This window comes from Mycobacterium sp. ITM-2016-00317, assembly GCF_002968295.1.
In the GTDB taxonomy this organism is placed as follows: Bacteria; Actinomycetota; Actinomycetes; order Mycobacteriales; family Mycobacteriaceae; genus Mycobacterium.
Genome location: NZ_CP134399.1, coordinates 1,420,661 through 1,478,331 on the forward strand (window position 1 = coordinate 1,420,661; position 57,671 = coordinate 1,478,331).

General features: G+C 66.1%; 51 protein-coding genes and 3 pseudogenes (2 of these 54 running past the window's edge). 27 read left to right on the forward strand and 27 right to left on the reverse strand.

Translation table 11 applies throughout. The features are described 5' to 3' along the window. On the reverse strand, positions 1-525 hold the 5' portion of the coding sequence (gene nei2, locus C6A87_RS06810; RefSeq protein WP_311116551.1) for an endonuclease VIII Nei2. 228 nt of this gene lie to the left of the window's left edge; 525 of the gene's 753 nt are visible here — the first part of the coding sequence; the start codon lies at positions 523-525; its stop codon lies beyond the left edge, outside the window. After that, a complete protein-coding gene (locus C6A87_RS06815) occupies positions 525-5,063 on the reverse strand; it encodes an ATP-dependent helicase (RefSeq protein WP_311116552.1) in 4,539 nt (1,512 codons plus the stop codon). Before C6A87_RS06815 ends, nei2 begins: the two co-directional genes overlap by 1 nt. 96 nt (positions 5,064-5,159) lie before the next feature. Here C6A87_RS06815 and C6A87_RS06820 point away from each other — a divergent pair, with 96 nt between their 5' ends. After that, positions 5,160-7,358: an AAA family ATPase gene (locus C6A87_RS06820; RefSeq protein ID WP_311116553.1), complete on the forward strand. Its 2,199-nt coding sequence runs from the start codon at positions 5,160-5,162 to the stop codon at positions 7,356-7,358. Between the two features lie 2 nt (positions 7,359-7,360). Here the strand turns inward: C6A87_RS06820 and C6A87_RS06825 are convergent, their stop codons facing one another. From C6A87_RS06825 to C6A87_RS06835, 3 genes are read right to left on the reverse strand one after another with little or no spacing between them, the layout of a single operon-like run. After that, entirely contained in the window at positions 7,361-8,377 is a 1,017-nt protein-coding gene (locus tag C6A87_RS06825; protein ID WP_311116554.1) for a hypothetical protein, read from the reverse strand. Then, positions 8,377-9,708: a peroxidase gene (locus C6A87_RS06830; RefSeq protein WP_311116555.1), complete on the reverse strand. Its 1,332-nt coding sequence runs from the start codon at positions 9,706-9,708 to the stop codon at positions 8,377-8,379. The genes C6A87_RS06825 and C6A87_RS06830 overlap by 1 nt, the downstream gene beginning before the upstream one ends. Before the next feature lie 12 nt (positions 9,709-9,720). Beyond that, entirely contained in the window at positions 9,721-10,242 is a 522-nt protein-coding gene (locus C6A87_RS06835; RefSeq protein ID WP_311117836.1) for a hypothetical protein, read from the reverse strand. A gap of 255 nt (positions 10,243-10,497) precedes the next feature. On the opposite strand from C6A87_RS06835, the gene C6A87_RS06840 reads away from it, so the two are divergent. The 3 genes from C6A87_RS06840 to C6A87_RS06850 are packed head-to-tail and all read left to right on the forward strand — an operon-like array spanning position 10,498 to position 11,600. Beyond that, positions 10,498-10,845 (forward strand): hypothetical protein, encoded by a 348-nt coding sequence (locus C6A87_RS06840; protein ID WP_311116556.1) that lies wholly within the window; start codon positions 10,498-10,500, stop codon positions 10,843-10,845. A 17-nt stretch (positions 10,846-10,862) separates the two neighbouring features. After that, positions 10,863-11,249 (forward strand): heme-binding protein, encoded by a 387-nt coding sequence (locus C6A87_RS06845; RefSeq protein WP_311116557.1) that lies wholly within the window; start codon positions 10,863-10,865, stop codon positions 11,247-11,249. An 18-nt stretch (positions 11,250-11,267) separates the two neighbouring features. Next, positions 11,268-11,600 (forward strand): heme-binding protein, encoded by a 333-nt coding sequence (locus C6A87_RS06850; protein ID WP_311116558.1) that lies wholly within the window; start codon positions 11,268-11,270, stop codon positions 11,598-11,600. 2 nt (positions 11,601-11,602) lie between these two features. On the opposite strand, the gene C6A87_RS06855 is transcribed toward C6A87_RS06850, so the two are convergent. After that, positions 11,603-12,250, reverse strand: a complete 648-nt coding sequence (locus C6A87_RS06855) for a helix-turn-helix domain-containing protein (RefSeq protein WP_311116559.1) — start codon at positions 12,248-12,250, stop codon at positions 11,603-11,605. 49 nt (positions 12,251-12,299) lie between these two features. Between C6A87_RS06855 and C6A87_RS06860 the strand changes: the two are divergent. Further along, positions 12,300-13,672 (forward strand): annotated as a pseudogene (locus tag C6A87_RS06860) (cytochrome P450). Between the two features lie 7 nt (positions 13,673-13,679). On the opposite strand, the gene C6A87_RS06865 reads toward C6A87_RS06860, so the two are convergent. Continuing rightward, positions 13,680-14,489 carry an SDR family oxidoreductase gene (locus C6A87_RS06865; RefSeq protein ID WP_311116560.1) on the reverse strand — a complete coding sequence of 270 codons (810 nt, stop codon included), beginning with the start codon at positions 14,487-14,489 and terminating at the stop codon, positions 13,680-13,682. Between the two features lie 91 nt (positions 14,490-14,580). After that, positions 14,581-16,125 carry an aldehyde dehydrogenase family protein gene (locus C6A87_RS06870; protein WP_311116561.1) on the reverse strand — a complete coding sequence of 515 codons (1,545 nt, stop codon included), beginning with the start codon at positions 16,123-16,125 and terminating at the stop codon, positions 14,581-14,583. A gap of 87 nt (positions 16,126-16,212) precedes the next feature. Here C6A87_RS06870 and C6A87_RS06875 point away from each other — a divergent pair, with 87 nt between their 5' ends. Both C6A87_RS06875 and lat read left to right on the forward strand, forming a co-directional pair. Continuing rightward, the gene (locus C6A87_RS06875) at positions 16,213-16,680 is read left to right on the forward strand and encodes an Lrp/AsnC family transcriptional regulator (RefSeq protein ID WP_311116562.1); all 468 of its coding nucleotides are present in this window, start codon (positions 16,213-16,215) and stop codon (positions 16,678-16,680) included. Between the two features lie 53 nt (positions 16,681-16,733). Next, complete coding sequence (gene lat, locus C6A87_RS06880) at positions 16,734-18,092, forward strand: L-lysine 6-transaminase (protein WP_311116563.1); 1,359 nt, start codon at positions 16,734-16,736, stop codon at positions 18,090-18,092. Here lat and C6A87_RS06885 read toward each other — a convergent pair. After that, on the reverse strand, positions 18,079-18,633 hold the full coding sequence (locus C6A87_RS06885; protein WP_311116564.1) for a restriction endonuclease: 555 nt from the start codon (positions 18,631-18,633) through the stop codon (positions 18,079-18,081). The two genes, lat and C6A87_RS06885, sit on opposite strands and share 14 nt — an antisense overlap. 112 nt (positions 18,634-18,745) lie before the next feature. On the opposite strand from C6A87_RS06885, the gene C6A87_RS06890 reads away from it, so the two are divergent. The 3 genes from C6A87_RS06890 (at position 18,746) to C6A87_RS06900 (ending at position 20,466) form a co-directional block, all read left to right on the forward strand. After that, complete coding sequence (locus C6A87_RS06890; RefSeq protein WP_311116565.1) at positions 18,746-19,120, forward strand: hypothetical protein; 375 nt, start codon at positions 18,746-18,748, stop codon at positions 19,118-19,120. A 32-nt stretch (positions 19,121-19,152) separates the two neighbouring features. Next, on the forward strand, positions 19,153-19,461 hold the full coding sequence (gene usfY / locus C6A87_RS06895; protein ID WP_311116566.1) for a protein UsfY: 309 nt from the start codon (positions 19,153-19,155) through the stop codon (positions 19,459-19,461). Between the two features lie 120 nt (positions 19,462-19,581). Next, complete coding sequence (locus C6A87_RS06900; protein ID WP_311116567.1) at positions 19,582-20,466, forward strand: hypothetical protein; 885 nt, start codon at positions 19,582-19,584, stop codon at positions 20,464-20,466. Between the two features lie 90 nt (positions 20,467-20,556). Here the strand turns inward: C6A87_RS06900 and C6A87_RS06905 are convergent, their stop codons facing one another. Next, entirely contained in the window at positions 20,557-20,793 is a 237-nt protein-coding gene (locus C6A87_RS06905) for a CsbD family protein (RefSeq protein ID WP_311116568.1), read from the reverse strand. Positions 20,794-21,052: 259 nt separating this feature from the next. Continuing rightward, positions 21,053-21,181 (reverse strand): hypothetical protein, encoded by a 129-nt coding sequence (locus C6A87_RS06910; protein WP_311116569.1) that lies wholly within the window; start codon positions 21,179-21,181, stop codon positions 21,053-21,055. Positions 21,182-21,290: 109 nt separating this feature from the next. On the opposite strand from C6A87_RS06910, the gene C6A87_RS06915 reads away from it, so the two are divergent. Further along, entirely contained in the window at positions 21,291-21,725 is a 435-nt protein-coding gene (locus C6A87_RS06915; RefSeq protein ID WP_311116570.1) for an ATP-binding protein, read from the forward strand. 62 nt (positions 21,726-21,787) lie between these two features. Then, the gene (locus C6A87_RS06920) at positions 21,788-22,510 is read left to right on the forward strand and encodes an RNA polymerase sigma factor SigF (protein ID WP_396837011.1); all 723 of its coding nucleotides are present in this window, start codon (positions 21,788-21,790) and stop codon (positions 22,508-22,510) included. Here C6A87_RS06920 and C6A87_RS06925 read toward each other — a convergent pair. Beyond that, the gene (locus C6A87_RS06925) at positions 22,481-22,915 is read right to left on the reverse strand and encodes an STAS domain-containing protein (protein ID WP_311116572.1); all 435 of its coding nucleotides are present in this window, start codon (positions 22,913-22,915) and stop codon (positions 22,481-22,483) included. The two genes, C6A87_RS06920 and C6A87_RS06925, sit on opposite strands and share 30 nt — an antisense overlap. A gap of 244 nt (positions 22,916-23,159) precedes the next feature. Between C6A87_RS06925 and C6A87_RS06930 the strand changes: the two genes are divergently transcribed. Further along, a complete protein-coding gene (locus C6A87_RS06930) occupies positions 23,160-23,708 on the forward strand; it encodes an NTP transferase domain-containing protein (RefSeq protein WP_311116573.1) in 549 nt (182 codons plus the stop codon). A gap of 68 nt (positions 23,709-23,776) precedes the next feature. On the opposite strand, the gene C6A87_RS06935 is transcribed toward C6A87_RS06930, so the two are convergent. The 9 genes from C6A87_RS06935 to C6A87_RS06975 all read right to left on the reverse strand — a co-directional run bounded on the left by C6A87_RS06935 (position 23,777) and on the right by C6A87_RS06975 (position 32,083). Next, positions 23,777-24,094, reverse strand: coding sequence for a hypothetical protein (locus C6A87_RS06935; protein WP_311116574.1), 318 nt, complete (start codon positions 24,092-24,094; stop codon positions 23,777-23,779). A gap of 223 nt (positions 24,095-24,317) precedes the next feature. Then, positions 24,318-26,123, reverse strand: a complete 1,806-nt coding sequence (locus tag C6A87_RS06940) for an acetyl/propionyl/methylcrotonyl-CoA carboxylase subunit alpha (RefSeq protein WP_311116575.1) — start codon at positions 26,121-26,123, stop codon at positions 24,318-24,320. A gap of 123 nt (positions 26,124-26,246) precedes the next feature. Beyond that, positions 26,247-27,368: a GGDEF domain-containing protein gene (locus C6A87_RS06945; protein WP_311116576.1), complete on the reverse strand. Its 1,122-nt coding sequence runs from the start codon at positions 27,366-27,368 to the stop codon at positions 26,247-26,249. A gap of 150 nt (positions 27,369-27,518) precedes the next feature. Next, a complete protein-coding gene (locus C6A87_RS06950) occupies positions 27,519-28,769 on the reverse strand; it encodes an EAL domain-containing protein (protein WP_311116577.1) in 1,251 nt (416 codons plus the stop codon). An 85-nt stretch (positions 28,770-28,854) separates the two neighbouring features. After that, complete coding sequence (locus C6A87_RS06955; protein WP_311116578.1) at positions 28,855-29,274, reverse strand: SufE family protein; 420 nt, start codon at positions 29,272-29,274, stop codon at positions 28,855-28,857. Further along, entirely contained in the window at positions 29,271-30,167 is an 897-nt protein-coding gene (locus tag C6A87_RS06960) for a sulfurtransferase (RefSeq protein WP_311116579.1), read from the reverse strand. Before C6A87_RS06960 ends, C6A87_RS06955 begins: the two co-directional genes overlap by 4 nt. A 66-nt stretch (positions 30,168-30,233) precedes the next feature. Next, complete coding sequence (locus tag C6A87_RS06965) at positions 30,234-30,617, reverse strand: type II toxin-antitoxin system death-on-curing family toxin (RefSeq protein WP_311116580.1); 384 nt, start codon at positions 30,615-30,617, stop codon at positions 30,234-30,236. Beyond that, complete coding sequence (locus C6A87_RS06970; RefSeq protein ID WP_311116581.1) at positions 30,614-30,820, reverse strand: CopG family transcriptional regulator; 207 nt, start codon at positions 30,818-30,820, stop codon at positions 30,614-30,616. Before C6A87_RS06970 ends, C6A87_RS06965 begins: the two co-directional genes overlap by 4 nt. Before the next feature lie 33 nt (positions 30,821-30,853). Then, positions 30,854-32,083: an acyltransferase gene (locus tag C6A87_RS06975; RefSeq protein ID WP_311116582.1), complete on the reverse strand. Its 1,230-nt coding sequence runs from the start codon at positions 32,081-32,083 to the stop codon at positions 30,854-30,856. A 313-nt stretch (positions 32,084-32,396) separates the two neighbouring features. On the opposite strand from C6A87_RS06975, the gene C6A87_RS06980 reads away from it, so the two are divergent. From C6A87_RS06980 to C6A87_RS06995, 4 genes are all read left to right on the forward strand, one after another. Beyond that, positions 32,397-32,768, forward strand: a complete 372-nt coding sequence (locus tag C6A87_RS06980) for a hypothetical protein (RefSeq protein WP_311116583.1) — start codon at positions 32,397-32,399, stop codon at positions 32,766-32,768. Between the two features lie 79 nt (positions 32,769-32,847). After that, positions 32,848-33,201, forward strand: coding sequence for a hypothetical protein (locus C6A87_RS06985; RefSeq protein WP_311116584.1), 354 nt, complete (start codon positions 32,848-32,850; stop codon positions 33,199-33,201). A 112-nt stretch (positions 33,202-33,313) separates the two neighbouring features. Then, positions 33,314-33,667 carry a hypothetical protein gene (locus C6A87_RS06990; protein WP_311116585.1) on the forward strand — a complete coding sequence of 118 codons (354 nt, stop codon included), beginning with the start codon at positions 33,314-33,316 and terminating at the stop codon, positions 33,665-33,667. A gap of 352 nt (positions 33,668-34,019) precedes the next feature. Beyond that, positions 34,020-34,388: a hypothetical protein gene (locus C6A87_RS06995; protein WP_311117837.1), complete on the forward strand. Its 369-nt coding sequence runs from the start codon at positions 34,020-34,022 to the stop codon at positions 34,386-34,388. Between the two features lie 9 nt (positions 34,389-34,397). On the opposite strand, the gene C6A87_RS07000 is transcribed toward C6A87_RS06995, so the two are convergent. The 3 genes from C6A87_RS07000 to C6A87_RS07010 are packed head-to-tail and all read right to left on the reverse strand — an operon-like array spanning position 34,398 to position 36,996. Next, on the reverse strand, positions 34,398-35,027 hold the full coding sequence (locus tag C6A87_RS07000; protein ID WP_311116586.1) for a nucleoside triphosphate pyrophosphatase: 630 nt from the start codon (positions 35,025-35,027) through the stop codon (positions 34,398-34,400). 28 nt (positions 35,028-35,055) lie between these two features. After that, complete coding sequence (locus tag C6A87_RS07005) at positions 35,056-35,337, reverse strand: acyl-CoA carboxylase epsilon subunit (RefSeq protein WP_311116587.1); 282 nt, start codon at positions 35,335-35,337, stop codon at positions 35,056-35,058. 30 nt (positions 35,338-35,367) lie between these two features. Next, entirely contained in the window at positions 35,368-36,996 is a 1,629-nt protein-coding gene (locus C6A87_RS07010) for an acyl-CoA carboxylase subunit beta (protein WP_311116588.1), read from the reverse strand. A 266-nt stretch (positions 36,997-37,262) separates the two neighbouring features. On the opposite strand from C6A87_RS07010, the gene C6A87_RS07015 reads away from it, so the two are divergent. The 9 genes and pseudogenes from C6A87_RS07015 to C6A87_RS29165 all read left to right on the forward strand — a co-directional run bounded on the left by C6A87_RS07015 (position 37,263) and on the right by C6A87_RS29165 (position 50,990). Next, the gene (locus C6A87_RS07015; protein WP_311116589.1) at positions 37,263-38,165 is read left to right on the forward strand and encodes an endonuclease/exonuclease/phosphatase family protein; all 903 of its coding nucleotides are present in this window, start codon (positions 37,263-37,265) and stop codon (positions 38,163-38,165) included. A 250-nt stretch (positions 38,166-38,415) separates the two neighbouring features. Further along, complete coding sequence (locus C6A87_RS07020) at positions 38,416-38,835, forward strand: hypothetical protein (RefSeq protein ID WP_311116590.1); 420 nt, start codon at positions 38,416-38,418, stop codon at positions 38,833-38,835. 104 nt (positions 38,836-38,939) lie between these two features. Beyond that, a complete protein-coding gene (locus C6A87_RS07025; RefSeq protein WP_311116591.1) occupies positions 38,940-40,790 on the forward strand; it encodes a DUF4012 domain-containing protein in 1,851 nt (616 codons plus the stop codon). Positions 40,791-40,893: 103 nt separating this feature from the next. Further along, positions 40,894-42,303 carry a polysaccharide biosynthesis tyrosine autokinase gene (locus tag C6A87_RS07030; protein WP_311116592.1) on the forward strand — a complete coding sequence of 470 codons (1,410 nt, stop codon included), beginning with the start codon at positions 40,894-40,896 and terminating at the stop codon, positions 42,301-42,303. Positions 42,304-42,697: 394 nt separating this feature from the next. After that, the gene (locus C6A87_RS07035; protein WP_311116593.1) at positions 42,698-43,600 is read left to right on the forward strand and encodes a glycosyltransferase; all 903 of its coding nucleotides are present in this window, start codon (positions 42,698-42,700) and stop codon (positions 43,598-43,600) included. Then, positions 43,597-44,886 (forward strand): O-antigen ligase family protein, encoded by a 1,290-nt coding sequence (locus tag C6A87_RS07040; RefSeq protein WP_311116594.1) that lies wholly within the window; start codon positions 43,597-43,599, stop codon positions 44,884-44,886. The genes C6A87_RS07035 and C6A87_RS07040 overlap by 4 nt, the downstream gene beginning before the upstream one ends. 132 nt (positions 44,887-45,018) lie before the next feature. Next, positions 45,019-46,011 (forward strand): glycosyltransferase, encoded by a 993-nt coding sequence (locus C6A87_RS07045; protein ID WP_396837014.1) that lies wholly within the window; start codon positions 45,019-45,021, stop codon positions 46,009-46,011. Positions 46,012-46,662: 651 nt separating this feature from the next. Next, on the forward strand, positions 46,663-48,042 hold the full coding sequence (locus C6A87_RS07055) for a lipopolysaccharide biosynthesis protein (protein ID WP_311116596.1): 1,380 nt from the start codon (positions 46,663-46,665) through the stop codon (positions 48,040-48,042). Between the two features lie 2,075 nt (positions 48,043-50,117). After that, positions 50,118-50,990, forward strand: a pseudogene (locus tag C6A87_RS29165) (ATP-binding protein). 375 nt (positions 50,991-51,365) lie between these two features. Here the strand turns inward: C6A87_RS29165 and C6A87_RS07060 are convergent. Next, the gene (locus C6A87_RS07060; protein ID WP_396837015.1) at positions 51,366-53,435 is read right to left on the reverse strand and encodes an acyltransferase family protein; all 2,070 of its coding nucleotides are present in this window, start codon (positions 53,433-53,435) and stop codon (positions 51,366-51,368) included. Between the two features lie 1,270 nt (positions 53,436-54,705). Between C6A87_RS07060 and C6A87_RS07065 the strand changes: the two are divergent. Beyond that, a pseudogene (locus C6A87_RS07065) lies at positions 54,706-55,895 on the forward strand (IS30 family transposase). A gap of 336 nt (positions 55,896-56,231) precedes the next feature. Here C6A87_RS07065 and C6A87_RS07070 read toward each other — a convergent pair. Together C6A87_RS07070 and C6A87_RS07075 are read right to left on the reverse strand one after the other, a co-directional pair. Next, entirely contained in the window at positions 56,232-57,422 is a 1,191-nt protein-coding gene (locus C6A87_RS07070; RefSeq protein ID WP_311117838.1) for an oligosaccharide flippase family protein, read from the reverse strand. A 218-nt stretch (positions 57,423-57,640) separates the two neighbouring features. Next, a protein-coding gene (locus tag C6A87_RS07075) for a polysaccharide pyruvyl transferase family protein (protein WP_311116598.1) crosses the window boundary here: on the reverse strand, positions 57,641-57,671 show its final stretch. Its footprint extends 1,106 nt past the window's final position; only the last 31 of its 1,137 coding nucleotides appear in the window; its start codon lies off the right edge, out of view; it ends in the stop codon at positions 57,641-57,643.

Here is a 57,671-nt window from a genome sequence, read left to right on the forward strand (position 1 = left end):
GGTGCCGGGCCGCAGCCCGAACACGAAGCACAGCTCGTTGGCGTAGACGTTGCCCACGCCGGCCATCACGCGTTGATCCAGCAGCGCCTCGGCCAGCGGGCGGGATGGGTCGGTCATCAGGTTCTCTGCCGCCACAGACGCCGACCAGTCGGCGCCGAGGAGGTCCGGACCGAGGTGGGCGACGGCGTCCATGTCGGTGGCGCGGTCCAGGATCTCCAGTATCCCGAGGTCGACGCCGAAGGCCCGCGACTGCGCGGTCTCCAGCACGATGCGGATCTTGTACGCGGGCACCCGGACCCGGCCGATCACCCAGGCGCCGTCCATCTTCAGGTGCGAGTGGATGCTGGCCTGCCCGACGCGGATGAACAGATGCTTGCCCCGGCTGAGCACTTCGTCGACGACCTGACCGCTGAGGTCGACCGCTGCGTACCGGGGCACCCGGACGTCGCAGCGGGTCAACTCCCGGCCCTCGAGTGCCTCGCGGAGTTTCAGGGCCGTGCGAAAGACGGTGTCTCCCTCTGGCATCAGCGCAACCGCAGGCCTCGGGGGGTGCGCGAAAAGCCCGCGGTCGCCAGTGCCTCGACCACCACCGACTCTCGGCTCTCCAGCACCGGCACCCCGTCCACGCGTTCCACCAGCAGACCCGGAACCCGTTGCCGCGACACCAGTTCGGCCAGAGTCGCAGCGGCGGCGTTGGCGATCTCGGCATCGGCGGTGAAGCTCAGCAGCGAACGGCCGCCCCGCTCGACGAACCACGCCAGCTCCCCGTCGACGAGCACCACCAGCGCGCCGGCCTTACGCCCGGGACGATGCGCGGTCTCGCCGTCACCGCCGCGAGCCGGCCAGGGCAGCGCGGCGCCGTACGGATTGGCCGGATCGGTCGCGGCCAACGCGATCGCGCGCAGCGTGTGCTGTTTGTCGTCGATGCTGTCGGCATAGCTGCGCAGCCGGTCGACGGTGCTGGCCGTCGCGAACTGTGCGCCGCCCAGCGACTCGACGAAGTAACCACGCTGGCACCGGCCCGCCTCCTCCATCGTGGTCAGCACCTTGTACATCGACGCGAACCCGCCGGGCACGTTCTCGGCCGCCACCGCGCCCCTGGTCAGCACCCCGTGCCGGGTCAGCAGCTGCTCGGCCTGATAGTGCGCCCGCATCGTGGTGTCGACCTCGGCGATCGGCAGCGCTGACCAGCGTCCGGCCACTGTGGGATCGGTGTCGCGGTGCGCGCTCAGGCTCGACGTGCTCAGGCTGTACCGGCTCAGCCGCGGCGCGCGCCGGTGCCGATGCGACGGCGTGGCCGACCGGCGCTGCCCCGACCCACGGGTGCCCGCCAGCAGCGCACGCACCGGCGCGAAAGTGTCACCACCCACGTAACCAGCCCAGATCAACTGCCACAACGCCTCTTTCAGCGACTCCGTGGTCGTCCCGTCGACCGAGAGCTGCCGGAAGAAGTAGGCCCCGCCACCGGACAGCGCGCCCAGGATCGTGTGGTGGACGTCGGTCAGGTCGAGCTCACCCGGCGGCGCCAGCGACAGTGGCGCGGTCTCGGCGAGGTGGAACGCCACCCACCCGTCGGCCGCCGACAGTGACCCGGCGCCCGACCACAGCACCTCCCCGGAGGCCAACAGCTCGTCGAGCATGCCGGGTTGGTAGTCGCGCACCCGCTGCCCGAAGATCAGCGGCTCGACCGCTGAGGCCGGCATCGGCACGCCGGCGAGCTGGTCGATCACCGCGGCCAGCCCGTCGACGCCCGAGACCGTGTCGCTGCCGAGCATCTGCCAGGACGGCAGGAAGCGGCCGAACGCGGCGGTGCTGACCGGCTCGATCTGGGCGCGCAGCGCCGCCAGTGAGCGGCGGCGCAGGATCCGCAGCACTTCCGCATCACACCACTGGTCACCGGAATCGATTGGCACATCGGTGAACTCGCCGCGCACCAGTTTGCCGTCGGCGGCCAGCCGGCCCAGCACGTCGGCGGCCACCCGCAGGCCCAGTCCGAACCGCGTCGCCGCGTCCGCGGTGGTGAACGGTCCGCGGGTGCGGGCATAGCGCGACAGCAGCTCGCCCAGCGGGTCGACGACCGGTTCCAGGAACGCCATCGGGACGCCGACCGGTACCGCCACGCCGACGCCGTCGCGCAGCCGGCCGATGTCCTCCACGGCGGCCCACCACGTCTGCCCGGCGAACGACACCTGCAGCACCCGTTTGGTGCTCAGTAGCCCGTCCAGCCAGCCGCCGATGTCGTCGGTGGTGCACCGGGCGGCGATCTCCTCGGTGGTCAGCGGTCCGAGCAGGCGCAGCAGGTCGGCCACGCCCTCGGCGTCGCGGGCCTGCCGGTCCGGCGCCAGGTGCTGGAGCTGGCGCGCGGTGTTGGTCACGACGTCGGCGTCGAGGAGTTCGCGCAGTTCCACCCGGCCGAGCAGTTCGGCCAGCAGCGTGGGATCCAACGACAGTGCGGCGGCGCGTCGTTCGGCCAGCGGGCTGTCGCCTTCGTACATGAACGCGCCGACGTAGCCGAACAGCAGGGACGCCGCGAACGGCGACGGGGTCGACGTCTCGACCTCCAGCAGGCGCACCCGGCGCTGCGCGATGCGCGACATCAGCTGGGTCAGCATCGGCACGTCGTAGACGTCCTGCAGGCATTCGCGGACGGCTTCGAGCACGATCGGGAAATCTGGGTAGCCGCGGGCCACGTCGAGCAACTGGGCGGCGCGCTGGCGCTGGTGCCACAGCGGGGATCGCTTGCCCGGATGGCGGCGCGGCAGCAGCAGCGCCCGTGCCGCGCACTCCCGGAACCGGGACGCGAACAGCGCCGACGAACTGACCTCCGTGGTCACCAGCGGTTCGATCTCGTCGGCGTCGAACACGAAGATGTCCGCGCCCGGGGCGGTGTCGTCGGTGTCGGGCAGCCGCACGATGATGCCGTCGTCGGAGGCGGTCGGTTTCTCGTCGATGCCGTAGCGCTCGTAGAGCCGCTTGCCCACCGCCAGCGCGAGCGGGCCGTGCACCCGCAGCCCGTAGGGGGAATGCAGGATGACGCGCCAGTCGCCCAGTTCGTCGCGGAACCGTTCCACCACCAGCGTGGTGTCCGACGGCACGGTGGAGGTCGCCTCCCGCTGTTCGGAGATCAGCTGCCACAGGTTGTCGGTTGCGAAGGCGTCGAATCCCACGGTGTGGCAACGCTGCTCGAACTTCTCGCGCTCCAGCCGGGCCAGTTCGCCGGTGAACGCGCCGATCGCCGCGCCGAGCTCGGCGGGCCGCCCGACCCCGTCACCTCGCCAGAACGGCAGCCGGGCCGGCTCACCCGGGGCAGGGACGACGAGCACCCGGTCGTGGGTGATCTCGGTGATCCGCCAGCTCGTCGCGCCCAGTGAGATCACGTCGCCGGGGCGGGACTCGTAGACCATCTCCTCGTCGAGTTCACCGACGCGCGAGGGTTTGTCGGAGTCGGCGTTGGCGGCCAGATACACGGTGAACAGGCCGCGGTCGGGGATCGCCCCGCCCGAGGTGACGGCCAGCCGCTGCGCGCCGGGCCGCGAGGTCAGGGTGCCGGCGTCGCGGTCGTAGACGATGCGTGGCCGCAGCTCGGCGAACTGCGTCGACGGGTATTTGCCCGACAGCAGGTCCAGCGTCGCCTCGAACGCGCTGCGCGGCAGCGTGGCGAACGGCGCGCTGCGCCGCACGGTGTCGAACCAGGCCTCGGCGTTGATCGGCTCCAGCGCGCAGGCCGCCACGGTGTGCTGGGCCAGCACATCCAGTGGGTTGGCGGGCACCCGCATGGTCTCGATCTGGCCGGCCAGCATCCGTTGCACGCTGACCGCGCAGCCGATCAGGTCGGTGCGGTGCTTGGGCAACAGCACGCCCTGGCTGATCTCGCCGACCTGGTGGCCGGCCCGGCCGATGCGCTGCAGCCCGCTGGCCACCGACGGCGGTGTCTCCACCTGGATCACCAGATCCACGGCGCCCATGTCGATGCCGAGTTCCAGGCTGGAGGTCGCGACCACGGCCTTGAGCCGTCCGCTCTTGAGCGCGTCCTCGACGTCGGCGCGGGCCTCCTTGCTGACCGAGCCGTGGTGGGCGCGGGCGAGCACCGGTTCCGCGCCGAAGGTCTGTCCGCTGCCCATCAGGTGTGCCGGTGCACCGCCGGCCACCCCGGGGTTGTGCGCGCCGAGTTCGATCCCGGCGCGTTCGGCGTGGATCTCGTTGATCCGGGCGGTCAGCCGCTCGGCCAACCGCCGCGAGTTGGCGAACACGATCGAGGAGTTGTGCGCCTCGATCAGGTCGACGATGCGCTCCTCCACCGCGGGCCAGATGGACTGGGTGTCGGGGGAGGCCATGTCGGGGACCGGCACCTGCACGGTCAGGTCGAACGTCTTGGCCGCCGGCGGCGCGACGATCGTCGTCAGCGCGGTGCCGGACAGGAACCGCGCCACCTCTTCGGGTGGGCGCACGGTCGCCGAGAGTCCGATCCGCTGGGCGGGCTTCGGCAACATCGCGTCCAGCCGTTCCAGGGACACCGCCAGGTGCGCGCCGCGCTTGGTGGCCGCGACGGCGTGCACCTCGTCGACGATGACCGTCTGTACCTGGCTCAGGGTCTCCCGGGCGGCCGAGGTCAGCATCAGGAACAGGGACTCGGGCGTGGTGATCAGGATGTCGGGCGGGCTGGCGATCAGCTCGCGGCGCTTGCTCGGTGTGGTGTCGCCGGAGCGCACGCCGACGCTGATGGCCGGGGGTGGCTGCCCGGCGCGCTCGGCGATACGCGAGATGCCGGTCAGCGGGGTGCGCAGATTGCGTTCGACGTCGACGGCCAGCGCCTTGAGCGGTGAGACGTACAGCACCCGCGTTGCGCGTTCGGTCTGCGGTTCGCGGACCAACCCGTCGATCGCCCACAGGAATGCGGCCAGCGTCTTGCCGGAGCCGGTGGGCGCGATCACCAGGGTGTTGTCGCCGTCGGCGATCGCCTTCCAGGCTTGGGCCTGCGCGGGAGTCGGCTCGACGAAGGTGCCGGCGAACCACTCGCGCGTCAGCGCGGAGAAGCGCCCCAGCGGATCGGTCGGCACGGACATGGGTCCATGGTGCCTCCAGCCACCGACATTTCCTCGGCCGATCGTCCGAAATGCGAAAACGGGCACGTCACGCGGCTTCGGGATTAGGCTCGAGTGGTGGTTGCGGGGGACTGGCGTCCCAGGGTCCCGGCCGCGACGATCGGTCGGCCGAGGATCGCCGATCGCGTCGTCCAACGTCCGGAGGTGCTCAGCCGGCTGCGAACGTCAGCTGGCGGTGACGTCGTGGTCCTGTCCGCGCCGGCCGGTTACGGCAAGACCACTGCGGCAGCGCTGTGGGACGCGGACGACGACCGGCCGTTCGCCTGGGCGCGCATCGACCACCTGGACGACGACCCCGCGCATCTGCTGCTGCACATCGCGACGGCCGTGGTCCGTCTCACCGAGGACGACAGCGATCTGCTGCGCTACCTGCGCGGTCCGGGCCGGTGTCCGCTGACCCACCTGGTGCCCGCCGTGGTGCAGGCGCTGGAGGCGCACGGGCCGATCGTGATCCTGCTCGACGACGCGCACAAGCTCACGGCTCCCGCGGCCGTCGCGGCGTTGCAGACGCTGCTCGCCGAGGCCCCCGCGACGGTCGTCACCGCGTTGCTGGGCCGTCAGGTGCTGCCGCTGGGGCTGGCGAGGCGCCGGCTCCAGCACACCGTCGTGGCGATCGACCAGGAGGTGCTGCGGTTCTCGGCGACCGAAACCGCCGAGGCGCTCACTGCGATCCGCGGCCCGTGCGACGACGCGACCGTCGCCGCGGTCGCCGACCTCTGTGAAGGCTGGCCCGCCGGGGTGGTGCTGACGGCGATGGCGCTGCGCGACGGCACCGCGCTGGAAGCGCTGGCCGAGCACGGCAATCTGGTGGTCGACTACGTGGTCGAGGAGGTCATCAACCGACTCGACGCCGAGACCGCGACGTTCCAGGTCGAGTCGGCGGTGCTGGGGCGGTTCACCGCCGAGCAGCTCGACACGGTGCTCGGGCGCGACGACGCCGGACACATGCTGGCGGTGCTGGCGGACTCGGGCAATCCGTTCCTGGTCGCCCTCGACCACCCTCGGGTGTGGTACCGCTATCACCATCTGTTCGGCGACGTGCTGCGCGGTCGGCTGCGTGACACCGCTCCGGCCCGCTTCCGTGAATTGGCCACGCGCGCAGCGGATCTGTTGGAGCGTGACGGTGACATCGACGGCGCGCTGATGCAGGCGCTCGACGCCGGGGACCGCGGGCGCGCGGCCGCGCTGGTGGGCCGCGAAGCGGTGCGGCTGGGCTTCGACGGCCGCGCCGGGGTGTTGGCGCGCCGGCTCGCGACGCTGGACGCGCGCACGTTCGCCGAGTACCCCGACGCGGCGGTGGCGCGCGCGTGGCTGGGCGTCACGACCGCCGACGCCGAACTGATCCAGCGGTCGCTGATGCTCGCCGTGGCCGCCGATCGCGGGCAGAGACTGTCGGACGGCACACCGTCGGTGAAAGTCGCGGTAGCACTGATCAGTTCACTGCTCGGCGCAGGCGGGGTCGGCGATGTGGTGGAGCAGGCCGATGTGGTCCGCGCGGCCGGGGACCACCTGGTGAACCCATGGTGGGGGGCGGCCACGGTGATGAAGGGCTCCGCCGAGGCCATGCGCGGGCACCCGACACAGGCCCGCGCGCTGCTCGACGCCGCGCTGCCGGTGATCGACGACCTGCCGGGTTTCCACGCCGCAGCACTCGCGCACCTGGCGCTTCTCGATCTGGCCGGCGGCGACGACGACGCGGCCATGGAACGCAGTGAGGCGGCGCGGACGCTGGTGGACAAGTACGACCTGTGCGACGTCGTGCCGATGATCGTCGTGTATGCGACGAGCGCGGTGATGGCCGCCCGCACGGCGGATCTGACCGGCGTCCGGCAGGCGGTGACGGTGACCGAGACGTTGCTGGCGCAGCTGGGTCATTTGTCCGCGCGCACAGCGCTTCTGGGGCATGGGCTGCTTGCCTGGACCGCCGCGGTGATCCAGGATCCGACGTTGCTGGGCCGGCATCTGGCGGCTGCAGAACGGGCCTGTCACCGCGAGCCCGGCGCGGTCGCGCTGGTGCAACGGGTGGACCGCGTCAAGGCCATGGCGGTCGGTGGCGCCCGGCCGCTGACCGCCGCCGAACTGCGCCTGCTACCGCATCTGGCCAGCCACCTCTCGCTGCAGCGGATCGCCGAGGAGTTGGTGATCGGCCGGGAGACGGCCAAGAGCCAGGCCACCGCGATCTACCGCAAGCTCGGCGTGTCCTCGCGCGGCGAGGCGGTGGCCGAGGCGAAAAGGGTTGGCCTGATACCGGAGTGAGGTCAGCCCAGGGGGCAGGCCGCCAGGTTCCGCCACAGGTTCTGCAGGCTCTGGGTGCCGCCGAACAGTGTGGTGAAGTGCGTCGAGTCGACCAGCACGATGTCGCCGGCGCGGTCTCCGTCGGGCGGCATCCAGACCACCGCGTTGAACGCGGAGCCGCCCGCGTCGGTGAACGGGTGGGGGCGGCCGGGGTCGATCGGCTGACGCGCCAGCACCCGGAGATTCGCGCCCTCCGGCGCGGTCAGCTCGTAGTGGGGCAGATGCTGGTGAAAGCTCAGGGTGGGGACGTCGGCCAGCAGCCCTAGTTCGTCGAACTCCCGGAACGTGTTCAGCGCGACCGGGTCTCGTGTTCCGTCGACGACGGCGGGACGTAGCCCCCAGATGTTGTGCACCGGCACGCCCAGCGCGCGCATCAGCGATCGGGTGTATCTGCTGAACCGCTGCTGTCGCGGCACCAGTCGGTCCCCGTGGTGCAGGTACTCGACCTGCCGCTGAGCGAGGTCGTCGGTGAACCCGACGTCGTGGTGCGGTGCCAGCAGCAGGCAGGTGCCCTCCCGGTGCAGCCACGCGCGCAGCGCGTCGACTTCGTCACGGCCGGCTTCCAGTTCGGAGTTCAGATGGTCCAGGCCGAACACCATGAGCGTGTCGGTGTCGTCCAGGATCCGTTCGTCGATCGGCTGGGGGTAGCCGGCCTGGTCCACCCGCTGGAACACCGCCACCGGATGTCCGGTCACCTCGCCGACGAGGTCCTGGAACGACAGCGTCGACCGGTGGAACAACTCGAGTGTGCCGGCGATGCCCTGCAGGAAGTTCGCCGCGCCGAACCCGGGCGTCTCGTAGGCCGGGTACCCGACGTTGCGGACCTCGGTCAACGTCGAGAACCGGTTGCTCATCGCGGCCGGGTCGCGTTGGGCCTCCCAGGGGTAGCTCCACGTCCAGTAGATGCTCAGCCGCCGCCTGCCGTCACGGGGTCGACGACGGTGGTCCTGGTTGTACGTGCGGGCGGGCCGGGCTGTCATCAGCGCTCCCGGCCGCCGAGCTCGGTGAGGTAGCGCAACGCGCCCAGGCCGGGCAGGAAGAAGTAGCCGCCACCGCGAATCGTGGTGAAGGCGGGAATGCCTTTGTGTACCTTGCGGATAGGTCGCTTCGGCACGGTGAAATCCAGTGTGCCGTCCTGGGCGCCGCCGATCGGGTCGTGCTCGTTGCCCAGCTCGTGGAAGGTCTTGTCGTTGATCCACACGTTCTGGGCGAACTCGAACTGACGGACCAGGCTGGCGCAGATGATGAACGCGGCGATGCCCCGGTCGACACCGTCCTCGGGTGCCCCGTCCGGCAGAGCAGGGCCGTAGGTCGCGCCCCGGCGGATCATCCGGCGCCGGTTCATGTAGTGCGCGGTGTCGCGCGGATTGAGGCGGCGCGCGTGTGAACCCAGCGGACAGGCATACCCGAACGGGTCCATCTCCTTGTAGTTGAAATCGTTGTTGCGCATCGGGTCTGCGCCCAGTTCCGGATCGTCGACGGTGGGGGCGAGTACCAGCGGAGCGCCGCTGCGCCAGCGGCCCATGAACTTCGCCGCCAGCAGCTCCTGCTCCTGGGGCGTCTCGGCGTGGTCGGACAGGTAGGCGCGGAACGTTCCGACATGCTCCTGAAGCCTGCGGTAGGCCAGGTAACTCCCGTTGCGTGACAACGCCGCAGGCTCGGGGAGCCCCACGACGGGGCCGTCCTCGTCGGGATAGCCGAGGATGAACTCGCCCGGCTCCAGTGCCGCACCCGAACCCGGGGTCGGGTCTTCGCCCGAGCCCTTGATCACCGGTTGGGACAGCCGGTCCCGGAACCCGAAGTGGTCGTGTGCGTAGTTGAACGGCGGATGGGCGTTCAGGTCCAGGAACGACAGCGTGCGGACGCCGTCGCAGCGCGCCACAAGCCTGTCGTGTTCGCCGACACAGCGCGCATGTTCGGCGTCGTCGCGGGCGAAGAGGATCGCGATCGCGTGCAGGTCGTCCCCGGCGAGGCCGCCGACCCAGTGCCGCGGTGCGTTGGCGCCGGTGTCGCCGAGGATGTCGGCGCGCGCCGCCATGCCCTCCCGGAACTCGCCGGGAAACGTGGCCAGCGCCGCGTCCGGAACCCCGAGCGCGCGAAGGCCGTTCCAGGTGAACGCCACCGTGACCCAGCGCTTTGTCGCGTCCATGGTGGCGTCGGCCTCGGCCGCCGAGGCGACCACGTCGAGAAGCTCGGCCAGCCAGGCCCGCCCACCCTCGGGGCGCTCGAACGTCAGGAACTCGTACCGTCCCGTCATCGCCGGTGTCCGGGTGAGCAGGATGTGCTGGATGTCGTCGAGTTCGAGGGGCATCGCAAGCGCTCATCACTGCATCTGGTCGAGCATGTCGGAGAACGCCGCCTTCAGGCGCAGCGCCTTCTTGATCTCGTCGGCGGTGACGTACGGATATTCGCCGTACTCCAGGAAGCTCGGATAGTGGTGGTCGCGAACGAATTTGATGAAGGCCTCCGGATTGGTCTGCCAATCCTCGGGGAAGCCTTCGAGATTCGTGAACACCGTGGTGATTCCGGTCGCGCCGAACAAGCGCACCGCGTCCTCGGTGTACTTGTCGAAGTCGGTGTCGAAGATGCCCTGATACTGGAAATGCAGCCCTGAGCCGACGTCGAACAGCACCCAGCGCAGGTAGTGCAACCGCAACGGCGCCAGCACGTCGGGCGTGCCGGCGACCGCTTCCTCGATCTGTTTGGCGTAGGCACGCACGGCGTCTTCGCGGCCCTCCTTGACCTTGGCGATGATCGAGAAGCCGTAGCAGGCCGGGGTGCGGGGGAAGACCGGCCCGTAGCGGCCCCGCTCGAGTTCCAGGTAGCCCTCGGGTGGGATCGCCATCGCCGCCGGACGCGGCCAATCGCTATCGCCTGCAGCCACTGTCAGCCTTCCGGATCGTCGTCGGTCGGAGCGTATGGCGGCCGCCGAGACGTGTCGTCCCCCTTTCTGGGGGAACCGCCGGCAGTGCGCGACACGTCGTTCCGCGGTGCGGTTTCACCCGTTGTGGGGGATGGCGGGACCACAGACCGATGCTTACGCTGACGCGGCCACGAGCCACGAGAGGCTGTGCGCGAACCCGATACCGGAGGGTGCAAGATGCGGTTGGTTTACCTGCTGGTCGCCCCTGCGGTGTGGTCGACCGGGATCGCGGTCGCGCCGCCGGTGGTCGCCGACTGCACCAGCGCCGGCGGCACGACCATCTGTTCGCAGGGCGACGTCCGAGGGGCCAGCGGCGGGGAGGGGCCGAGCGGCGCAGGCCCCTACGTGCCGTATCCGTGCGACGTGAACGACTATGCCTGCAGTCAGTGGTGGAGCAACGATTTCGACGCCGACATCGATATCAACCCCGGTCCGCGTCCGCCTGGCGGGCCCGACATCGGACGGCCGGGCCAGCCTGGCGGTGGCGGCGGCGGCATTGGCGGCGGCGGTCGCGGCGGACGATGAGAACAAAGGAGACACAGATGTCGGCAACCTCCCGCGTGGCCTGGGTGGCTGGGCTCGCCTGCGCCGCGGTGTTCGGCGCGGCCCCGGCCATCGCGCAGCCGCCGGCACCCGCGCAGCCGCCGGCACCCGCGCCGTCGCCGGTCGTGCAACCGCCGGCACCGCCGCCACCGAACTGCACCGCGGCGGACCTGACCGGTGTGCTGACCGGGGTAATGGCGTCCACGACGGCCTACCTGTACACCCATCCGCTGGTCAACGACTTCTTCACTGCGATGGCGGACCTGCCGCCCGAGGAGCGGGCCGTGGCGTTGGCGGCCTTCATGGACGAAAACCCTCAGACGCGCGCGGAGCTGCAGGGAATTCGTCAGCCGATGGTGGATTTCCGCAACCGCTGCGGGGGGTGACGGGCCTACGATCGTTGAATGCGAAACAACTCGGCGTGGCGGGTGGCCGCCGCGGTGCTCGGCGCGACCGGCGTCGTCCTGTCCTCAGCGACCGCGCTTGCCCAGCCGGCGCCGAACTGTACGGCCGCCGACCTGGCCCTCGCGATGACCGGGGTCAGCGCGGGCACGTCGGCCTACCTGTTCACCCATCCGGTCGCGAACGAGTTCTACACGTCGATCAAGGACATGGCGCCCGAGCAGAAGCAGGCGGCCGTGACCGCATTCGCCGACCAGAACCCGCAGATCGCTGCGGAGATGCGCGGGATCCGACAGCCGTTGATGGACTTCCGCAACCGCTGCGGGCACCACTGAGGTCAGCGCTGACCCGGCGCGACGGCCTCGGCCAACTCCGGCGGGATTCCAGGGACTCGTAGCACCGCGTCCAGCAGAGCGTGGGCGCACAGGTCGGCGATGAAGTCGGCGTCCAGCGACGAGTCCAGCAGCCTTTGACGGCACATCTCGAACGTGAACGCCAGCCACCCGTAGACGGTGGCGCGCAGGTCCCGTTCCACCTTGGCCTCGACCGCGCCGACGGCATCGGTGATGCGGTCGATGATCCGGCCGGCCTGGCGGTCGTTGTCGATGTCCTCGATGCCGCGCAGCACCGGATCCGACTTGCCCATCCCGAGGTAGGTCGTCCACGCCCGCTGCGGGTGCAGTTCGTCGTAGCGCAGATACGCCAGCACGCCGCTGCGAACCTGCGCGAACAATGTCTGGCCCGGCAGCGGAGGGGTGTTGGTGGCGTGGAACATTCGCTCGCCCTCGGCGCGCACGACCGCGGCGAAGAACGCCCGCTTGTCGGGGAAGTAGTGGTACATCAGCGCGCGGGAAACCCCGGCGCGTTCGGCGATCTCGTCGATGCGGACCTCGTCGTAGGGCCGCTGTCCGAACACCTCGGCGCCGAGGGCCAGTAGTTCGTTGCGACGTTCCTCAGGTGACAGTCGCCGGCGTCCTCCAGCCATGGGCCGATACTACTTGACACATGTGTAATAGCGGCGGAGGCTGGGGCGCATGGCCATCGTCGGCGACCGACGGTCGTTTCCGAAGCTGCCCCACCCGCCGCGGCGCGTTCCGGTCCTCGGCGACGTGTTCGGCTTCAGTGCAGACATTCTCACCCAACCGCCTGCGACGATGGTAGGCCCGGTCTTCGAGTTCCGTTTTCTGGGAGCACGGTACGTGGTAGCAGCGGGCCCGGAAGCGGTGGTCGAGCTCAGCGACGAGAGCCGGTTCTGCAAGCACATCGGTCCCGACATCGAGGCATTGCGGATCATGGGCGGCGACGGGCTGTTCACCGCCTACAACGACGAACCGAACTGGCAGATCGCGCACGACGTGCTGTTGCCGGCGTTCAGCCGGCAGGCGATGCGCGACTATCACGCGGTCATGTTCGATGTCGCCGACGAGTTGGTGGCGCGCTGGGACGCCCGCGCGGACACCGGCGAGGTCATTGACGTCCCCGCCGACACCACCCGGGCGACGCTGGAGACCATCGGCCGGTGCGCGGCCGGTCACCCGTTCGGGTGCTTCGACTCCGAAGACCCGCACCCGTTCGTCGAGCACATGGTCGCCGGGCTGCAGGGTTCGGATCGGCTCGGGGTGTTGCGGGCGACGTTCCTGCCCGGTGCCGTCGCCCGGCGCGCCGAACGGGCGGTGCGCTACCACGCCAGGCAGCTGCACGCGATCGCCGACGAGATCATCGCCGAGCGCGTGCGGGAAGGGCTGGGGCGCCACGACGATCTGCTCGAGCTGATGCTGATGTCGGACCTGGAGCGGCCAACATCCGCTACCAGTTGATCAACTTCCTGGTGGCCGGGCATGAAACCACCTCCGGCGCGCTGTCTTTCGCACTGTACTTTCTGTCCGTGCATCCGGAGGCCGCTGACCGGGCGCGTGCCGAGATCGCCGAGGTGTGGGGTGACGACGACCGGCCCGACTTCGAGCTGATCGCCAAGTTACGTTATGTCCGAAGGATCTTCGACGAAGCACTGCGGTTGCAGCCGACGGTGCCGGGATATTACCGGGCCGCCCGCGAGGACACCGTGCTGGCCGGGGTGCACCCGATGCGCAAGGGGGACTGGGTCCTTGCGCTGACGATGGGTCTGCACCGCGACCGGCGGTGGGGCGGCGACCCCGACGCCTTCGATCCGGACCGCTTCTCTCCCGAGCGGGTCAAGGCGCGCCCGGCGGGGCTGTACAAACCGTTCGGCACGGGGCCGAGATCGTGCATCGGCAGGCAGTTCGCGCTGCATGAGGCGGTGCTGTTGCTGGCTGTGCTGCTGCGCCGGTACGACCTGATCCCCGACCCCGACTACCGCCTCGAGGTCGCCCAGCGACTGACGCTGATGCCCAAGGACTTCTACCTCACGCTCACCCGCAGAACCTGAAGCGCCGTCAGAGCTCGCGCAGAGTGCGCTGATAGCGGCGCATGCCCTTGATCCAGCGGTCGTAGTCGCCGCCCTTGTGCCGGTACATCTCCAGCAACTCGGCGTGCGGCAACACCAGGAACCGGTCGGCGCGGATCGCCTCGACCGTCACCGCCGCGACGTCGGCCGCGCCGATGACGCCCGCCGACTGCTCGATCGACGCCGCGCCGAGCCGCCCGTCGGGATCGTCGGCGCCCCGGACCGCTTGCAGTAGTGGGGTTTCCACGCCGAGCGGGCACACGCAGCTGACGCCGACGCCGTCGTCGCCGTAGGTGATCGCGAGCCACTCGGCGAACCCGACCGCGGCGTGCTTGGTCACCGCGTAGCCTGCCGCGCCGAGTTGGGTCAGCAGTCCGGCCGCCGAGGCCAGCGACACGAAGTATCCCGACCCGCGCGACTGCCAGTGCGGCACCAGCAGCCGGGCCGCGCGGACGTGGGCGCGCAGGTTCACGTCGAGGATCGTGTCCCAGTCGGATTCTGTTCCGAGCCCGGGCTTTCCGATGATGCCGGCGTTGGCGACATAGATGTCGACCGGGGTGAACTCGCGCGCCGCCAGCGTGATCAGCGCTTCGATGTCGGCGATCTCGGCCGCGTCGGCCCGCAGCGCGATCGCCGCGCCGCCGTCCGCGCCGATCGCTGCCGCCGTGGCGTGCGCGCCGGCCTCGTCGAGGTCACCGAGGACGACGCTGACGCCGTGCGCAGCCAACTCGGTCGCGATCGCCGCCCCGATCCCGGAGGCGGCTCCCGTGACGATCGCGGTCTTGCCGTGGAGTTCCATGCCCTGAGTCTGCCGCGAGCGTGCGGAAAGTAGCCCGAAAAGACGGCGTGTCGGCCGCAGACTCGCACGCTCGCGCGACAGAGGGTGGGGGTCAGCCGAAGTGCACGCCCTGGGCCAGCGGCAGCTCGGTGGAGTAGTTGACGGTGTTGGTCGCGCGGCGCATGTAGGCCTTCCACGCGTCAGAGCCGGACTCGCGGCCGCCGCCGGTCTCTTTCTCGCCGCCGAACGCGCCGCCGATCTCCGCGCCCGAGGTGCCGATGTTGACGTTGGCGATGCCGCAGTCCGACCCGTCGGCGGCCAGGAAGCGCTCTGCCTCCCGCATGTCGAGCGTGAAGATCGACGACGAAAGACCCTGGGGCACCGCATTGTTGAGCGCGATCGCCTCGTCGAGAGTGTCGTAGGTCAGCACGTAGAGGATCGGCGCGAACGTCTCCTGGTGCACCACCGCGCTCTGCGCGGGCATCCGGACCACCGCGGGCGTCACATAGAACGCGCCCTCGTCCCCGACGTCGACCCGCTCGCCGCCGGTCACCGAGCCGCCCTCGGCGACGGCCTGCTGCAGCGCGCCGACCATGTCGCGGTAGGACGCCGTGTGGATCAGCGGCCCCACCAGCGTCCCGTCGGCGAACGGATCACTGACCGGCAGCTGTCGGTAGGCCGCCACGATGCGGTCCACCAGCTCGTCGGCGATCGACGAGTGCACGATCAGCCGCCGCAGCGTGGTGCACCGCTGCCCGGCCGTGCCCGCCGCCGAGAACACGATGCCGCGCACCGCCAGGTCCAGGTCGGCGGCCGGGGTCACGATCGCGGCGTTGTTGCCGCCCAGTTCCAGCAGCGCGCGACCGAAACGGGCGGCCACCCGCGGGCCCACCTCCCGGCCCATCCGCACGGATCCGGTGGCCGACAGCAGCGCCACGCGCGGATCGTCGACCAGCTGCTCACCGACCGCACGCTCACCGAGCAGCAGCCGACCCACCGACGACGGCGCGCCGACGTCCGCGCACGCGCGCTCCAGCAGCGCCTGACAGGCCACCGCGGTCAACGGCGTCAGCTCCGAGGGCTTCCACACCACGGTGTCGCCGCACACCAGCGCGACGGCGGTGTTCCACGCCCACACCGCGACCGGGAAGTTGAACGCGGTGATCACACCGACCACGCCGAGCGGATGCCAGTTCTCCATCAGCCGGTGCCCGGGGCGCTCGGAGGCGATCGTGCGGCCGTACAGCTGCCGCGACAGCCCGACCGCGAACTCGCAGATGTCGATCATCTCCTGCACTTCGCCGAGCGCCTCGGAGGTGATCTTGCCGGCCTCGATGGTCACCAGCGAGGCCAGCGCCTCCTTGTGCTCGACGAGCAGCTGTCCCAGCCGGGCCACCAGCGCCCCGCGCACCGGCGCCGGGGTGGTCCGCCATGTCGAGAACGCCTCGGCTGCTGCGGAAATCGCGGCCTCGGCGTCGGCCGTCGAGGACGCGGGCACGGTGAACAGCACGTCGCCGGTGATCGGGGTGCTCGCAGGCAGGCCTTCGGATCCGGGGTCGCCGAGCGGGACGTCGGCGCCGACGGCGGCCAGCGCGTCCCTGACGCGCGTGCGTAACGCATCGGCGGTCGGCAGCGGGGAAGTCAGGACTGTGGTCATGGGCAGGCGACTTTCTGGTCGGGTTCGTGGTTGTGGTGGGGGTCGTGACTCAGAGGTGACGGGCGGGCGCTCCGATACAGTGCGGCCATGACCGAGCCCGCTGACGCGCAGCCGCTGGACGAGATCGATCGCGTGCTGGCCCGTGAGCTGGTCGCCGACGGCCGGGCCACGCTCGCGCATCTGGCGGCGACGGCGGGGCTGTCGGTGTCGGCGGTGCAGTCCAGGGTGCGGCGGCTGGAGGCGCGCGGGGTGGTCAGCGGGTACGCCGCGCGCATCGACCCGGAGGCCGTCGGCAGCAAGCTGTCGGCGTTCGTGGCCATCACTCCTCTCGATCCCTCTCAACCCGATGATGCCCCCGCGCGGCTGGAACACATCCCCGAGATCGAGGCGTGCTATTCGGTGGCCGGTGAGGACAACTACCTGCTGCTGGTCCACGTCGAGTCGGCGCGGGCCCTGGAGGGGCTGCTGCAGAAGATCCGCACCGCTGCCGACGTGAAGACGCGGAGCACGATCATCTTACAGAAATTTTATAGCGACAGGCGCTACATACCGTAGGAACTACGGTCACAGCACGCACAGCCGTAAAAATTCCGATAGGATCTGCGGTCATGACTGCTGTTCTTCCGGAAAACCGCCGGGGAGTCGACCGGGTTCCGGCCGGTCTTGTCCCGGCCGACGTGCACGAGGTGCTCGCGCGCAGCATCCTCGCCGACGGTCTCGATCTGGTGCTCGACCTCGACCGGTCGCACGGCTCGTACCTGGTCGACGCCCGCACCGGCCGCGGCTACCTGGACATGTTCACGTTCTTCGCGTCCTCGGCGCTGGGGATGAACCATCCCGGCCTCGCGGGGGATCCCGACTTTCGCGCCGAACTGGCGGCCGCGGCGCTCAACAAGCCGAGCAACTCCGATGTCTACAGCGTGCCGATGGCCCGCTTCGTCGACACGTTCGCCCGCGTGCTGGGTGATCCGCAGCTGCCGCACCTGTTCTTCGTCGATGGCGGCGCCCTCGCGGTGGAGAACGCGCTGAAGGTCGCGTTCGACTGGAAGAGCCGCCTCAACCAGGCCCGCGGCCTCAGCCCGGAGCTCGGCACCAAGGTGCTGCATCTCGAGGGCGCGTTCCACGGGCGCAGCGGTTACACGATGTCGCTGACCAACACCGACCCCAACAAGGTGGCGCGTTTCCCGAAGTTCGACTGGCCCCGCATCGACGCGCCAGTGGCCAGCCCCGACTTGGACGATGAAGCCATCGACGCCCTGGAGGCCGAGTCGCTGCGGCAGGCCCGTGCGGCGTTCGAGGCCGACCCGCACGACATCGCTTGCTTCATCGCCGAACCGATCCAGGGGGAGGGCGGCGACCGCCACTTCCGCCCGGAGTTCTTCGCCGCGATGCGCCGGCTGTGCGACGAGTTCGACGCGCTGCTGATCTTCGACGAGGTGCAGACCGGCTGCGGTATCACCGGAACCCCTTGGGCCTACCAGCAATTGGGTGTGACGCCCGACGTCGTCGCGTTCGGCAAGAAGACCCAGGTGTGCGGCGTGATGGCCGGCGGGCACGTCGACGAGGTCGCCGACAACGTGTTCGCGGTCGGGTCGCGGATCAACTCGACGTGGGGCGGCAACCTGGTCGACATGGTTCGCGCGCGCCGGATCCTGGAGGTGATCGAGGTCGACGACCTGTTCACCCGCGCCGCCGAGAGCGGCCGCCATCTGCGTGACCGGCTCGACGAGCTGGCCGACGAGTTCCCCGCCCTGGTGCACGACGTGCGGGGCCGCGGGCTGATGTGCGCGTTCAGCATGCCCGACGCAGCACGCCGCGACGAGTTGATCGCGCGGCTGTGGGACCGCGAGGTGATCATGCTGGGCTGCGGGCCCGACAGTGTCCGGTTCCGGCCGGCGTTGACGGTCGCGACCTCGGAGATCGACGCCGCGGTCGACGCGGTGCGCGCGGTGCTCAGCTCGATGTGAGCCTGCGGATCGTCGACCGCAGCCGGGGCAGATCCGCCCCGCCGACCAGTTCGCAGCCGTGCAGTTCGGCGAGTTTGCGCGCCGCGGGCGTGAACTCGTGGTTGGTGACGACCATCGTCTGGGTGCAGTCCTGCATCGGCGCCCCGGCGACCACCTCCTGCACGGCCCCGGCGCCGACGGGCCGCGACTGCCGCTTGCACTGCACCGCGAGCCGGTTGGGCCGGTTGCCGACGATCAGGTCGACGCCCCAGTCGCCGGTCAGCGGAGTCATGATCACCGGCACGCCGCAGGTTCGGGCGATCCGCGCGATGTAGTCCTCGAACTCGGTGCCCGACATGTCGGTGTGGACGGGTCCCTCGTTGGTGCCCGGGGTGGCTGCACCGACCACCACGGCGCGTACAAAGCGGGGGGCCGCTACCGCGCCGGCCGGAATCAGCAACCCGGCCATCGCAGTCCAGCCGAGGTCGGCGCCGGCCAGGTAGGCCGTCGTACCTGCGGCGATTCCCAGCGCCGCGTACAGCTTCCACCTCAGCCTCGTCACGGCAGCATCGTAGGCAACGCCGCCGACATCACTGACAGGTCGGGTTTATCGCCGCGGGCGTTCGGGAACCCCGCGCACACCAACCGGCCTGCTCGAACTGGAGAACGACACGATGGCGGACCTGTCCCACCAGACCCGGGAGCTGCGGCGCGCCGCCGACTACAGCGCGCCGGGCGTCTGGGATGCGGTGCGTACGGGTTTCGCGTTCGCGGCGGCCGGGGCGGCGTTCCTGTTCGTGGCGCTGGTGTGGATCGGGACGTGCACCGGGTCGCTCGCCGACGCGGCCGGTTGCGGAGTCCCTCAGCGTGCGATGCTCGCGCTCGGCGCGCCGGCGATCCTGCTGGTCGGGGCTCTGTGGTCGCTGGCCCGCAGCTTCCGGGTGCCGCACGGGATCAGCCGCTGGGCCTGGCAGGGCGCCGGCTGGACGCTTCTGGCTCTCACGGTGCTCAGCGCCGTGCTGAGTCTTCCCTCGCTGCCCTGGCGGTAGCAGACTGGAGGGGTAGTTCTAAGGAGTTACCCATGAAGGGTCCCAGAGATCCAGTCGACCATTCCCGTACCACCCGGCCGCACGCCGGCGAGTCGATGACGGACAACAAGATCATGCCGGGGCTCGTGGTGATCGGTCTCGCAATCGTCAGCTTCGTCGCCACGCTGGCGGCGTTCGCCACCTCCCACGAGGGGGTGGGGTTGCTGCTCGCCGCGATCGCCGGGCTCTGCTTTGTGATCGGCGGCTCCTGGCTGCTGATCGAGCATCGCCGCGTCCGGCGTCTCGAAGAGCTTTGGTACGCAGAGCATCCGGGCACAGTCCGGCAGCGGCCCAACAGCTGAACGGTCTGTGTCGATGTCGAGATTGCCCTCAGGGTCGTGGTTGGTCGTTCTTCCGCAGCCCTGGCGGCAATGTCGGCTTGAGTCGCCGGATCTGTCAGCGCCGAGGTTCAGCATCGCTGCATGCAACGGGTGTTCATCGGTAGCGACGCGTTGGCTTCCGGGGCGCTGACGAGATCGGCGCTGCGCTGGAATTACCGCCGGATCCTGCCCGACGTCTATGCGCCCGCGTCCTCGGTGTTGACCCTGCGCGACCGCACGGTCGCGGCGTGGCTGTGGTCTCGCCGCGGCGGGATCATCGCCGGCGCCGCGGCCGCAGCGCTGCACGGCGCCCGGTGGGTCGAGCAGGATGTGCCGGTCGACCTGATCTGGCGGTGTGGCCGTCCGCCACCTGGGATCGTCGTGCGGAACCAACGGATCGACGGGGACGAGGTCACCGAGATCTCAGGCATGCTGGTGACGACGCCGCAGCGCACCGCGCTGGACCTGGCCCGGCATCTGCCCCGGGACCTGGCGGTGGCGCGACTGGATGCGTTGGCCAATGCGACGGAGGTCAAGGCAGTCGACGTGCTGACACTCGCGCAGCGTTATCCCGCGTCGCGCGGATCGCTCCGGGCAGTGCGCGCGCTGAGTCTGATGGACGGGGGAGCCCAGTCGCCGCGTGAGACCTGGTTGCGGCTGGTCCTTGTCGACAACTGGGAAGACCGGGTATGCACCCAGATCCGGGTGGGCGAAGGTCGGGAGGTGGCCTACCTCGACATGGGGTACGACGAGCCGAGGATCGGCCTCGACTACGAGGGAGCCCATCATTACGCGGACCGTGGCACGTACGTCCGCGATATCGGGCGGGCCGAACTGGTCGAGCGTGATGGATGGATCGACATCAAGGTCGTCAAAGAGCATTCGCCGCAGTTTGTCGTCTGGCGTGTCAACGAAGCGTTCACGCGCCGGGGCTACACGCCGAGATTGCGCCTAGGGCCGCGGAACCGCCGACGACCACGACCGTGACCGCAATCTCGGCCGCCAGGGGAGCCGTCGAACACCGAACGGGCCCAACCGGTTGCCCGGTCAGACCCGTCCCTGCGGTCTTACTGCGTCTTACTGGTTGGCTTCCTGGCGCTTCTCGGCGGCCTTGGCGCCGGCGCGGGCCGACTCGGCCTCGGCTTCCTTCTCGGCCACGTCGCGCTGTGCATCGGCCTTGTCCTGCTGGGCCTTGCCCTCGCGGATCATGTCGTCGCGACCGGTGACGGTGCCGACAGTTTCCTTGGCCTTGCCCTTCACGTCCTCGACGACGCCCTTGATGCCTTCTTCGGGACCACTGTTCTTCTCGGTCATGCTTGCCTTCCGCTCGCTGGGTGGATGGGGCCTCAGCGCCCCGTCGTTTGAGCCACACCCTGGCTTCCCGAAGCGCTCGATGGCTAAACAGATGACCGCGGTCACACCCGACATCTCTCAGCGGCAATGGGTTTGCGGGCCGATGCCGGCAAACGCTGCGCGGGAGAACGAGCAGTGAAAGAACACGCGAAGAGGGGTTTGGTCTGCACGGAGCGTGGGGTACTGAGTCCGCACCATGATGACCACCCCACCGTGCGCGTCACTGCATCATCGGCGCCAGTATCAGGAAAGCGCCCGCGTATGTCGCGACGACCGTCAATATCAGGACCGCCAACGTGATACCGGCGACTGCCAGAATCCGGCGCAGCGGGTTGGTGTGCTGAGTCATAAACCCCGGTTACCCGGGGTCGCGATGCCGTTAACCGGCGCTCGGTGCGCCCATGAATAACGGCGATACAGCCTGGGGTAATGTCGCTGGGAAGTTTCCGGGAGGTCAGATGGCCGATGTGGCGAGCCACAGCAATGGACTGCGTCGCGGCGCGCAGTCGGTAGAACTGCGCGTGGCAGCCGCGCTGGAGAACCTGGCCGTGCTGCGCACGCTGGTGGCGGCGATCGGCACGTTCGAGGATCTCGATTTCGACGCGGTGGCAGACCTGCGCCTGGCCGTCGACGAGGCGTGCACGCGACTGATCCGGTCCGCGGTGCCCGACTCGACCCTGCTGGTCGTGGTCGATCCGCAGCCCGATGCGCTGGTTGTGCACGCGTCGACCACCTGCGACAGCACCGACATCCTCGCGCCGGGCAGCTTCAGCTGGCACGTGCTGAGTTCGCTGACCGACGAGGTCACCACGTTCTCCGACGGGCAGTCGGCTGCGGACGGCGAGGTCTTCGGTATCTCCATGACGACGAGGCGAGCGAGTTCGTTGCAGTGACCCGGTCGTCGTCCCAGGGTTCGTCGTCTCGATCGAGCTCTGAATACGCGGACGTCGCTGCGATGTTCCGCGCGCTGGCCGAGCTCGAGGAGGGCTCGGCGGCTTTCCAGCGTCAGCGTGACCGCATCGTCGAGCGTTGCCTTCCGTTGGCCGATCACATCGCGCGTCGCTTCGACGGTCGCGGTGAGCCGCGCGACGATCTGGTTCAGGTCGCCCGCGTCGGCCTGGTCAACGCCGTGATCCGGTTCGACGTGAACGCCGGTTCGGACTTCGTGTCCTTTGCGGTGCCGACCATCATGGGCGAGGTCCGCAGGCATTTCCGCGACAACAGCTGGTCGGTGAAGGTGCCGCGCCGGCTCAAGGAACTGCACCTGCGGCTGGGTGCGGCCACGGCCGAGCTGTCGCAGCGCCTGGGTCGGGCTCCGACGGCCACCGAGCTGGCCGCCGAACTGGAGATGGACCGCGACGAGGTGATCGAGGGCCTGGTCGCGGGCAGTTCCTACAACACGTTGTCGATCGACTCCGGCGGCAGCGGCAATGAGGACGCTCCGGCTATCGCCGACACCCTCGGCGACGTGGACTTGACGCTGGACCAGATCGAGAACCGTGAGGCGCTGCGGCCGCTGCTGGCGCAGCTGCCCGAGCGGGAACGTACGGTGCTGGTGCTGCGGTTCTTCGAGTCGATGACGCAGACGCAGATCGCCGAGCGGGTCGGCATCTCGCAGATGCACGTCTCCCGGCTGCTCGCGAAGTCGCTAGCGCGGCTCCGTGACCAGTTGGAGTGAGCACGGGGGATCGGCCTGCACCGCGGTCAGCGCCTCGGCGACGTCGGGGCAGATCGGCAGCGCCGAGTCCGGGTCGCAGATTCGCAGGAGCCGTTTGACGGCGTTGCTGGGGACCAGCGCCCACCGGATGTCGCCGCTGACGCACTGCACGTTGAGCGTGTGCAGCGCGGAGAACCCGGCGGTGGAGAAGAAGGTCAGTCCGGACAGATCCGCGACGAGGTACTGCGTCTTGTCGGAGTTGCGCAGCGCGTAGTTGACGAACTCGATGCCGTTGGCGGCGTCGAGCTCGCCGTGGCCGGCGACGATGGCAGTGGTGGGTTCCGGCCAACTCGTTTCGAAGCGTGCCGTGTGGCAGACGACGCTGTCCTGGTCGGGAACCGGATGTTGTTCTGGGACGTGTTGCACGATGGAATCCATTCACTAGCGCGAATGCTGTTTTCACGCCAAGGCGGGGCCCTAGATTCTCAAAGCCTCCACGGGAACGAAGCCCCGTGTGGTGACGATGACGCTTCCCAGGCTGTGAATTCAACCCTGTGTGAAACCATACGCCCATACCGTGATCTTGGACACCGATAAAGCAGGTTATTACCAAATCCTCAGCAGGGGGCGCCGCCGTCGCCCCCGCCGGACGAGAGTGGGATGTTCCGCTGTGACACAAGATGATTCGGCGACCGGGGTGGTGCTCGCCGCGGGCGCGGGTACCCGGTTCGGGATGCCGAAGGTGCTTGCCGCCGACGGCGCCTGGTTGCGCGCGAGCGTGGCCGCGCTGCACGGCGGCGGCTGCGGTGACGTGGTGGTGGTGCTGGGGGCCGCGCTCGTCGACGTTCCCGCGCCCGCACGGGCGGTGGTGGCCGAGGACTGGGCCGACGGGTTGAGCGCATCGGTGCGCGCCGGGGTGCGGGCCGCGCGTGAGGCTGCGGATTTCGTCGTGCTGACGACTGTGGACACCCCCGACGTGGGGGCCGCGGCGGTGCGGCGGGTGCTGGCGGCTGCGCGGGCGTCGGAGGCAGGGCTGGCCCGCGCGCGCTACGGCGCGCGGCCGGGGCACCCGGTGGTCATCGCCCGTAGGCACTGGCCCGCGCTGCTGGACACGTTGTCCGGTGACGTCGGCGCCGGGCCTTTCCTGGCCGCCCGCGACGACGTCGTCGACGTCGACTGTGCGGACCTGGGCACCGGACTCGACGTCGACGCACGGTAATTCCGGGAATCCGGCGCGTTCAGGCACCCCAAGGGTGCTCTGGCGCGCCGGATTCGCTGGGAATGCGGTCAGCCCAACACCGCGGCAGCGAAGCGGGACACCGCCTCGGAGCCGGTACGGGCGGCGTCGTCATGGCTTGGCCGGGCGCGGGTGGCGACGAGGCCGGTCGCCGGGTCCAGCGTCACCTCGGCCAGCAGCTCGCCGGTGGTCGGCTCGCAGACCGCCCACGAGTACAGGGTCTCCGACAACCATTGCGCAGCAAGGGAATCGACGTAGCCGGGGCGGTGCTCACCGAGTTCGGCGAGCGCGGGCCGGTCGTCGACGCGGTCATCGGCGCGCAGCGCACGCAGATACCACGCCCCGGCGTTGATCTCGACGGGCTCCACCCGGACAGCTTGCCATGTGCGGGTCCGGACATGGGACGGCCCCGCTGCCGTGGCAACGGGGCCGTTTTCCACCCCTCGGTTCCTTGGACCGCCTGGTCATCCAGCAACCCGCGGGCCGAACTGGGGCAAACGATAGCCCTCTCGGGTGTCCGTAGGGATTCTTTGACCAAATACAACGAAAACGGGGCGTCATCCTCTGATGACGCCCCGTTTTCGGTAAGACCTACTCGGCGGCGGACTTGAGCTCCGCGATCACGGTGCCCTGGGTGACCGCCGCACCGGCCTCGACGGACAGCCCGGTCACGACGCCGTCCTTGTGCGCGGTGACGGGGTTCTCCATCTTCATGGCCTCCAGCACCACCACCAGGTCGCCGGCCGCGACGGTCTGGCCTTCCTCGACGGCGACCTTGACCACGGTGCCCTGCATCGGGGCGGTCACGGCATCGCCGGACGCCGCGGCGGCGCCGCCGCCACCACGCTTGCGCGGCTTGGGCTTCTTGCGGATCGCGCCGTGGGCGGGTGCGCCGCCGTTGCCGATCGCCAGGTCACCGGGCAGCGAGACCTCCAGGCGCCGCCCGCCGACCTCGACCACGACGGTCTGGCGGGGGACGGTGTCCTCCTCGTCGATGGGGTCGCCGCCGGTGAAGGGCTCGACGGTGTTGTTCCACTCGGTCTCGATCCAGCGGGTGTGCACGTCGAACTTCTCGCCGTCGCCGATGAACGCGGGGTCGGCCGTCACGGCGCGGTGGAACGGGATGACGGTTGCGAGGCCTTCGACGTTGAACTCGGCCAGCGCACGCCGGGAACGGGCCAGCGCCTCGTCGCGGGTGGCGCCGGTGACGATCAGCTTGGCCAGCATCGAGTCGAACTGTCCGCCGATGACCGAGCCGGACTCGACGCCGGAGTCCATGCGCACGCCGGGGCCGGTGGGCGGCTCGAACTTGGTGACCGGGCCGGGGGCGGGCAGGAAGCCACGGCCGGCGTCCTCGCCGTTGATGCGGAACTCGAAGGAGTGGCCGCGCGGGGTCGGGTCCTCGGTGATGTCAAGGGCTTCGCCGTTGGCGATCTTGAACTGCTGCAGCACCAGGTCGATGCCGGAGGTCTCCTCGGTGACCGGGTGCTCGACCTGCAGGCGGGTGTTGACCTCGAGGAACGAGATGAGGCCGTCCTGGCCGACCAGGTACTCGACGGTGCCCGCGCCGTAGTAGCCGGCTTCCTTGCAGATGCGCTTGGCCGACTCGTGGATCTCTTTGCGCTGGGCTTCGGTCAGGAACGGCGCCGGAGCCTCCTCGACGAGCTTCTGGAAGCGGCGCTGCAGCGAGCAGTCGCGGGTGCCTGCGACGACGACGTTGCCGTGGGTGTCGGCGATGACCTGGGCCTCGACGTGGCGGGGCTTGTCGAGGTAGCGCTCGACGAAGCACTCGCCGCGGCCGAACGCGGCGACAGCCTCGCGGGTGGCCGAGTCGAACAGCTCGGGGATCTCTTCGAGGGTGCGGGCGACCTTCATGCCGCGGCCGCCGCCGCCGAACGCGGCCTTGATCGCGATGGGGAGGCCGTGTTCCTTGGCGAAGGCCAGGATCTCGTCGGCGTCCTTGACCGGATCCGGGGTGCCGGGCACCAGCGGTGCGTTGGCCCGGGCCGCGATGTGGCGAGCGGTGACCTTGTCGCCGAGGTCGCGGATGGACTGCGGGCTGGGGCCGATCCAGATCAGGCCGGCGTCGAGGACGGCCTGGGCGAAGTCGGCGTTCTCGGAGAGAAAGCCGTAGCCGGGGTGGATGGCGTTGGCGCCGGACTTGGCGGCGGCGTCGAGGAGCTTCTCGAACACGAGGTAGGACTCGGCGGAAGTCTGGCCGCCGAGGGCGAACGCTTCGTCGGCCAGCCGCACGTGGGGTGCGTCGGCGTCAGGCTCGGCGTAGACCGCCACGCTCTGCAGACCGGCGTCTTTTGCTGCACGGATGACCCGGACGGCGATCTCCCCGCGGTTGGCGACTAGCACCTTGGAGATCTTTGAGCTGGCGTGACTGGCCACTGCGCCTCCTGATGGCATGAATCTTTAAGAGCTTTTTAAAGAAGATAACTCGCGAAGTTTATGCAGCCCAATTCGAGTGTCGGCGAGCCGGTCCCTTACCCGCCGGTAACCCCGGGGGCCTGCCTACGGTCGTTGGGGCGCGTCCTCGCGGGGGCTGACCTGCTCGGCCCGCCGCGCGAGAGTGTGGTGGCGCACCCGGTCACCGCCGGCGCGCTTGGCGCTGTACATCGCGACGTCCGCCTGGGCGGTGAGCCAGTGCAGCGCGTCGACGATGTTGCCGGCGTTCAGGGAGGCCACCGCCACGCTGGCGGTGCCGACGCTGCCGGTCAGCTCGTAGCGCGTCGCGCTGACCGCCGTGCGGGCCTGCTCACCGAGGGATTCCGCGATGGGGGTGGAGGTGACGTCGGCGACCAGGAACTCCTCGCCGCCGACGCGGCCGACGATCGCCGAGCCGGGCAGGTGTGTGCACAGCTGACGGCCCACCGATACCAGTGCGTCGTCGCCGGTGCTGTGTCCGAGGGTGTCGTTGAGCTGTTTGAAGCGGTCGAGGTCGATCATGGCGAAGGCCAGGAAGCTGCCGTTGCGCTGGCCGTCGAGCACCGCGGCGACGACGGCCCGTTCGAAGGAGCGGCGGTTGAGCAGCCCGGTCAGTGGGTCCCGGTCGGACTGGATCAGGTCGATGCCCAGCGCGTGCACCATGATCTGGATGGCCAGCGGGACGCCGGCGTTGAGCTCGAGAACGAGGAACAACATCGTCAGCCCGAGCACCGCCTGGCCGTCGGCGGCCATGTGCAGGACGTGGAACGCGGCGACGCCGACCGCCACCGCGAGGTTGGCGGTGACCAGCCGGGCGGAGTGGAAGAAGGCCAGATAGCCGCCGGTCACGGCCAGCGCGGCGCACGCCATCAGCCCGATCTCCGGGTCGGCGGCGGTCAGGCTGCCCAGCGCGATGCACACGCAGATGCACAGTGCGAAGCCGATGGACTGGTTGCGGGTGGGCCAGCGGGTCACCCACAGCACTGCATACCCGAGGCCGACTGCGCCGGCGACCGCGCCGAGGGCGACGTGGGCGGTGTGGTTGGTCGGTGTCGGACCCCACAGTGCGTTGGCCGGGACCAGCGCTCCGGATGCGGCGATGATCGCCATCAGGGTCTGGGCGGGGCGGGCGAAGCTGCGGGCGTGCATGTAGCTGGAAAGCCAGTCGTATTGATCCGGCTGTTGCCACCAACGCCTGATCGCCCCCACGAATCCCCCGCTCAGATTCCAGAATTCCCTGCCACTCGAAGCCCCCGACACGGGCGGTGGAGTGTTAGCTAGAGACTAGCGGTCAGCGCGCCTGTCGATGAACAGAACATTAAATCTGTTTGCGTGTCGAGCGAGCCGCCTCGGCGGTCCTCATCCGGCGCCGGCGGTGCTGTACTGAGACGTCGCGGAGGGCAGCCGGTCCAGCAGGCTGCGCGCGGTGTCGGCCACGCGTCGGCGGTCGAACGTGACGACCAGTTCGAAGATCCGATCGCGGCTGTCCCCGGTGGCCGGTAGTTCGCGGGCGATCAGGGCGGCGGCATTGTCCGTTCCGATCGTGACCACGATCCATTCCTGCGTCACGGGGTCGTCCGGATCGAGGCGCACGCCCCGGATCCCGGGGCCCGGATCGTCGGGGAGGTCGCGGCCGAAGACCGCGACGAGCGGCGATCGGCGGGCGATCCCGGTGTACACGGCGCGGGTCGCGGAGTCGAAGTTGACCCGCTTCTGGACCGTCGCCAGCACGATCGGCGGGCTGTCGGCGCTCAGAGCGAGCCGCTCGATGTGCCGGGACAGTTCGAGCAGTATTCGTTTGCGCACGACGCGGGACGTGATGCCGCGTGTCGAGGTCTCGAACACCGATTGTCCGGATGATTGTGGGGACCAGGCCTGTGAGGTCGGCCGTGGGTACTTCAGCGCCGGTTCGGTCAGCGCGGCGGGCTGGCCGAACCGATACCCCTGGCCCAGCGTCGCGCCGTAGGCCAGAGCCTGCTCGAGGTGGGCGTCGGTCTCTATCCCCTCGGCGAGAATCGTCGCGCCCGTGCGTTCGTGGTGGGCGAGGACAGCGGCCACGCAACGTGCCTGATGCCGGTCGGCCTGCTGCTGGATCAGGCCGAGGTCGAGTTTGAGGATGTCCGGCGCCACGATGTCGAGCAGTGCCAGCGAGTCCCGGTGCGCTCCGATGTCGTCGAGGGCGATCGCGAAGCCGAGTTCGCGCAGCGCCGCCACCTTGCGCAGCAGAGCCCGGGGGTCGGTCAGCAGTCCGCGTTCGGTGAGCTCGAAGACGAGGTGGAACTTCTCCGCGGCCGCGGCCAGCGCTGCATCGGAGCGGGAGTCGACGTGGGCGGTCGCGGGCTCGCAGTTGAGCAGCAGCAGCATCCCGTCTGTGGACGGGCCGTGCAGCGCGCGGCGCGCTGCGGCGCTGATGCATTCGCGGTCGAGCAGGTCGAGCCGGCCGGTCCGGCCGGCGTGCGAGAAGACGTCCTGGGGTGTCACGCCGGTCATCGACGGCCAGCGGGCGAGCGCCTCGTAGCCCACTGGCATCTCGCCGGGCAGGGAGACGACACGTTGGAAGGCAGGGACCAGCCCGGCGCCGGCAACCGCGGCATCGAGTGTGTCCGTCATCGAGTGCCCAACTACGAGTGGATCGTCATCGTCGGCGGGAGTGCCCCGTGGGGACGATGTTAATCGGGGTTCGGGACGGGTCGGGCTACTTGAGCCGGTTCTTGATCCGGGCGAGCATCGCCGACATGCCGCGCAGCCGCAGTGGGCTGATCAGCTTGGCCAGGCCGAGGTCGGTGTAGAAGTCGTCGGGCACGGCCAGAATGTCGTCGGCGGACTGCCCGTCCAGGCCGGTGGCCAGGATCGCGGCGAACCCGCGGGTGGTGGGCGCTTCGGCCGGTGCGCTGAAGTACAGCCGCACGTGTGCGCGGTCGTCGGCGTCGACGTGCAGGAACAGCGGCGACTGGCACTCGGGCACCGGTTCCATCGCGGCCTCTTCGAGCTCGGCGGGCAGCGGTGGCAGCTCCCCGGCGAACTCCAGCAGCAGGGCCAGCTTGTCTTGCCCCTCAACTTCTTTGAAGTCCGAGACCACCTCGGCCAGCGGAGCCGGCATGTCGCTCACACTCATGCGTTGCCGGGGGCCTCGCCGGGCTCCTCGCCGACCGCGACGGGCACACGCACGGCGTTGCCCCACTCGGTCCAGGAGCCGTCGTAGTTCCGCACGCCGGGCAGACCGAGCAGGTGGGTCAGCACGAACCAGGTGTGGCTGGAGCGTTCGCCGATGCGGCAGTACACGACGGTGTGCTCCTCGGGGGAGAGGAAACCGTAGAGGTCGTCGAGTTCGGCACGGCTGCGGAACTTGCCGTTGTCCAGCGCGGCCTTGGCCCACGGGATCGACACCGCGGTCGGGATGTGGCCGCCGCGCAGCGCGCCCTCTTCGGGGTAGTCGGGCATGTGGGTGCGTTCGCCGGTGTACTCCTGCGGCGAGCGCACGTCGATCAGCGGTTGCTTGCCGAGGATCTCGAGCACGTCCTCTTTGAACGCCCGGATGGGGGCGTCGTTGCGTTCCACGACGGGGTAGCCGGTGGTCTGCTTGTCCGGCACATCCAGGGTGGTGTCGCGGCCGTCGGAGATCCACAGGTTGCGCCCACCGTCGAGCAGTCGCACGTCGGGGTGGCCGAACAGGGTGAACACCCACAGCGCGTAGGCGGCCCACCAGTTGCTCTTGTCGCCGTAGATCACCACGGTGTCGTCGCGGGAGATGCCCTTGCGGTTCATCAGCTCGGCGAACTGCTCGCCGGTGATGTAGTCGCGCACGTGCGGGTCGTTGAGGTCGGTGTGCCAGTCGATCTTCACCGCGCCGGGGATGTGGCCGGTGTCGTAGAGCAGCACGTCCTCGTCGGACTCCACGATGGCCAGCCCGGGCCGGCCGAGATTGCCCGACAGCCAGTCGGCGGTGACGAGCCGTTCCGGGTGGGCATAGGACTGCAGGGCGGGGCTGGGATCAGCGGGTAGTGGCACGTCCCCGAGCCTACCGGGGAGGTGGGGCACGGTTTTGGGTGATGGCGCGACGAGGTGGCGCCGGGCTCAGGCGGGGCTGGTGCTCCAGGCCTGCAGACGTGCCGCAATCTCGCCCAGATCGGTGATCGTCCCGGCCGCGACAGCGATGACGAACGCGAACCGGTCGTCCTCAGGCGCGCGAACGGAATGGCCGTTGATGCCCAGGAACGTCAAGCACGCGGTCCACGCGAGTCGCTTGTTCCCGTCAACGAGAGGGTGGTTGCGCGCCAACGACTGAAACAGAGCCGCAGCCTTGAGATGAAGGTCCGGATACGCGTCTTCGCCGAGCACTGTCGCCCGCGGCCGTGCCTGTGCCGACTCCAGAAGGCCGTAGTCCCTCACAGCCACATCGGGGCCGACGGCGGCGCGCGCGATGTCCAGCAGGTCCTCGAGGTCGAGGTAGTGGATCACGCGTCCTTCAGTCGTTCCAGGAGCCTGGCTTCTTCACGGACGACACGCTGCAATTCGGTCGCGACCCGCGTCTTATGCGCGCGCCGGTCGATGTACTCGTCGATCGCCGAAAGTGCGACGGCCTGCATCGACCGGCCCTCGGCGGCGGCTTGTCGCCGCAACGCCTCTGCCTGTTCGTCGTTCGGGCGCAGGGTCATTCCCATGACCGCGATGATACCTGTCTGATACCGCCCGGCTCATGGGCTGAGGCTGCCTACATCGGCGGGCGGCGGTGCGGGCGGGCTCTCCAGCGCATCGGGGCGCATCGCGTAGCTGATAACGCTGAGCGTGATCAGGACCAGCGCCGCGACCGCGGCGATCTTGGTCCGCAGTTCGGCGTGGTAGAGGCCGTGCCGCATGTCTTCGCGGGCCTGGCGCCACGCGTCGACGCTCGCATAGCGCAGCGGGTTCTCGACGAGATGGTGCACCGCGACGGCCAGCCCGAAGGTCAGCGTCAGCACGCTGGCGTAGTAATAGACGCCGGGCTCCATCATCGCGGCCAGCAGCACGATCACCGGCCAGTGCGCCAGGTACAGCGCGTACGACAGGTCGCCGACGTAGGTGATGGCCCGGTTGCGCAGGAACCCCTGTAGCGCGGGTTCACTTCCGACACCGGCGGCGATGACGAGCACGGTGCCGGTCACCGGGAGCAGGGCCCATGGGGCCGGGAAACCGGCCGACCCGTTGAGGGCGATCATGCTCACGCCGATCAGCCCGACCCCGGCCCAGGACAGCAGCGGGCGCACCCATTCCGGTAGGCGGGTCAGCGCTCCGGTCGCAGTCGCCAGCAGCGCGCCGACGCCGAGTTCCCAGGCGCGCGCGGCGGTGTCGACGACGGCCCAGGTCGGGAACGCCGACGTGGCGTAGAGAGCCCAGGCGAACGAGGCGACGACGAGAAGGCCGGTGGCCGCGGCGATCCGGGCCAGCCAACGCTCGTGACTCCAGGCGCTACGCACCGCGGCCGCGGTGATGCCCACAAGCACCAGCGGCCAGAGAACCAGGAACTGCTCCTCGATCGACAGCGGCCAGTAGTGCAGCAGCGGAGACGCGGTGTCGGCGGCGGTGAGGACGTCGGTGCCGGTGACCGCGGAATGCCAGTTGGCGACGAAGAAGAACGCGTACAGCGCGTCGGTACCGATGTCGCGGGCAGCCGGCGGCGGCAGAACGTACACAGCGGCGACGACGGTCGCGACCAGCACGAGCGTTGCGCTGGGTGCGATGCGGCGTATCCGGTCCCAGTAATAGCTGCGCAGCGACGGCGCGCCGTCGTCGGCCGCGGCCCGCAACAGGCTCTCGGTGACGAAGAACCCGGTGATCACGAAGAACACGTCGATTCCGACGAAGCCGCCGACAGGCACACCCCACAGGTGGTGGGCGAACACGGCCAGCACCGCGACCGCACGCAACCCCTGGATGTCCAGCCGCAAATTTGCTCGTTGTGCGCGTCGGCGTCGACGACTTTCGGATTCGCGCCATTGATCGAGCTTTGTAACCACGAATTTGCCCCCCCGGCATCGCGTCATGCGGTTCGTGTCAGTTCTTCGCTATCTTCCCCGCCTCACGACTTTTGGCAACCTGACGTGTGCGATGTCACCTCTGTGGCTGCGCGGTAGTGACGCGGTGGGCGCAGGCTTCACCTGCGGGATAGCTGGGTGAGTCCTGCCGGTGTGCTTGAGATTCCGGCCACCGAGCGCCGGCGGACTTACTCTGAGCAGGCCATACCGACAGCAAGGGGCCCCAATGAACAGAGCATTCGTGGCGGCGGCGATGAGCGTCTGCGCGGCCGGGGCCGGGGCGGTCGTGACCGCGGGACCGGCGGCAGCGCACGCCGATGACGCGCTGATCCAGTACAAGGAACCCAACGCGGCGTGGGTGATGCCCGACGTGAAGGACGAAATGTTGTTCAGGGCCGAGCAGGACGTCGAGGGTGTCGTCGAGAACAAGGCACTGACGTTCAAGACGGTGGCGCCCAACCACGAGGCGGTCTACAACCTCGAGGACTGGGTGGTCTGCGGTGAGTCACCGGCGGCGGGCACCCCGCTGTCGAAGGACAAGACGACGTCGGTGACGCTGTTGGTCGAGCGACCCGGCGGGGAGGCTTGCGGGGCCTAGGGCAGGACGTGGCGATTCGCCCGGGCGGATTGCCATGGAAGCCATTGGCGGGATACCGCGCTGCCTCTAAGCTTTTCCCATGGAACTCAAGGGGAATTGGCGAAGCATCGCGGTCGCGGCGGCGACCGTAGGGGTGTTCGTCGCAGGCGGGGTAGTCGTCGCACCGGTCGCGGCAGCGCAGGACGCGGAAACCTGGACGATGCCGGCGGTGCGCGAGGAGGTCCTGCAGAACGCGGTCGACAGCGTGGTCGCGGCTGCGGGGGAGAAGAACGTCCGGTTCAACGTCTACGACCGGCAGTTCAACCAGGTCGTCTACAACTACACGAACTGGGTCGTGTGCGGGCAGTCGCCATCGGCCGACAGCAGCGTGCCGGTCGGGGAGAAGCCGCGGACGGTCACGTTCGCGTTGGCGCGACCGGCGATCGGCTGCTGACCCAAGCTTCGTAAGTAAATCGTGACCTTGGGCTGTGAGTTGCCTGTGTGCCGTTGATTAAGGTGACAGGGACTCGAAACCAAGGGATCTGATGTTGCTGAAGAAGATTTTCGTGCCCGTCATCGCCGCGGGTTTGACGCTCGGTGCCACCCTGGGTGTCTCGGCGCCGGCCGGGGCGGCCAACGAGGCGGTCGCACAGGCGCCGGCGCCCACCGCGAGTGCGCCGCTGATCATGCCGGAGGTGCGCACCATGGTGCTGCAGCGCGCGGTACGCACCCTGCACGCCGCCACCAGTAACGCCGAGCTGGATCTGCGGTTCGTCAACCGCAAGGACGTCCGCGAGGTCATCAATCAGCAGAACTGGGAAGTATGCGCCCAGAGTCCTAGTGCGGGACGGGCGATCTCGCAGAAGACGATGCGCGTCATCCTCTACGTGAAGCGGCCGGGAAGTCGCGGCTGCTCCTAGCCGGACGCGGATTCTCACTTCGCTACGCACGGCGCGGCGAAGCGGGCTGGCCGCTGATTATGGCTCCACCTGTGTCGACCGAACGCGAGTAGCCACTCAGCAAACTTGCCGCGTGCCCCCAGGGGCCTGTCGGCGGGTCCGGCGACGGATCGGCGGAGTACCGCAGACGGCCCCCGATCTGCAATAAACAAACTGGTCAGCCGATATTTCCCCATGCACAGAACGCATGCGCAGATCCCCATTTGAGATTGACATCGCACCTGCGCGGCAGCACGCTGGTAGCTAATCCAATGGGGAGGGTGTGGGGGATATGTCTACTTTTGCCGAAAGAATGTCGGGCGCCGGAACGAAGATGCAGGTGGGGGCTGCCGCCTGCGGGATTGCCGCTGCTGCGATCCTGACGCCGGCGGTGGCCGCGCAGGCGGACATCAGCCTCCCGGTGCCCGCCGCACCTGCGCTCACCGATATCGCGGCGGCGCCGTTGATCAACTCGGTGTCGTTCGCCGAGCAGGGGTCCTGGATCTGGTTCGGCCAGACCAGGGACGACGGCCCGACCTACACCCCAGTGGTGACGTTCTCGCCGCTCGCGCTGGTGCCGGGGTTCCTGCGGCCGCTGTTCGGGTGGTTCGAGCGGATCAACTTCACCGCGTGCTTCCTGGGGTTGAACGCCCGGATCGGGCCCTACGGCACGCTGTCGATCGGCTTCAGCCGCGGCTGCTGACGCCGGGAGCTACGCGCGCCACAGGTCCGAGATGGCCAGGCCCGCCCGGCGCACCAAGCGGTGCACCAACGGAAGGCTGATGCCGATCACGTTCGACGGGTCGCCCTCGATGCGGTCGACGAACCATCCGCCGAGCCCGTCGAGCGTGAAAGCGCCTGCCACGTAAAGGGGTTCACCGCTGTCGACGTAGCGGGCGATCTCGACCTCGGTGGGCTGGCCGAAATGCACCTTGGTGCTGCCGGTGTCGACCTCGGTGTGGGTGATGACGCCGTCGGATATCCGCAGCAGTGCATGCCCGGTGAGCAGGTGGCCCGCCGCGCCTGCCATCGACATCCATTGCGCGCGAGCCGCTTCCGCGGAGCCGGGCTTGCCGCGCAGGGTGCCGTCGAGGAACAGCATCGAATCACAGCCGATGACCACGCAGTCGGCCATCAGCTCCTCGGGCAGCTCGGCCGCGACACTGAGAGCCTTGGCGTTCGCCAGCTTGGCCACCACCGCCTCCGGCGGCAGATCAGGGTCTAGTGACGCGAGAAGGGCGTCCTCGTCGACGTCGGAGACGATCACGTCCGGGTCGATGCCGGCCTGGCGCAGCACGCCGAGCCGGCCCTGGGACGCCGACGCGAGCACGACGCGCGTCATCGAGCTTGTCTGCTCTTCGCGCGAGCGCTCATCGCCTCATGTGCATGCGTTCCAGCAGGGTCACCCGCTGCCAGCTGGTGACGTCGTAGCGCAGCTTGTCGACGGGATGGCCCCACGGGTTGAGTTCCTGCGGGCCCGGGTCGGCTGCTGCGCCGCCGCCGGCGCCGGCCAGCACGGCGACCAGCGCGGCGAGTTCCTCGACGGTGGGCTCGCCGTTGACGACCTGGAAGTGCGGGTCCGGTTGGCGCGGATCGTCGATCGTCAGGTCGCGCGGATCGGAGACCTCGACGATGTCGGCGTCATGGTTCATGGGTGGTGAATCCTTGTCTGAGGCAGCGGATCAGAGCGGGATGTTGCCGTGCTTCTTCGGCGGGGTCTGAACGACCTTGCGCTCCAACAGCTTCAGTGCGGTGGCGACGTAGCCGCGGGTGTGCGACGGTGGGATCACCGCGTCGACGTAGCCGCGCTCGGCGGCGATGTACGGGTTCACCAGGGTGTCCTCGTACTCCTGCTGCAACTTCAGGCGCAGCGCGTCGACGTCCTCGCCGTTGGCCGCGGCTTCCTTGAGTTGCTGGCGGTAGACGAAGCCCACCGCGCCGGAGGCGCCCATCACGGCGATCTGGGCGGTCGGCCAGGCCACCACGACGTCGGCGCCCATGTCCTTGGAGCCCATCACGCAGTACGCGCCGCCGTAGGACTTGCGGGTGATGACGGTGACCTTGGCGACGGTGGCCTCACCGTAGGCGTAGAGCAGCTTGGCGCCGCGGCGGATGATGCCGTTGAACTCCTGGTCGGTGCCGGGCAGGAAGCCGGGAACGTCGACCAGCAGCACGATCGGGATGTTGAAGCAGTCGCACGTGCGGATGAACCGCGCGGCCTTCTCCGAGGCGTTGATGTCCAGGCAGCCGGCGAACTGGGTGGGCTGGTTGGCCACGATGCCCACCGGGCGGCCGTCGACGCGGCCGAAGCCGATCAGGATGTTGCCCGCGTAGCCGGCCTGGACTTCGAGGAACTCGTCGTCATCGAGGATGCGGGTGATGACCTCGTGCATGTCGTAGGGCTGGTTCGGCGAGTCCGGGATCAGCGTGTCGAGCTCGAGGTCCTCGTCGGTGAGGCTCTCCTCGATCGGGGCGTCGGCCAGCGGGGCCGGGTAGCGCGGCGGCTCGGCGTAGTTGTTGGGCGGCAGGTAGGACAGCAGGTCGCGGACGTAGTCCAGCGCGTCCTGCTCGCCGGAGGCCACGTAGTGCACGGTGCCCGACTTGGACATGTGGGTGTGGGCGCCGCCGAGCTCTTCCATGGTGACGTCCTCGCCGGTGACGGTCTTGATGACGTCGGGGCCGGTGATGAACATCTGGCTGGTCTGGTCGACCATGATGACGAAGTCGGTCAGCGCGGGGGAGTAGACGTGCCCGCCGGCCGCGGCGCCCATGATCAGCGAGATCTGCGGGATGACGCCGGAGGCCTTGATGTTGTTGTGGAAGATGCGGCTGTAGAGGCCGAGGGAGACCACGCCTTCCTGGATGCGGGCGCCGGCGCCGTCGTTGATGCCGATCAGGGGGCGGCCGGTCTTGATGGCCAGCTCCTGGACCTTGACGATCTTCTCGCCGTACACCTCGCCGAGGCTGCCGCCGAACACGGTGGCGTCCTGGCTGAACACGCAGACGTCACGGCCGTCGATGGTGCCGTAGCCGGTGACCACGCCGTCGCCGGTTGGGCGGTTCTTCTCCAGCCCGAAGTTCTTGCTGCGGTGCTTCGCCAGCGCGTCCAGCTCCACGAACGAGCCCTCGTCCAGCAGCGCGAGGATGCGCTCGCGCGCCGTCAGCTTGCCCTTGGCGTGCACCTTCTCCACGGCGGCCTCGCCGACCGGGTGCTTGGCCTCCGCTGCGCGCTTGCGCAGGTCGGCCAGCTTTCCGGCGGTGGTGTGGATGTCGATCTCGTGCTCGGCAGACGGCTCAGTCACGCTGGTCATAGCTCCTGATGCTAACGGCGTGCTGCCGGGGTGTCGCGGGTGGCCCTTACTAGTCCCTTAGAAATACTGGCGAGGCGGGGAGGGGCATCGGCCCTCTCGTTCCCGGCGGCGGTGCGGCGTGCTTGATAGCGTGCCGTCATCCGCGGGGGCGGCACAGGGGGAGGACTCGACTTATTTTTTCCGGAAGGCCCCGGGCGTGCTCATGGAAGGCGCGACTGCTCCTCGTCATAACCGTTGCGGTGCTGACGTTTTCGGCGATCACGCTGGTGATCCGCGCACTGCCGCTGACCAACGTTGTTGCGCTGGTAATTGCGGTGGGCGCCCCGTACACGGTGTTCGTCGCCACGCTCGGACTTGCCCTGGCGGTGCTGCAGCGCCGGGCGGTCTTGTCGATCGTGGCGGTGGTCGTCGTGGTGGTGTCACTGGGGATCCAAGTGCGCTGGTACTACGGCGGCGACGCCCAGGACGTCGGCGAGCACGTCGAGGTGCGGGTGTTGTCGTCGAACCTGCGGTACGGGCGCGCCGAGCCTGCCGAGTTCGTTCGCCTGGCTGTTGACAACGCCGACGTCGTCACGGTGACGGAGTTGACGGCCGAATCAGTGCGCCGTTTCCACGTCGCCGGCATCCACGAGGCGTTTCCGTATTCGATCCTGTTCCCCGCCGCGAAGGCAGGCGGCAACGGGATATGGAGCCGCCATCCGCTGACCCCGGTATCGCCGACGCGCTTCTGGAATTCGAGCATGGTCGCGGCGCGCGTGAAGGTGCCAGGCGCATCCGCCGAGGTCGCGGTGGCCAGCGTGCATGTCACCTCCCCGATGGCGTCGTTCGACAGCTGGCGAAATGCGATGGTGGCGACCAAATCGAGGCTCGAGGGTCTGGCGCACGCCGTGGACTCGGGAACGGTCATTGCGGCTGGGGACTTCAACAGCACACCGGATATGCGCCAGTTCCGCGACCTGCTGACAAACAGCTACCGCGACGCGGTTGCCTCCACCGGGACGGGTCTCGCGCCGACGTTCCCGTCGAACGCCGCGGTGCCCCCGGTCATCACCATCGATCACGTGTTGACGCGGCAGGCTGCGGTGGCCTCTGTCACGGCTGTTTCGGTGAGTGGCACCGACCACCGTGCACTTCTAGCCACGGTCAAGATTCCGTCCACAAACCTGTGAACCTGAGTAAATGCCAAGAGAATGGCTCGCCAGCAAACATGCTAGGGGTCGCACCTACGACGGTGGATTGGGGCCGAAAATGGCTTACTCGGGGGTTGCTGTGAAACACGCCTGAAACGAAGAAACGCTGGTGATTGGCGGTTTTACCGGTCGGAAGAGAACATCTCGTAACTTTGCGCGTTCCAGTTGACAGGCCCCCGGGAGTCTGACATATTTTCAGCTAACTCAACCGGAGTGAAACGAGGGGGATATGGCTACAGTGGCCGCAAAAATGTCGAAGGTAAGCACCAAGTTCCAGGTGGCCACTGCGGCCACGGCGGTGGCTGCTGCGGCGGCCTTGACGCCTGCCGTCGCTGCCAACGCCGACATCGCACTGCCCGCGCCCACGGCGCCGGCGATGTCCGAACTGGCCAACATCGCCGCTGCTCCGGTTCTCGGCGCGGCTTCCATTGCGCAGCAAGGTGGTTGGGTCTGGTTCGGTCCGGCGCGGCCGGACGCCCCGCCGAAAACCACCATCCTTGACTTCAACACCGCGGCGCTGATCCCGGGCTTCGTCAAGCGCTGGTTCGGCTGGCTCGGTCAGCTCAACTTTGACGCCTGCATCTTCGGTGTCACGGTTTCGCTCGGGCCCTACTTCTCGGTTAAGGCCTCGATCAGCCGGGGCTGCTGATCCTCGTACATGCGGTTAGTCAGATGGGACTGCCATTGATGGCAGTCCCATCTGCGTGTTCTGCCCAGGTAACGAGAATCCACCGACCACGGGAATCCTTCTAAGTGAATAAGTTCTCCCGCCGTCCGTTCGGCGATCGGCCGGACGATGGCGATGATCTGTCAACAAACGACGACGAGCGCCGGTTTCACTGGCTGCACGACCGGCACGGAGCGGTGTGGACCGCTCTGGCGCTGATTGTCGTTGTCATAGCTTTCGGTGTCTGGCTAGGTGTGCGCGCGTTTGACGCGAAAGACAGTTTGGAGCAGGCGCGCACCAGCGCCCAACAGGCCAAAGACGCGCTGCTGCAGGGTGACACCGAAGACGCATCCCGATTCGCCGACGAAGCGACGGTACATGCGCGGAGCGCACGCGACGCCACGCATTCGGTGCCGTGGAACATCGCGTCGGTCATCCCGTGGCTGGGCAGCCCGTTCAAGACCGGGCAGCAGGTATCCGATGTAGTGCTCGGTCTCGCCGCCGATGTGCTGAAGCCCTCCACCGACGTCGGCGTCTCGATCTCACCCGACCGGTTGTATGTGGACGGTCGCGTCGACGTCCAGGCGCTGCGCGACGAAGAGCCGCAGTTGGCCAAGTTGTCGGAGGACGCTGCGCGGCTCGATGCCGAAGCAGCCGGGATCTCAGATCCCGGGTACCTCTCGCTGCTACGCGATGCGCGTTCACAATTGCAGGACCAGACAACGGAACTAGCCGGCCTCCTCGAGAACACCGCGTTGGCGGCACGTCTCGTACCGTCGATGATGGGCGCCGACGGGCCGCGCACCTATTTCATGGGCTTCCAGACCAACGCCGAAGCGCGCGGCACGGGTGGGCTGCTCGGTGGTTTCGGAGTGCTTAGGTTCGAGGACGGGAAACCTGTCGTCGAAGATCTCGGGAAGAACACCGAACTGACGGATGCCGTGGCGACGGTCGACTTGGGCCCGGAATTCAACCAGCAGTACGGGTTCACCAATCCAAAGACGGACTACCGCAACAGCAACCAGAGTCCGCACTTTCCCAATGCTGCACAGATCTGGAAGTCGATGTGGGCGCAGAAGACCGGCATGAATGTCGACGGCGTCATCGCGATCGATCCCATCGCGCTCAGCTATGTGCTTGGCGCGGTTGGGTCCGTGACCATGCCGGACGGGGAGGTCGTCACACGAGACAATGTTGTCGAACTGACCGAGTCGACCGCGTACGTTCGTTTCCCCACCGACCAGGTGGCGCGAAAGAACTACCTGCAAGACATCGCCAACCTCGTAGTTCAGAAGGTGACAGCGCCCGTCGAGTCACCACGGGCCCTACTGGACGCGTTAGGCAAGGCGGTCAGTGAACGCCGGATCGCCGTCTGGAGCGCGGTGCCCGAAGAGCAGGCACTTCTGGAGGAGACACCCCTCGCGCACGTGGTACCTGACGATCCCGCGCCGTATGCCAACGTTGTGATCAATAACCTCGGCGGCAATAAGATGGATTACTACCTTCAGCGGAGCATTGAGTACGTGGCAGATGGCTGTGATGGCCAGACCAGAATGTCGACTGTCACGGTGCGGATGAACAACACCGCGCCGGCGAATGCCCCACTGCCTGATTATGTGGCCGGTACCGAAGGGCTTGTCGCCAACGTCCCGTTCGAGGTGCCACACGGCACCATGGTTTCGTCGGTGCGTCTGCTGGCCACCACGAACGCATCCGTGGTGAGCGTGCTCGCCAACGGTGAACGTGTGCCGTTCACTCGAAGCAATGAGCTCGGACATCCGTCGTTCGAAGTGCAGGTCCTGATCCCCCCGGGGCAGTCAGGGGAACTTGTCTTCCGCCTGTCGGAACCGACAGCCCCGGGTGCCGCACGCGTCCCCGTGCAGCCATTGGTGGACGACGTCATCCCTGTGGTCACGGTGCCAGAGTGCTCGGGTTAGCCAAAAGGGGTCTACTCGTGGTCGGAGGCGGCATTTTGGGACAGGCAAAGCCGGCTATTCGTAGCGTGTGGAGTGCGGGGCTCTCAACATCGGAAGGGCAACGTTGAATCTGCAGGACTATCTAAAACTATTTAAGGTCAGGTGGGTAACCGTCTGCGTGACGGTAGCCGCAGCTGTTCTGGTTGCGGTGGTGATGAGTCTGGTCACCACACCGCTGTACCAAGCCTCAACAAGACTATTTGTGTCAACGACGGCAGGTTCTTCGTTAGCGGAGGCTTACCAGGGAAACCGCTTTTCGCAAGAACGAGTGATTTCTTATACGGAATTGCTGATGGGGCAGACCCTGGCGCAACGCACTATCGACAAGCTTCAGCTCGACATGACCGCAGATCAATTGCGACACAATGTAAAGGCCAGTGCGAAACCCGACACGGTGTTGATCAATGTTGACGTGTTGGATGCATCGCCTGTTCGCGCGCGGGACATTGCTAATACCCTTTCGGACGAGTTTGTCGCCATGATCCGTGAACTCGAGACGCCGGAGGACGGTGCAACACCGGACGCACGGGTGGTTGTCGAGCAACGCGCGTCGATTCCGCAAGAACCGGTCGTGCCCCAAACAGCACGGAATATCGCTCTAGGTCTCGGAGTGGGCCTGGTCCTAGGAATTGCGCTCGCGCTCGTAAGAGACATGCTGGACAACACAGTGAAAACGCGAGAGAACCTCGAAGAGATAACAGGTGTCGGCGTAGTCGGGGCAATACCCCTCGACAAGGAAAGGCGCAAGCAGCCGGCGATTTCGTTCGAGACAGACAACGCTGCGACTGCTGAGGCATTCCGCAAGTTAAGGACGAATCTTCAATTTTTGGCGATCGACAGCCCACCTCGTGTCTTGGTGGTGACCAGCTCGGTGCCAAGCGAAGGAAAATCCACCACGGCAATTAACCTTGCCCTTGCACTGGCCGAAGCGGATCACAAGGTACTGCTAGTGGACGGGGACATGCGTCGCCCTTCGCTGCATCAGTATCTGGATCTCTTGCAACCGGTTGGGTTCAGCACAGTGCTCAGCGGCCGCGCCCTTCTGGGCGAGGCCCTGCAAAAGACCAGGTTCCCGGGCCTGACAGTACTGACGTCAGGGTCGATTCCTCCGAACCCAAGCGAGTTGTTGGGTTCGCAATCGGCCAGGCGCTTACTTAGCGAATTGCGTTCACAGTACGACTATGTCGTAGTCGACTCGACGCCGTTGCTGGCAGTGACGGATGCGGCCATCATGGCGGCCGGCGCCGACGGTGTTCTCGTGATAGCAAGACACGGCAGTACGAAAAAGGATCAGCTTACTCACGCTGTTAGCAGCCTCCACAGCGTCGGTGCGCCTGTGTTGGGAGCTGTTTTCACGATGATGCCGACGCGCGGGAGCTCATCATACGGATACAGCTATTCCTATTATGGAACAGAAACGCCGCGGCATGCTCCGCCCTCCGCAGAGGACAAATCAAAGTCGCTGGACGGCTGAAGTTTTGCGATAATCACCCGACAGCCGCGGGAGGCGTGAGTGCGGTGATTGCGGCGGCTTTGAGAAGAATTGCCTATTAGCGCATCCAGAATGAGTATGCGCATAAAGGGTGAATTATGGGGGTGCCCAGTTGGAGTTACTGGCCAGCTTCGAGGCGGAAGAGATTAGGTAGATTATGCCAGCTTTAGCGTTAACATACCCCATGCATGGGCAGCATAAGCTGTCAAACGAGGGGTACCGAACCCGCGACGGCCACATCATTGAATGGTTGGGGAAATTTGCCGTCGAACTGGGGTCCACGGTCGACGTTGTGTCGCGCCCTGAGCCTTGGGTCCTCGCGACTCGTCGTCGGGTACGGGGTTCAATAGCCCCGGGAACGCGTCCAGTCAGCACGATGAGCTGGAAGATCCCAAAACTCGACCCGCGGCACTGGTGGGTTCGATCCGCGAATTCTTACCCGCCGGTCAGCCGACTCGCCGACGTGCCGGCAGTGGTATGGAACCCTTTCACGGCGATTGCGCCTGAGGATCGTAATCCATTTAGCAGGAGGTGTGCAGTAGCGTTTGATCTCCTGGATGATTGGACGATTCACTATCAATTCGGATCAGTGCGCGACCAAGTCAACGAGGCTTATAAGGCGGCGTTTGATCGTAGCAGTCACGTATTCGCAAATTCTGAGGCGACTTTAGATCTGGCGTATCGCTTTGGTCGCTCAGACGCAGTCCTGTTAACCAACGGGGTCGATCCTGAGCGGTTCTCAACCGAGTCACAGGCCAGCGGGCCGTTTACGGTTGGATACGTAGGTAAGATCGGACAGCGCCTGAACGCAGAATTGATTAGTACAGTGTGTGAGAGCTTCCCGGATATTCGTTTCGTATTCGCGGGCTACTTCGTAGACGTCAACGATACTTACCGCGGCTTGCTTTCTCGGTTTCCCAACGTGGAGCTTCTCGGAGATGTCCACTATGAGGATGTTCCCAGCCTCATGGCCACCTTCGACCTTGGGTGGGTCCCGCACGCGGTGGGGGACGGTGAGGTGGGCGGCGATGTCATCAAGACCTATGAGTACCGGGCTACGGGGCTACAGGTCTTGACCACGCCTATCCTTGGCGCGGGCCGGAGGTTGACCGAAGGTGTCCACGTCGTACCGGCCGACGAGCAAGTTGAGTGGTTGCGCCAAGCGGCCAACGGCCGCGAAAGGCTCGACCGGATACCTGCTGAAATTCCTCCAGAACTCACGTGGCGAGTAAAGACTCAGACCATCGCGGACGCCATCGGGCTTAGGTTGGTGTTGTGACTGCCATTTCGATGCGCGAGGCGCCTTGGCGACTCGGCGCGGTCGCTGTGGCGTTGCTGTTTGTTGTCGATCCGTTGGGTAACGCGCCGAACGTAATTGCACTATTTGCAGTATTCGTGGCTGCATTCGTAGTCTTCACTTCGAAGCCCGTAGACGATACGACGAACATAGGGCTGCTCGTGCTCGTAGGCCTGATGCTTGTCATTGCCGCTCTGGAACTACTCCATCCGAATGTGCCTTCACTGACGGTAGGGTTTCTCGGCTTCCGCAAATCGGCGACCATGTTATTGGGTCTCGCGATCGGGCTGGGGTGGCGCGGATCTCGGCTGTCCGGTCTGCGGTTGGTGTGGTGGTGTGTGTTCGTTTCCGCATCGGCGTCGCTGTTCGTACACCTTTTCCTGCCGTCGGTTGAGCGATCTGTTGCGCGCGGAGCAGACCGGTACACGTCACTTCTAAGCGGTGTCGAACGAATGCAAGGGCTCTTTGCCGGGCCGTTTCACGTATCCATGGCAGGGGTCTTCTTGTTCCTGACAGCGTTGGCACCGCGTGTGGTCATAACCCAGAGATGGGTGCGTATTGCTGCTGCGGTTGTGGGACTATCCTGCATATACCTTTCGCAGGTGCGGACGGGTCTTGTCGCGCTCGCAATCGGAACTTTGGTCATGATGTTTGTTACCGGGTCCGCCCAACGATGGGCAAAGCGTCTATTGATACTCGCTGCACTGTGCGTGCTTGGAATTCTCTATTTGAATCCGCTTCGGGAGTATGCCTACCGTTTCACGGCACTTCGCCTTATGTTGGAGGGCGGGTTGTCCGATAGCAGGTTCACCGAGCGATTTGTGACGTGGTCCGATAGCCTCGATATGATCAGTCGTTCGCCTCTTATGGGGAATGGTTCCGGTTCTTCGGGAGACACCTTGAAGCCATTATTCGCGAGTGGCGACCACGTAACTAGTCACAACACGTTTCTGAAGTATGCTGTGGAAGGCGGAATCGTACAGGGCCTTTTGTTCGCAGCTTTGTGTTTGTGCTTGCTATTCGCCGTGCGACCAAAGAACGATCCTACTCGATTCGGGGTTGCGGCAGGAGTCACCTTCCTTGTGTTCGCTTTTGTTGTCGCGGCTCCCGAGTCGATCCCGGTGTCATTCGGATTGGCAGTCATTGTCGGACTGTGTACCCAGCGTCAACCCGGTACGGCCAACCCGCCCACGGACGCGTTCGGAATGCGATTGCAATTTAATCGTACGAACAGTTGGAATGCTGGAGTCGTTGCCGATAAGGCGTGAACTCACCCCGAGCGTTTGAGCGTAGATCGGAGAAATGTGCCCTCAGTTGCGATTATTGGGACCCGCGGCTATCCAAGTTATTACGGAGGTTTCGAAACCGCCGTGCGGAAACTAGCGCCAGCATTATGCGACATGGGGTGGGACGTCACAGTTTATGGCAGGTCGGCGAGTCGTCCGACGGTGGACACGGGGGACACGCGCGTCGCGCGTCCCACAACTCGGGGTCTCGAGACAAAGAGCCTGAGTACACTCTCGTACGGCCTGACAGCGTCCCTAGACGCAGCACGGAAGCGTCCCGACGTCGCACTTGTGATGAATGTGGCTAATGGATTTTTCTTACCCTTATTGGAGGCCCGGGGAATCCCCACTTTGGTCAATGTGGACGGTATTGAGTGGGAAAGAGCGAAATGGAATGGCGCTGCCAAGAGGGTGTTCAAAGCGGGCGCTAAGTGCACCGCACGCTTTGCGTCTTCGTTAGTCTTCGATGCACGCGCAATCGAGGATTACTGGCGGATCCACTTCCGTGCTCATGGGCACTTCATTCCGTACGGCGGTGATGTGCCGCCACCGTCCGAGGTCCCCGATGGGTTGAATCATCGAGGGTATGTACTGATGGTGGCCCGGTTCGTTCCAGAAAACACAGTGCCGGAGTTTTTTGAAGCCGTCCCACGGGTGGCGGAGCAATACCCTGTCGTCATTGTTGGCAGTTCGGGTTACGGCGGCGAATTTGATAGAGCTGCGCAGGCCCTGGCCGACCGGTGTTCGGCTGTGAAGTGGCTCGGCCACGTCAGCGACGATTCGTTGCTCCTAGCTCTCTGGCAGCACGCTGGCGCTTACTTCCACGGCCACAGTGTCGGTGGGACAAATCCTGCGTTGGTCCAGGCCATGGCCGCAGGAGCGCCGGTAGTTGCGCGAGACACGGTCTACAACCGCGAGGTACTCGGAGAAGCGGGTCTGTTCGTCGAGCCAAACGCCGTCTCTATACGTGACGGGTTGCTCAAGTTGATGAGCCACGAGGAGGAGAAAGAGCGGGCCTCGCTGGCGAACGCGCAACGGGCGGAGGCACTTTACTCATGGGACACCATCTGCCGGGATTACGAGCGTGCACTCCGTCAACTGATTTAGCTGTACTGATTACGTTCTCGGGCTCGGTGTCCCTGGTCCGTTCGGCCTCGTTGGCTTACATACCGTCGTACTGCGTCAGCGCTAGCGATGCGCGTCGATTCCGCCGGCTCCAAGTGCTGGCAAACTTCGGCTAATTTCTGCCCGGCTCCAAGGAGTGTGTTGCCCTCGGCGCGCTTGCGGATGATCTGCCCCGCGCATGCCGGCAGCGTTAGTCCGATGCCAAGCCGGTTGTCGATTCTTCTGCCCGAACACTCGGGCGACAGAGTCCCGTAACGATTGGAGCACCACAGGGGCTCACCCGACGGGCCCGAGACGGACAGTCCCCAAGGATCTGTAATACGCTCGGCTGGGCACTATGCGTCGACAGATAGAAGAGAGGTCTGTGGGCGAGATGGCCGGTGCCGACGTAGTGATTCGGGTCGGCTCGAATGATGCGGCGGCCACGCTAATAGGGCTGAAGGGGGCAAGTCCGATTGTCGAGCTGCTACGGGGGGTGTGCTTGACGATTCATTGTCGACACGGACGACCACTAGCGCCGCGCGGGGAGCAAGCTAAGTGCAGGGGTGATCGAATATCAACGACGGTGCTGAGACCGGTGGCGCACGCATGAGGCTCTCGACCACCGCGCGATTGGCCATGCTATGGACGAGCATGAGCCGGGTCGGCATCCAAGGCCTGCAACTCATTACATTTGTCATTGCGGCGCGGTGGCTTTCGCCAGCCGATTACGGTACTTACGCGATTGTAGCGATCGTGGTGACGCTGTCGACACTCGTCAACGATTTCGGCCTCCAATCGGCTCTAGTTCACGATGCGAACCCGTCGGCTTCGCGTTTTGCGAGCGCATTCTGGCTTAATGCGGCTGTCGGCGTCACGTCCGCGGGAATGATCGCGGCCGTCGCCTACCCTGCCCAGTTGATACTTGAATATAAGGACCTAGCGGTTGCGTTGGCCGTGGCTGGCAGCTCGTTTGCGCTATCCATCACTGTTGTCCCAGTTGCATTGCTGCAGAGACGCCTTCAGCTAGGTCGCCTCGCTGCCATCGAATTCACTGCCAATCTAGCCGGTGCGATGGCCTCAATCTACCTCGCTTGGCTAGGTCTCGGGGTAATCAGCCTGTCCATAGGTCCGGTTGTGACTGCATTACTGATGTCGTTTGCGCTAGCTGTTGCGACGCGGTATGTCCCTACGGCGAGACCGACCATTGGAGACGTTCGCGCACTGTGGGGATTTAGCGGTTCGATACTAGCGTTCAATGTGACGAATTATCTAACGAAGAACTTTGACATTCTTGTCCTGACCGTGGTCAGCACTCCCCAACAGGTGGGTATCTACTCACGCGCTTATTCCATATTCTCAGCACCGTTGACTCAGGTCGGCGCAGTCGTCGGGAGAGTCCTATTCCCGATGCTCGCTCAAGTACGGGATGATACTGCCGCACTGAGGGATCGATGGCTGAGGACCACATTTGCGAGCACGGCAATATTTTTGCCGGTCTCGATTGCGTTCGCGGTTACGTCGCCGTACGTCATCGGCATTTTGTTCGAACCTCGGTGGCAGCCAATGGCGCTGATCGTCTCAATTCTCTGTATCGGCGGGCCTGTTCGGCTGGTTACTAGTGCATTGGGATACTTATACCAAGCGACGGGACACACCAAAGAGCTGTTTCGCGTCACTTTAGCTGCCACGGCGGCTCTCACGGTCGGGGTTCTCGCGGGAGCAGCGTGGGGTCCGATTGGCATCGCCTGGGGTGTGGCTATTGCTACCAATGTCCAAGCCTATGTCCCGTTGTCGGTGGGACTTCGATTCATCAATATGACTGTGCGGAATCTTCTCTTCGAGTTTAGGTGGCTTGTCGTTGCTGGTGTAGTGCAGCTGCTAGTGATGGGTGGGATCCGGCTGGGCGGCGGTTTTGGGTCTGATTGGGCTTCGCTGCTAGGTTCGCTGGCACTAGGCTTGGCGAGCTACGGGGTAACCGCCTGGATACTTGATCGCCGCTTTTTTGGCAGGCTTGTTGGCAGGGCTGTATGACCTTTTGCTCTGCCAACGTGTGGGATAAATACCGCGATCGCAGTGATATTTGCAGTGGAACCCACGTGAATTGGCTCGATGCAGCCGGGCGGAACCGTGGAGTTGAAAGTTCTTGGTTCAGCCAATGATCTCTTCTCGAAACCATGCAGCGAAAGTGTATTTAAATTCAGGGTCTGGTCGATTGGGGAGCTGGATAGGCTGTTTGGGCATTGTGCAGGGTCGTTCAAATTAGCCGCCTAAGAATAGGCCAATCGGGCATGTGGAAGACTTCTCCGATGGCGATGAAGTCAACTCGCACGGCAAGGTCGCTATCCAGGATCTAGCACTCCGGTATCCTGAAGGCGGCGACTGATATCGAAGAATAGCGGTGTCGTTATTCTGATTGGTCAGGTCGCAATCGCCTGTACGATGCGTTGGCGGGAGACGGTGTCGTACGTTGAGGCAATCTGGTCATCATTTCTGGATTGATGGATGTTTGCAATATAGAGCCCCTCGCTCTGACTGTTCGGTATTAAAGGAAACTCGAGTGGGCAGCGAAATACTTGTTGTGTAGGGATGCCCGCCTTGACGCTGATGTGGTGGAGCCAGATGTCATCGGCGCTCGGCGCTCGCTCCAAGAATTGAGTCCCAGCGCTTCGCAGGGCTGCTTGCATCTCAAGTGGATAGGCCAGCCCCGACACTCCGGTAGGAAAGTGGGCAAAACTAGCCCTAGAAGTCCAGCACTCCTTCCAATCTTTGTACGGCGCAAACGACCCGTCCATTTTCAGTCCGACAGTGTGGGCCCGATAGGCAGTCAAAGTCGCTGGCTGCGCGCGGCCCAAGAGACGTTTGAGCCAATATCGTGGCACGATCACATCGTCGTCCGCTGTCACGAGGGTGGGCGCTGACGCCGGACCACATCCGCCAGAACTGACGTAGGGCCAGTATTTGGTATGGGGACCGAAGTTACTGGTCAGTCGAACTTCCAATCCCCTTGCCTGCAGCCGAGACAGGGTCGATGGCAAATGAGCGAATGCGTCTGGGTCATCGAGCCACAGGATCATCCGTCGCGGTAGCACGTCGCCGCGACCGATCGACTCGAGTGCCAGGTGCACCGACTTGATCCGATTGCCGTGTGTAGTCATGGAAACGTCAGCGGGCGCACTTCCGAGGAGGGGCGCCTCGGGTGAGGCATTTGCCCGTTCCAGAAGCGCGATGTCCTCGTATAGGTGTCGACCCGCGTGCAGATGGTATGCCTTCCGAACCGTTCTCGGAATGACTGGACGCGCGATGCCGGCCATAGGTCGGCTACTTCCGAGTTCTATTGCGGTTGGCAAGGTGCGGGGAGGTCCACTGAGTATCGACGGCTAGCTGATGGGATCTAAGCGGCAATAGGACGAGCGTCGAAACGAAGTAGGTGAGAAGCGGAACCACGTTGGCGGCAGGAATGATCCGTCGCGCGCGAACCCAGTAGAAATGCCTGAATGACAGGTTGCCTGCTAGTTCCGATCGGACCAGGTTTCCGGTGATCAGGATCCCTGAAATCGCGAAGAACACGTCGAGGCCAATGAGGCCCCCACCTGGCCAGCCCCGTAGCTGATTTGCGAAGACCGTGAGAAGAGCGACCATCCTTCGACCCTGAATGTCGAGTCGCTGATTGGGACGTGCCGGATGGCGCCTTGGACGGCGTGAGTGCCGCAAAAACCAGCCCAACGCTGAAGTCATAGATTAGCTCCCCCCGTAGCTGAAACAGATACTAGCGGGAGAACTGGCAAACCGCGAGTAGGGCGCCGATTGGCGCTCTTTTCAGCGCTTTAGGGGCGTGCGCTCCTGCAGAGCTAACGTCGCTGACGGTCCCGACCCGGGCGCAGGCCACTGTTAAGCGACGTCCGTCGGGGAGGTGGTCTCGGTGGTTCTTTCTCGTGGTGAACGGCGATTGAAAGTTCAGCGCGCATTACACAGCTGAGTGGAGTGTCGTAACGAAGCACCCTGCTGGTGGTCCCTCGTCCGAGCTCGGCGAGGCGGGCGGATGAATCTGCGGTCGATCAGTCCCGTCTTGTGGAGGCGACGCTGGCTGGATCCATGAAAAGTATCTCGTGGCGGTACTGTCGCAAGAGGTTGCGGCTCGCGAAGCCTCTGGCGCGGCGACCCGCATCCGCTCGGCCGGGTTGCCGACCCGAAAGTCGTTAGAAGACTTCAACTTCGATCATCAACCGGCGGTCAGCGAGGACTGATCGCCCACCTGGGCACTGGGCCGCGTTCCTAGCTAAGGCATCCAACGTCGTGCAGCTCGGGCCGCCCGAACCGGCAAGACCCACCTCGCGATCGGACTGGCGGGTCAAGGCGCCCAGACCGGTCATCGCATCGCGTTCGCCACCGCGGTGGATTGGGTCGCCCGCCTCAGAGCCGCCCACAACGCCGGCAGAGTCCCCCCGAACTGGTCAAGCTGCGGCGCACCAGTCTGCTTGTCGTGGACGAGGTCGGCTACATCCCGTACGAGCAGGATGCCGCGAACCTCTTCTATTGGTATCCAACCGCTACTAACACGCCTCGCTGATCCTGAACTCGAACCTGACGTCTGCCTGCTAGGGCGACGTGCTCGGAGATCATGTGTTCGCCGCTGCGATGATCGACCGCATCGTTCACCACCCGAAGGCCTGACTCTGAAAGGCCCAGCTATGTGCTCAAATACTCCGGAATTAACGCACTGCCCTCCGCCAGAGCCGACAACACGGCACAGTAGGCCACGACCACGTGGCCTACTTTCACCGTCGGTTCTGGCCTACTTTTCAACCGTCGTCACCACTCGCGTTTACTTTCGTCCCTGGCCCGATCGTCTGCCGACCGGGCCAGGGACCCATCCTGCTCCTCTGGCTCGACTCGAACCAGCAACCTTTCGATTGGATGTGACACGGTCTTCGACATCAATGGGCACGGCCTTTCCCACCGCCGGCGGACTCCAGGACTAACAAAGATGACTGCACGATCGAACGCCATCCACTTTGCTCAGCCACGCGCAGAAACCGTCACAAGTCTTGCAAAAACCATCCATCCTCGTCCATTGCCATCACACTTGCCCAAACGTAGAGGTTCGCGCGGAACAGGCATGATCGGACGATCACCGGCAAGACTGGGTTGATCGCTGATCAGTCTTCGACTGGTGCAGGTATAACGGCGCGTCAGCCAAACCTACACACGACGGCGGTAGCGGCGCGCGCAATCTGGCCAGCGCCTCGACATTCAGGGCTTGCGGATGGTCGCGGTACTCACCGTTTTCGCGAACCACCTGTGGGGCTCGCCGCACGGAGGGGCGCTAGCGGAGCGCCTCACCGAGCAAGTTCCGGTCACCGAGGGGCACTGAGCGCCTGTCGAATACCTTCCACGATGGCCGGCGCCAGCGTTCTGATGTAGGTGGCCGTCAGGTGGCCTCCGACATCGGAGTAGACGATCACATCGCCAATCACAGAGGGGCAGCGGTCTTCCGTGCAGTAGTAAGCGGTGAGGTCGATCAGTGTGGCGGCGGGAGTCCGTTCAGCGGCGAATTCGAGCGGGTCGCGTCTCTCCAAAGCTTCGCTTCGCGGTGTCGCGCATTCGCCGGTCGTGTCGGCCCCGAAACTGACTCGCGTGAGACAGTTGATGGACTCCTCGCTGACGGCCGGGTTGTCGGCCAGGACGGCTATGCGCGCACCGCCCGCCGCGACAGGCCGCCACGCCCGAACGTAGTGGGCGGGGTCTCCACCGTTGCGTGACGCCGTGGTCACAACGAGGTCGTATCTCTGCTCCAGCAGGGCGCGGTTGATGTCGTCCATTGCTGTCGCGCACGGGGCCTGGGCTGGCTCCTGCCAGGCGCATCCCCACCCGAGGTAGGTGGTGAGCTGCCACTTGTACGGCTCCAGATACGGCGCGATGGCGACCAGAACCCTCGCCCCGTGGGAATCGCCTACAAGGGCGATTCGAGTGGCGTCAGGCCCGTCGTAGCCGTAGGTGCATGAGTTGAGTGGCTGATCCTTCGGAGTCCAGCAGGTCGGCGACCCCCCGTCGGTGGCGAATTTGTCAACGCTCGGGGTCAACTCCACGTCGGGGTTTCGCAGCGCGCACTCAGCATTCGTCATGGCCGGCGCGCCGAAACACGGGTCTTTACCGGGGAGAGAAGCAACGGGCGGGGTGACAACCCGGGACGCGTTCACCGGCGCCGGCGCCAACGGTGGCGGTACTTCGATCACGAATTCTTCGTCGGCCTGCTCGGCGACCGCCCGCATGTCGCTGAAGCGGATACCAACAATTGAGACGATCACGATGGCGCACAACGCGAACCCTATGAAGCTCCACGCCGTGAGGCTGAGTCTGGGTCTCTGCCACCGCTGAGTCTTCATCGGCGGGTCCAGCAGCCAGTCAGATCTGCGGATGGGGTTCTCGTAGAAGTGGTAGGTGATCGCGGTCAGTCCAAGCGCCAGGATGATCGCCAGCGCGTAGAACAGGGGGCCTTCTGGGATGACGGCGACAAGCAAGACGATCACCGGCCAATGCCACAGGTACAGGGTGTAGCTGGTGTCGCCGAACCATTCCGCGACGCGGTTAGTGAGCATCGGCACGTGACGCACCTGACCACCGTGGAACGCGGCGATCACCAACGCTGTGGACAGGACGGGCAGCGCAGCCCACGGTGCCGGGAACTGAACCGTTGAGTCGATGAGAAACAACGACGCCGCCACACCCGCCAAACCCGCGTAGGCCAGGACGGGGCGGGCCTGATCGGGGATGCGGGTCAGCCACGGGCCCGCGATGGCCATGAGCGCGCCCACACCCAACTCCCAGATGCGGGTGAATGTGGAGAAGTAGGCCGCGTTCGGGTCCGTACTTGAGAGCAGCATCGCCCACGTGAACGAGGCGGCGACGATGAGGAACATACTGCCGAACAGCGCCCAGTGCCGCGTCCAACCGTGGCCGCGGCGGCTCGCCTTCCGTGTGATGGCGAACAGCGCAAGCAGCACCCACGGCCACACGAAGTAGAACTGCTCCTCGATGGACAGCGACCAGTAATGCTGAATCGGAGAGGGTGGCTGGTCTTGTTGGAAGTAGTCCGTGCCCTGCATCTCGAAATTGATGTTCGCCCCAAACACTGCGGCCCAGAGGGCGTCGAGCAGCGTCGACTTGGCGCGGGTGGCTGTCAGCAGTAGGTGCGCGCCGATCACGGTGACCACGAGCACGAGCAGGGCTGACGGCAGGATGCGTTTCACGCGCCGCACGTAGAAGTTCTTGAACGACAACTCCCCGGTTCGACTGCGCTCCTTCAAGAGCAGTCCGGTGATGAAGAAACCGGACAGTACGAAGAACACGTCGACGCCAACGAACCCGCCCGACGGCCAGCCGAACAAATGGTCGGCAAACACGACGAGCACCGCCACGGCGCGCATCCCCTGTAGATCAGGACGCTTAGCCATCTCGAACACAAGACGGTTGGAAACCCGCGTTCCAGCGTGTGTAGTCATGACCCCCCCGAAGACACAACAGGGCCTAACTGTAAATCACAATGCGTGGGGCTGCTGCCTTGCCGGTCTGGTCAGCGCATGCATGGAGAGCCCGCGGTGGCCACCGTCCTCACCCTAGGCGGCATGAACTTCGGCCGGGCCGAGACCTGGGCCAACTTCGCCGCCGCCTCATCGGCAGACGATTCAGAACGAGACAAAGCGATTCACTCCTGTCCGGTGGCAAGCATTCCTGACCACCGTTCAGGCCCAACCACTTACATGTCAATGAGACACGCCCCTCTGCGGCGGCACGGCGTTTCACCGCCACCGCGGCACGGCGGGCCACGAAGACCACCATCGGCGAGCCCGGCGCCCCGCGCCAAACTCATTAGCGACAACGGCGCTCAGTTCAGTCTCCCGCGACGGCCATCAACCCGTGCACTTCCAGCAACGCTTGGCCGCCACGGGCATCCGCCAACTCGGCTCCCGACCTGCTCACGCCCAGAGACACGGCAAGCTGAAAGCTCTAACATCGCACCTTCGAGTGCTTCTACGGCGACCATGGACCGGCCGCGACGGTCGTCAAACTCCAAGCGCCGTGCGATCATTCCGTTGGTACTACGAACCACAAGCGGCCCCACCAAGGGATCAGACGGCAATTGCCGGTCGAGGCCCGCCAAGCGCTTCCCGAGGTCGGCCGCGACGATCCGCGTCCTCCACCTAAGACCGGACCACGGGTGCTCATGGTTGGCCCGACGCGCAGCGTCATCTGTCGCAGGCGCAAGGTCGGCGTCGGGCAGCACTGGAAGGCCAACGCGTGACCGTCCTTGAGGCCGCACCCGTCCACGTCGTGGTACTCAACCGCGCCACCGCAGTCGTCGTGCACGAAATGGTCCTCGGGCCGGTGGGTGCCTATGGCGGCAAGGGAAGAAGCGCGGCAGGCAGCGCAAGAACCCCTAAACCGCAGCACCGAAAGAAGTTTCAGCAATGTGCTGACAACAACGTGTCAGGGATGTACCCGTCCGTATAAAGATAACCATTGACCACGTGGCGTGGCCTACTTTTCGCCGTCGCTCCTCTGGCCTAGATTTCGACCGGGTGGTTTCTAGGGGTTGTCGCAACACTTCTCTAGGTTCTGGAGGTTGTGTTGACATCAATTCGTCGTGTGAAGAAGGGGCCGGGGCGTCGTCCGCAGTCGGCCAAGCGTCAACGGTTCATGGAGTTGCGGGCGCGGGGGTGGAGCGTGCGCGCCGCGGCCCGCGAGGTCGGCGTGTCCCGGTCCGCGGCGACAAACTGGACCAAGGGCTACAAGACCTACCGCAACGGCGTGGAGGTCGGGTTCATCCCGCCGCTGGATCCATTGGAAGTCCGCGAGATCAACACGCGATACCTGTCGCAGGATGAGCGCATCGAGATCGCTGATCTGCGTCGCTCCGGGCTGAGTCTGCGGGCGGTTGCCGGCCGGCTCGGTCGTGCGCCGTCGACGATTTCGAGGGAGCTGCGGCGCAACGCACCAGCAGGCCGCGGATATCAACCCTTCGATGCCCATCGACGAGCCACCGCGCGACGAGCACGTCACCATCGACGCCGGGTCGACACCAATGAGCAGCTCAGCAGCGCGGCCACCGAGTTGCTGCTCCAGCGGTGGAGCCCGCAACAGATCAGCCGTCACCTTCGATTGCGCTTCGCAGACGACCCGTCAATGCGGTTGTCCCACGAGAGCATCTATCAAGCTGTCTACCAAACGAATTCGCGGTTCCTGCGACACCCACGCGACTGGCACCGCACCGTCGTTCACCGCTACGTACCGGTCGCGATCATCGCCGAGGACACCAGCATCAGCAGCGCCGGCGACCGCGGTTCCAACAGCCAATGCTCACCATTCACGACCGTCCGTTTCCGGTGGACGACCGATCCGAGGCTGGGCACTGGGAGGGAGACTTGATCGTCGGAAACAACCACAGCTCGGCGATCGACACCTTGGTCGAGCGCCAGACCAGGATGGTGCGGTTGGTGCACCTTCCGCGCAGTGACTCCGACTCCCTGGACGCCGCCCTGGTAGCCCGTATGCAGGATCTGCCACCGGCGCTGCTGCTGCGGTCTATCACCTGGGACCAGGGCACCGAGATGGCCCGCCACCTCACTACCGCCGCCAAGCTGGGCACACCCATCTACTTCTGCGACTCCCATTCGCCCTGGCAACGCGGCACCAATGAGAACACCAACGGACTGTTGCCCGACTACTTCCCCAAGGGCGTCAGCCTCATCGGTCATTCGCCAGCGCACCTCATGGCCGTCGAAGGAGAACTCAACAACCGTCCCTGCATGGTCCTCCAAGACCGTTGCCCGGCCGATCTATTCGAAGCCCTGCTAACGTCCAAGAGCCCATCGATGTTGCGACGTTGACTAGAACTCACCCCGTCGGCAAGCGCTCAATCAGATTCGGGTATCGCCGCGGCGCGGACGGCAGCGATGGTGCGCGTCCGCTTGCACTACGCATCCCGTTCCTGGTGCGATCGCGGGCTGCGCTATACCGGGGACGGTTAAACCTGAAGAAGGTCGCGATCTGGTCAATCGCCACTCCGTTGACGCGGTTGCGAGCGATGCGCACGACATCGCTTCAGCCCGCGCACACAGGCTAGGTCAACTCCGACCACCTATTCGGCCAACAGACCCGAAGTGAGTGTTGCAATTTGCAATATCGCGCAGTAGGCCATGACCCCTCACTGATGGGGGCCACCGCTACGAACGCGACAAAAGCATCTTAGGGATTAAAGCAAAGTCATCTCGGCGCAGCACCAGCGCGGCGCCCGGTACCTTAAGGGCGAAGAGGGACAATATGGCCGTCACCCAATATCCGAGGGCCGAAGCGCAGGCCGCAGAGGAAGCGCCCCCGCCCAACGCGCTGGCTATCGCTAAGCCCGCGATCCCCACTCCGGAGCCGACCACCTGGCACAAAGTCATAGCGCCACCTCGGCCCTGACCCGCTAGGCACATACACGCTACATAACCGAAAACGAGTCCCACAGAACCAATTAACCCGATCAAAACAGAAGGTATGGACGCGGCAAAGGCCTCGCCGAACACGAGGGGCACGGCGAATGGGACGAGTGATGCTAACGCACCGGACAGTAGGAACCCGAGAATGCCTGAGGCGCGGATCAAAGGAACGATGTCGGCGTTGCCGGATCCCGCAACACGAAATGCATACGCACCGAGACCCTGGGCAAATGCGACAGGTATGAGGCTGATCGTAACTGAGATCGAATAGAGCCCCGCAGTCTGGGCTCCCATAAGGGCCACGATCAAGGCCTGGTCAAGGCGGAACGCAGCAGCCTGGGCAAGTTGTGCACCGTAATACGGCATGCTCGACTTAGCTAACGTGACGGCGGGGTATCGGGGCGGCTTTACTCTCGGACGCACAAAGAACCCAACGATCACGGCATTGAGAACATTGGCCGCAGCGAATGCGCCAATCGCGCTCGATACCGTCAGCATGCCGCTCAGTCCGAACCCCACGACGCATATGGCGAACGAAACACTCGGGGCGAGGTTGAGAGCCCCGTAAGCCAAGTAATCCCCCCGGCCGAGGAGGATGTGGACGTCGCAGATCCAGACGATGCTTGCCGGCGTCGTCACAAGCGCGGCCGCGAACACAATCTGCACAGTGTGACTGGAGTCAGGTAGGAGCAGGTCTGGCAGGAATACGGCAAGCAGACATGCTGGCAACAGTGCGATGCCGGCAATCTTCCTGACCGCCCACGCCACACCACGGAGATCGCCATCTTCGACTACCAGTCTTCTCACGCGCGTAGGTAGTCCCAATGACAACAGCAGTGGGCTAAGGAGGAGCACTGCTGTCGCGGTCGCAACGAGACCTCTGCCGTCGGGACCCAACACCCTAGCCAGTACCGGAGCGGTAAGGAGCGACATGGCACCAGCCGAGATACGGCAGAACGTTACGCAGAACGGCCGATTCAACTTCTTGTAGGCCGACGAGAACGACACCTAAGTCCCGTCCTCTGCCATAACCGGACGTTCAAGTATCGACGCGACCAACGTAATTCGCACTAGGTTACGAAAACTCAAACCCCTAGGAGCCGATGTCGCAGACCTCGGTGCGGCGCACAGGGATTTGACACCGACGCGTGTCAGGAGGACACCGCCTGCTCAATCTGATTC

Bases quoted from the DNA above. Each gene is read 5' to 3' on its own strand.
- C6A87_RS06995 (WP_311117837.1), top strand. From the start codon at position 34,020: ATGCAGGTGGGGGCTGCCGCCTGCGGGATTGCCGCTGCTGCGATCCTG.
- C6A87_RS06980 (WP_311116583.1), top strand. From the start codon at position 32,397: ATGAACAGAGCATTCGTGGCGGCGGCGATGAGCGTCTGCGCGGCCGGG.
- C6A87_RS06825 (WP_311116554.1), bottom strand. From the start codon at position 8,377: ATGACAGCCCGGCCCGCCCGCACGTACAACCAGGACCACCGTCGTCGA.
- C6A87_RS06910 (WP_311116569.1), bottom strand. From the start codon at position 21,181: ATGACTCAGCACACCAACCCGCTGCGCCGGATTCTGGCAGTCGCCGGT.
- C6A87_RS06845 (WP_311116557.1), top strand. From the start codon at position 10,863: ATGTCGGCAACCTCCCGCGTGGCCTGGGTGGCTGGGCTCGCCTGCGCC.
- usfY (WP_311116566.1), top strand. From the start codon at position 19,153: ATGAAGGGTCCCAGAGATCCAGTCGACCATTCCCGTACCACCCGGCCG.
- C6A87_RS06855 (WP_311116559.1), bottom strand. From the start codon at position 12,250: ATGGCTGGAGGACGCCGGCGACTGTCACCTGAGGAACGTCGCAACGAA.
- C6A87_RS07000 (WP_311116586.1), bottom strand. From the start codon at position 35,027: ATGACGCGCGTCGTGCTCGCGTCGGCGTCCCAGGGCCGGCTCGGCGTG.
- C6A87_RS06955 (WP_311116578.1), bottom strand. From the start codon at position 29,274: ATGAGTGTGAGCGACATGCCGGCTCCGCTGGCCGAGGTGGTCTCGGAC.
- C6A87_RS07010 (WP_311116588.1), bottom strand. From the start codon at position 36,996: ATGACCAGCGTGACTGAGCCGTCTGCCGAGCACGAGATCGACATCCAC.
- C6A87_RS07055 (WP_311116596.1), top strand. From the start codon at position 46,663: ATGAGCCGGGTCGGCATCCAAGGCCTGCAACTCATTACATTTGTCATT.
- C6A87_RS06950 (WP_311116577.1), bottom strand. From the start codon at position 28,769: ATGACGGACACACTCGATGCCGCGGTTGCCGGCGCCGGGCTGGTCCCT.
- C6A87_RS06835 (WP_311117836.1), bottom strand. From the start codon at position 10,242: ATGGCGATCCCACCCGAGGGCTACCTGGAACTCGAGCGGGGCCGCTAC.
- C6A87_RS06840 (WP_311116556.1), top strand. From the start codon at position 10,498: ATGCGGTTGGTTTACCTGCTGGTCGCCCCTGCGGTGTGGTCGACCGGG.
- C6A87_RS07035 (WP_311116593.1), top strand. From the start codon at position 42,698: ATGAGCTGGAAGATCCCAAAACTCGACCCGCGGCACTGGTGGGTTCGA.
- C6A87_RS07020 (WP_311116590.1), top strand. From the start codon at position 38,416: ATGGCTACAGTGGCCGCAAAAATGTCGAAGGTAAGCACCAAGTTCCAG.
- lat (WP_311116563.1), top strand. From the start codon at position 16,734: ATGACTGCTGTTCTTCCGGAAAACCGCCGGGGAGTCGACCGGGTTCCG.
- C6A87_RS06900 (WP_311116567.1), top strand. From the start codon at position 19,582: ATGCAACGGGTGTTCATCGGTAGCGACGCGTTGGCTTCCGGGGCGCTG.
- C6A87_RS07045 (WP_396837014.1), top strand. From the start codon at position 45,019: ATGGGGTGGGACGTCACAGTTTATGGCAGGTCGGCGAGTCGTCCGACG.
- C6A87_RS06815 (WP_311116552.1), bottom strand. From the start codon at position 5,063: ATGTCCGTGCCGACCGATCCGCTGGGGCGCTTCTCCGCGCTGACGCGC.
- C6A87_RS06875 (WP_311116562.1), top strand. From the start codon at position 16,213: ATGACCGAGCCCGCTGACGCGCAGCCGCTGGACGAGATCGATCGCGTG.
- C6A87_RS07060 (WP_396837015.1), bottom strand. From the start codon at position 53,435: ATGCGCGCCGTGGCGGTGCTCGTCGTGTTTGCCGACCATTTGTTCGGC.
- C6A87_RS06890 (WP_311116565.1), top strand. From the start codon at position 18,746: ATGGCGGACCTGTCCCACCAGACCCGGGAGCTGCGGCGCGCCGCCGAC.
- C6A87_RS06915 (WP_311116570.1), top strand. From the start codon at position 21,291: ATGGCCGATGTGGCGAGCCACAGCAATGGACTGCGTCGCGGCGCGCAG.
- C6A87_RS06830 (WP_311116555.1), bottom strand. From the start codon at position 9,708: ATGCCCCTCGAACTCGACGACATCCAGCACATCCTGCTCACCCGGACA.
- C6A87_RS06905 (WP_311116568.1), bottom strand. From the start codon at position 20,793: ATGACCGAGAAGAACAGTGGTCCCGAAGAAGGCATCAAGGGCGTCGTC.
- C6A87_RS06865 (WP_311116560.1), bottom strand. From the start codon at position 14,489: ATGGAACTCCACGGCAAGACCGCGATCGTCACGGGAGCCGCCTCCGGG.
- C6A87_RS06870 (WP_311116561.1), bottom strand. From the start codon at position 16,125: ATGACCACAGTCCTGACTTCCCCGCTGCCGACCGCCGATGCGTTACGC.
- C6A87_RS06850 (WP_311116558.1), top strand. From the start codon at position 11,268: ATGCGAAACAACTCGGCGTGGCGGGTGGCCGCCGCGGTGCTCGGCGCG.
- C6A87_RS06985 (WP_311116584.1), top strand. From the start codon at position 32,848: ATGGAACTCAAGGGGAATTGGCGAAGCATCGCGGTCGCGGCGGCGACC.
- C6A87_RS06970 (WP_311116581.1), bottom strand. From the start codon at position 30,820: ATGGGAATGACCCTGCGCCCGAACGACGAACAGGCAGAGGCGTTGCGG.
- C6A87_RS07070 (WP_311117838.1), bottom strand. From the start codon at position 57,422: ATGTCGCTCCTTACCGCTCCGGTACTGGCTAGGGTGTTGGGTCCCGAC.
- C6A87_RS07005 (WP_311116587.1), bottom strand. From the start codon at position 35,337: ATGAACCATGACGCCGACATCGTCGAGGTCTCCGATCCGCGCGACCTG.
- C6A87_RS06920 (WP_396837011.1), top strand. From the start codon at position 21,788: ATGTTCCGCGCGCTGGCCGAGCTCGAGGAGGGCTCGGCGGCTTTCCAG.